This window comes from Hymenobacter sp. (assembly GCF_036387835.1).
Classification (GTDB): Bacteria; Bacteroidota; Bacteroidia; order Cytophagales; family Hymenobacteraceae; genus Hymenobacter.
In genome coordinates, this window is sequence record NZ_DASVSY010000024.1 from 1 (window position 1) to 57671 (window position 57671).

General features: G+C 56.2%; 40 protein-coding genes and 1 pseudogene (1 of these 41 running past the window's edge). 18 read left to right on the forward strand and 23 right to left on the reverse strand.

Annotated elements, in window-relative coordinates:
- From VF639_RS04860 to VF639_RS04870, 3 genes and pseudogenes are all read right to left on the reverse strand, one after another.
- Positions 1-347, reverse strand: a pseudogene (locus tag VF639_RS04860) (IS701 family transposase); the annotation flags it as partial.
- Between the two features lie 678 nt (positions 348-1025).
- Positions 1026-2045 carry a UDP-N-acetylglucosamine 4,6-dehydratase (inverting) gene (gene pseB / locus VF639_RS04865; protein ID WP_331144761.1) on the reverse strand — a complete coding sequence of 340 codons (1020 nt, stop codon included), beginning with the start codon at positions 2043-2045 and terminating at the stop codon, positions 1026-1028.
- Between the two features lie 172 nt (positions 2046-2217).
- Positions 2218-3528, reverse strand: coding sequence for a glycosyltransferase family 4 protein (locus VF639_RS04870; protein ID WP_331144762.1), 1311 nt, complete (start codon positions 3526-3528; stop codon positions 2218-2220).
- Positions 3529-3884: 356 nt separating this feature from the next.
- On the opposite strand from VF639_RS04870, the gene ffh reads away from it, so the two are divergent.
- Positions 3885-5243 carry a signal recognition particle protein gene (gene ffh / locus VF639_RS04875; protein ID WP_331144763.1) on the forward strand — a complete coding sequence of 453 codons (1359 nt, stop codon included), beginning with the start codon at positions 3885-3887 and terminating at the stop codon, positions 5241-5243.
- 136 nt (positions 5244-5379) lie between these two features.
- Here ffh and VF639_RS04880 read toward each other — a convergent pair whose 3' ends face one another.
- Both VF639_RS04880 and VF639_RS04885 read right to left on the reverse strand, forming a co-directional pair.
- Entirely contained in the window at positions 5380-9585 is a 4206-nt protein-coding gene (locus tag VF639_RS04880) for a T9SS type A sorting domain-containing protein (RefSeq protein WP_331144764.1), read from the reverse strand.
- 350 nt (positions 9586-9935) lie between these two features.
- Positions 9936-10412 carry a nucleoside deaminase gene (locus tag VF639_RS04885; RefSeq protein WP_331144765.1) on the reverse strand — a complete coding sequence of 159 codons (477 nt, stop codon included), beginning with the start codon at positions 10410-10412 and terminating at the stop codon, positions 9936-9938.
- Positions 10413-10600: 188 nt separating this feature from the next.
- On the opposite strand from VF639_RS04885, the gene VF639_RS04890 reads away from it, so the two are divergent.
- Positions 10601-12490, forward strand: coding sequence for a CHRD domain-containing protein (locus VF639_RS04890; RefSeq protein WP_331144766.1), 1890 nt, complete (start codon positions 10601-10603; stop codon positions 12488-12490).
- Positions 12491-12725: 235 nt separating this feature from the next.
- On the opposite strand, the gene VF639_RS04895 is transcribed toward VF639_RS04890, so the two are convergent.
- Positions 12726-13118, reverse strand: coding sequence for a hypothetical protein (locus VF639_RS04895; RefSeq protein WP_331144767.1), 393 nt, complete (start codon positions 13116-13118; stop codon positions 12726-12728).
- A gap of 208 nt (positions 13119-13326) precedes the next feature.
- On the opposite strand from VF639_RS04895, the gene VF639_RS04900 reads away from it, so the two are divergent.
- Together VF639_RS04900 and VF639_RS04905 are read left to right on the forward strand one after the other, a co-directional pair.
- Positions 13327-14061, forward strand: coding sequence for a class I SAM-dependent methyltransferase (locus tag VF639_RS04900; RefSeq protein ID WP_331144768.1), 735 nt, complete (start codon positions 13327-13329; stop codon positions 14059-14061).
- 85 nt (positions 14062-14146) lie between these two features.
- A complete protein-coding gene (locus tag VF639_RS04905) occupies positions 14147-14596 on the forward strand; it encodes an acyl-CoA thioesterase (RefSeq protein WP_331144769.1) in 450 nt (149 codons plus the stop codon).
- 84 nt (positions 14597-14680) lie between these two features.
- On the opposite strand, the gene VF639_RS04910 is transcribed toward VF639_RS04905, so the two are convergent.
- Positions 14681-15229 (reverse strand): DinB family protein, encoded by a 549-nt coding sequence (locus tag VF639_RS04910; protein ID WP_331144770.1) that lies wholly within the window; start codon positions 15227-15229, stop codon positions 14681-14683.
- A 460-nt stretch (positions 15230-15689) separates the two neighbouring features.
- Here VF639_RS04910 and VF639_RS04915 point away from each other — a divergent pair, with 460 nt between their 5' ends.
- Positions 15690-16811, forward strand: a complete 1122-nt coding sequence (locus VF639_RS04915) for a hypothetical protein (RefSeq protein WP_331144771.1) — start codon at positions 15690-15692, stop codon at positions 16809-16811.
- A gap of 32 nt (positions 16812-16843) precedes the next feature.
- Complete coding sequence (locus VF639_RS04920) at positions 16844-18244, forward strand: hypothetical protein (protein ID WP_331144772.1); 1401 nt, start codon at positions 16844-16846, stop codon at positions 18242-18244.
- Between the two features lie 123 nt (positions 18245-18367).
- Here VF639_RS04920 and VF639_RS04925 read toward each other — a convergent pair whose 3' ends face one another.
- The 3 genes from VF639_RS04925 to VF639_RS04935 all read right to left on the reverse strand — a co-directional run bounded on the left by VF639_RS04925 (position 18368) and on the right by VF639_RS04935 (position 21950).
- The gene (locus VF639_RS04925; protein WP_331144773.1) at positions 18368-19351 is read right to left on the reverse strand and encodes a pyruvate dehydrogenase complex E1 component subunit beta; all 984 of its coding nucleotides are present in this window, start codon (positions 19349-19351) and stop codon (positions 18368-18370) included.
- A gap of 93 nt (positions 19352-19444) precedes the next feature.
- Positions 19445-19873 carry a hypothetical protein gene (locus VF639_RS04930; protein WP_331144774.1) on the reverse strand — a complete coding sequence of 143 codons (429 nt, stop codon included), beginning with the start codon at positions 19871-19873 and terminating at the stop codon, positions 19445-19447.
- Between the two features lie 268 nt (positions 19874-20141).
- Positions 20142-21950, reverse strand: a complete 1809-nt coding sequence (locus VF639_RS04935; RefSeq protein ID WP_331144775.1) for a tetratricopeptide repeat protein — start codon at positions 21948-21950, stop codon at positions 20142-20144.
- 154 nt (positions 21951-22104) lie between these two features.
- On the opposite strand from VF639_RS04935, the gene VF639_RS04940 reads away from it, so the two are divergent.
- Complete coding sequence (locus VF639_RS04940; protein WP_331144776.1) at positions 22105-22323, forward strand: PspC domain-containing protein; 219 nt, start codon at positions 22105-22107, stop codon at positions 22321-22323.
- 322 nt (positions 22324-22645) lie between these two features.
- Here the strand turns inward: VF639_RS04940 and VF639_RS04945 are convergent, their stop codons facing one another.
- The 9 genes from VF639_RS04945 to VF639_RS04985 form a co-directional block, all read right to left on the reverse strand.
- Positions 22646-23776, reverse strand: a complete 1131-nt coding sequence (locus tag VF639_RS04945) for a glycosyltransferase family 2 protein (RefSeq protein ID WP_331144777.1) — start codon at positions 23774-23776, stop codon at positions 22646-22648.
- Entirely contained in the window at positions 23757-24086 is a 330-nt protein-coding gene (locus tag VF639_RS04950) for a YbaB/EbfC family nucleoid-associated protein (RefSeq protein ID WP_331144805.1), read from the reverse strand. Before VF639_RS04950 ends, VF639_RS04945 begins: the two co-directional genes overlap by 20 nt.
- A 203-nt stretch (positions 24087-24289) precedes the next feature.
- Positions 24290-26026 carry a T9SS type B sorting domain-containing protein gene (locus VF639_RS04955; protein WP_331144778.1) on the reverse strand — a complete coding sequence of 579 codons (1737 nt, stop codon included), beginning with the start codon at positions 26024-26026 and terminating at the stop codon, positions 24290-24292.
- Between the two features lie 358 nt (positions 26027-26384).
- A complete protein-coding gene (hutH, locus tag VF639_RS04960) occupies positions 26385-27887 on the reverse strand; it encodes a histidine ammonia-lyase (RefSeq protein WP_331144779.1) in 1503 nt (500 codons plus the stop codon).
- Between the two features lie 181 nt (positions 27888-28068).
- Positions 28069-29493, reverse strand: coding sequence for a histidine--tRNA ligase (gene hisS / locus VF639_RS04965; protein ID WP_331144780.1), 1425 nt, complete (start codon positions 29491-29493; stop codon positions 28069-28071).
- A gap of 279 nt (positions 29494-29772) precedes the next feature.
- Entirely contained in the window at positions 29773-30123 is a 351-nt protein-coding gene (locus VF639_RS04970; RefSeq protein WP_331144781.1) for a hypothetical protein, read from the reverse strand.
- A gap of 523 nt (positions 30124-30646) precedes the next feature.
- Complete coding sequence (locus tag VF639_RS04975) at positions 30647-31027, reverse strand: hypothetical protein (RefSeq protein ID WP_331144782.1); 381 nt, start codon at positions 31025-31027, stop codon at positions 30647-30649.
- A gap of 157 nt (positions 31028-31184) precedes the next feature.
- Positions 31185-31616, reverse strand: a complete 432-nt coding sequence (locus VF639_RS04980) for a carboxypeptidase regulatory-like domain-containing protein (RefSeq protein WP_331144783.1) — start codon at positions 31614-31616, stop codon at positions 31185-31187.
- Between the two features lie 608 nt (positions 31617-32224).
- A complete protein-coding gene (locus tag VF639_RS04985; RefSeq protein WP_331144784.1) occupies positions 32225-34735 on the reverse strand; it encodes a TonB-dependent receptor in 2511 nt (836 codons plus the stop codon).
- A gap of 121 nt (positions 34736-34856) precedes the next feature.
- Between VF639_RS04985 and VF639_RS04990 the strand changes: the two genes are divergently transcribed.
- The 11 genes from VF639_RS04990 to VF639_RS05040 all read left to right on the forward strand — a co-directional run bounded on the left by VF639_RS04990 (position 34857) and on the right by VF639_RS05040 (position 48493).
- Complete coding sequence (locus VF639_RS04990) at positions 34857-35048, forward strand: hypothetical protein (RefSeq protein WP_331144785.1); 192 nt, start codon at positions 34857-34859, stop codon at positions 35046-35048.
- 1041 nt (positions 35049-36089) lie between these two features.
- Positions 36090-36332 carry a hypothetical protein gene (locus tag VF639_RS04995; protein WP_331144786.1) on the forward strand — a complete coding sequence of 81 codons (243 nt, stop codon included), beginning with the start codon at positions 36090-36092 and terminating at the stop codon, positions 36330-36332.
- Between the two features lie 104 nt (positions 36333-36436).
- Positions 36437-38038 carry a family 43 glycosylhydrolase gene (locus VF639_RS05000; RefSeq protein ID WP_331144787.1) on the forward strand — a complete coding sequence of 534 codons (1602 nt, stop codon included), beginning with the start codon at positions 36437-36439 and terminating at the stop codon, positions 38036-38038.
- A gap of 526 nt (positions 38039-38564) precedes the next feature.
- Positions 38565-39812: an efflux RND transporter periplasmic adaptor subunit gene (locus VF639_RS05005; protein ID WP_331144788.1), complete on the forward strand. Its 1248-nt coding sequence runs from the start codon at positions 38565-38567 to the stop codon at positions 39810-39812.
- A gap of 8 nt (positions 39813-39820) precedes the next feature.
- Positions 39821-41263: a TolC family protein gene (locus VF639_RS05010; protein ID WP_331144789.1), complete on the forward strand. Its 1443-nt coding sequence runs from the start codon at positions 39821-39823 to the stop codon at positions 41261-41263.
- Positions 41264-41760: 497 nt separating this feature from the next.
- A complete protein-coding gene (locus VF639_RS05015; protein ID WP_331144806.1) occupies positions 41761-42429 on the forward strand; it encodes an ABC transporter ATP-binding protein in 669 nt (222 codons plus the stop codon).
- 89 nt (positions 42430-42518) lie between these two features.
- A complete protein-coding gene (locus tag VF639_RS05020; protein WP_331144790.1) occupies positions 42519-43109 on the forward strand; it encodes an RNA polymerase sigma factor in 591 nt (196 codons plus the stop codon).
- Positions 43099-44355, forward strand: a complete 1257-nt coding sequence (locus VF639_RS05025; RefSeq protein WP_331144791.1) for an ABC transporter permease — start codon at positions 43099-43101, stop codon at positions 44353-44355. Before VF639_RS05020 ends, VF639_RS05025 begins: the two co-directional genes overlap by 11 nt.
- A complete protein-coding gene (locus tag VF639_RS05030) occupies positions 44352-45536 on the forward strand; it encodes an ABC transporter permease (RefSeq protein ID WP_331144792.1) in 1185 nt (394 codons plus the stop codon). Before VF639_RS05025 ends, VF639_RS05030 begins: the two co-directional genes overlap by 4 nt.
- Positions 45537-45580: 44 nt before the next feature.
- Positions 45581-46972: a sigma-54-dependent transcriptional regulator gene (locus VF639_RS05035; protein WP_331144793.1), complete on the forward strand. Its 1392-nt coding sequence runs from the start codon at positions 45581-45583 to the stop codon at positions 46970-46972.
- Positions 46973-47194: 222 nt separating this feature from the next.
- Positions 47195-48493 carry a sensor histidine kinase gene (locus VF639_RS05040; RefSeq protein ID WP_331144794.1) on the forward strand — a complete coding sequence of 433 codons (1299 nt, stop codon included), beginning with the start codon at positions 47195-47197 and terminating at the stop codon, positions 48491-48493.
- Between the two features lie 513 nt (positions 48494-49006).
- Here VF639_RS05040 and VF639_RS05045 read toward each other — a convergent pair.
- The 4 genes from VF639_RS05045 to VF639_RS05060 form a co-directional block, all read right to left on the reverse strand.
- Positions 49007-50458 carry a toxin-antitoxin system YwqK family antitoxin gene (locus VF639_RS05045; protein WP_331144795.1) on the reverse strand — a complete coding sequence of 484 codons (1452 nt, stop codon included), beginning with the start codon at positions 50456-50458 and terminating at the stop codon, positions 49007-49009.
- A 353-nt stretch (positions 50459-50811) separates the two neighbouring features.
- Positions 50812-52287, reverse strand: coding sequence for a glutamate synthase subunit beta (locus tag VF639_RS05050; RefSeq protein WP_331144796.1), 1476 nt, complete (start codon positions 52285-52287; stop codon positions 50812-50814).
- Positions 52288-52443: 156 nt separating this feature from the next.
- On the reverse strand, positions 52444-56970 hold the full coding sequence (gene gltB / locus VF639_RS05055) for a glutamate synthase large subunit (protein WP_331144797.1): 4527 nt from the start codon (positions 56968-56970) through the stop codon (positions 52444-52446).
- 267 nt (positions 56971-57237) lie between these two features.
- On the reverse strand, positions 57238-57671 hold the 3' end of the coding sequence (locus VF639_RS05060; protein ID WP_331144798.1) for an acetyl-CoA C-acyltransferase. Its footprint extends 751 nt past the window's final position; the window shows 434 of its 1185 coding nt (coding positions 752-1185); its start codon lies beyond the right edge, outside the window; it ends in the stop codon at positions 57238-57240.

Below are 57671 nucleotides of genomic sequence, written 5' to 3' on the forward strand. Positions count from 1 at the left end.
TGGTAGAGCAGGCTGACGAAGTTGAGGCCCTTGACGTAGCGCTGCTGGCTATGGTCCCAGTGCGGGCAAATCAGCTCGTTGGCGTCGGTATGCGCCTTTTCCAGCACCGAATCGTCCACGATGAGGACGGCAAATTCCTCGGTGGGCTGACGGGCTTCGGCTTGGCGGATCAGCGGTTTGGCCTGCCGCCACACCTCAGCCGAACTGAGCGTGACGCGGCTAAGCCAGCGCGTGATCTGGTCGTGGCTCAAGGCCCCCTCCAGCAGCCGCGACAAGCCGGTGGCCGTCGTCGGCCCCGTTGAACTCAGCAAATAATCCGTGTACAAGTCCAGCGTGCAACTCTTCATAAGCCTACTAAACGCGAAACCCCATCTGACGACTGCGTAACATCAGTTAGTAAATAGATTCATGACTTGTTACCATTAATTTGGATAGCCTACTCTCATAAAAGCAAGCACCTGGCTTTTCGGCTACCGCCACGTGCAGCAGGTCCAGACAAGCAGAATTTTCAGCAGGAACAGCGCCTTTTCAGAACCTTAAAAAAAGGCACACCTGTTTCTTTACCTCCTTTCTTGAAAAGGTGATGCGCACAAAATGCCAGAGACAAAGCCACGGAAATTAGTCGGGCAGACAATTTCAGAACACCAGAAACCTGATGTTAAGCGGGAGCAATACTAGAGGTTGGGAGTAAAGCGCAAACGTGCTGCCGCGAGGTGTGCAGTAAGGGCAGCGTAAGACGTTCGGGGGCAGAAGGCACTGACGGATATTACCACCTGAAGGTGTGATTCGGTGGGTAAGCAGGCAACTGGCGCTACGCTTGCATAGCAGCAGACAGGTGTTCTTGCAGCAAGCAGATTATATAATAAAGATAGTGCTCGACTAATGTAATATCAAATAATTCTATTATTTATTTATTAATATATAAATGGTGCGCCAGATAGCCGCAGAATGGCGCCAGGGTTACTGCGGCTATTCTGCGGCTATTCTGCAACCGCATTTGTCGGTTTGGCTGCGCTGCGCGCTGGCTACACCACAAAATTGGCGTCTACGTGCAGGCGGATTTCCTCCCGGATTTCCTCGGCCGACAGCCAGTGCGTGTTGTTGGCTGAGTCGTAGTGAAAGCCTAAGGGGACTCGCTGGCCGCCAAAATGAGCAACAAACTCATCGAGGTTCCACAGTGGCGTGGCCGGCAGAATAACATAGTACTTGGCTAACTCTATTGTGCTAAGCGCGTCGGTTGCCGTTATCATTTCCTCGTGCAGCTTCTCGCCGGGCCGGATGCCCACGATTTCCTGCCGGCAGTTTGGGCCGATAGCTTGGGCTACTTCTGTTATTTTGTAGCTAGGAATTTTGGGCACGAAAATCTCCCCACCCCAGGCGTTTTCCAGGGCATAAAGCACCAGGTTCACGCCTTCTTCCAACGAAATGTTGAAGCGCGTCATGTCGGGGTGCGTGATGGGCAGCACGCCGGAATGGCGGCGTTGCAGAAAGAAGGGCACCACCGACCCACGCGAGCCAATTACGTTGCCGTAACGAACCACCGAAAAGCGCAAATCCCGGGCACCTTTCATGTTGTTGGCGGCTACAAACAGCTTATCGGAGCAGAGCTTGGTCGCACCGTAGAGGTTGATGGGCGCGGCGGCCTTATCAGTACTTAGCGCTACCACGTCTTTCACACCGCAGTCGAAAGCGGCATTTATCACGTTTTCGGCCCCGAAGATGTTGGTTTTGATACACTCCATGGGGTTGTACTCGGCGGCGGGCACTTGCTTGAGGGCCGCCGCGTGCACAATGATATCAACCCCCTCGCAGGCCCGCTTTAGCCGTTCGCCATCGCGCACATCACCAATGAAGTAGCGAATGGCCGGGTACTTACTCTGCGGAAAAGTCTGCGACATTTCGTACTGCTTCAGCTCATCGCGCGAGTACACCACCAAACGCCGCACCTGCGGAAATTTCTCGAACACGGTTTGCACGAACTGCTTGCCGAACGAGCCGGTACCGCCGGTAACCAGAATGGATTTATTGTTGAGGTCGAGGGCCATTAGGGAATGGAAATGAAGTAACGGGCGGGGGTAAGTGCAGTGCTACAGCACCACGGGCAAAATAGGGTGGCAAAGGTACGCGTACTTAGGGAGTGCAGAAAGCTGGCAGGACTTGAAAAGCAAAGCAGTGCTTGCTCCTTCCTTTCTCTGGCGTAGTTTCTATACTTGTTTACTACCCTAAAAGAGAAACTAATTGCTTGGTCAAAGCCCGCCGCGAATAGCGGGAATGGCTAAGCGCTGGCAGGTCAAGATTGGAGTTGATGCGCCACTGCACGATAAGTGATTCTAAATAGTCGAGCATTGCTTCGTAGGCATCGTAGGGCCAGGCACGGCCGGCGCCGCACTCCTGAAGCAGATTATCGGCATCGGAACCGGTGGGCCCCACGCAAATAATAGGTTTGTTGGCCGCCAGATATTCAAACACCTTGCCTGGCAGAATACCGAAGTTGTGTGCTACATCCGGAATGGCCATTAGCAACACCGTAGAGCGCAGCAGGTAGGTCACTGATTCGTCGTGCGGCACAAAAGGAATCAGCTCTGTGACCTTTAGGAGGTCGTTGTCGACGAGTTGCCGTTGCACCCCTTCGGCTACTTTGCCCACAAAGCGCAGCCGTAACGGCACATCGGGGTGGCGCCGAATGCACTCGGCTACGGCGCTCAGCAACAGCTCAATATGGTAGGTTTCGGAAATAGTGCCGGTATGCGTAATCAATAGCGCATCGGTAGGAGGGCAGGAGGGCAGCTGAAAATCACTCTCATCGTAGCCGTTGGGCAGCACGTGGAACTTGCTGTCTTTGAGCTTGGCTGATTTTCCGAGAAATAAGCGTTTCGTGTCGGCGCTGGTGGTGAGCACAATGTCGGCCTGTTCCAGTACCTGGCGCTCGTAGCGGGCGTCCAGCCAGCGGGCCGGGGCGGTTTGGTTAAGTTCGGTGCGGTAGTAGATATCGGTCCAGGGGTCGCGCAGATCGGCCAGCCACCGGAAACCGTAGCGCCGCTTCAGCTCCAGCCCAATCAGCTGCGAGGAGTGGGGAGGAGAACTAGTAAGTACCGCATCAAACTGTTCGCCCTGGGCCAGTAGCTCGGCTACTGCCCGTAGGGCGTGCGAGTTCCACCCGCGCCGGGCATCCGGGATAAACAGATTACCGCGCACAAACTTGAAAAGCTGCTGCGTAACACTGGTTTTGCTTTCGTTGGCAAAGCCACCGTAGGGAATCTGCTCGCGCCCCGTCAGTTTCTTGTAACTCCCGAAAGGCTCGGAAGTACCCGTGCGAATCACGCGGACGGTAGCAGGTATTTCAGCGGCCAACGAATGGTCGAGCACTGGGTACGCACCTTGGGCCGGGTCTACGGTGATAACCGTCGGCTCCACGCCGAGGGCCGGCAGGTGCTTCACAAACTTCAGGCTCCGCTGCACGCCCGCTCCCCCGGAAGGGGGCCAGTAGTAGGTAATAACAAGCAAACGGAGCGGACGGGCGGCAGACACAAGCAGACGAAGTAGCGGGAAGATGTGCGAAGGTACACAGATGCGGCCTTTCGGGGTTTTCTGGTTACTTTTGAACACTTAACTCGCTCTTCTTTGTCGCAGGCTGGCTGCGAAAGTGGAAAAGCTCTGTGTTCTACAATCTTTTAGTTTCACTGAATGTTGAAGGACAAAAAGCATCCCAAGGAAGAGATAGTTCAAGCCGCAGTGAAAACTGTTTCTGAAGCACTTTCAGGTTCCGCACCTGATTCAGTTGACCTGATCGGGCACTCCTGATTACCGGAACAAAGGACTCGACCAGTATACAGAAGCAGTTTGAGCTAGCGAAATCAAGTAAATCAGCGCAAATCAGCGATTCAATGTTTGATAACCTAAGTACTAAACTCGATAAAGCCTTCAAAACCCTTAAGGGCCAAGGCAGTATCACAGAAATCAACGTGGCGGCCACCATCAAGGAAATCCGCCGCGCCCTCGTTGATGCCGACGTAAACTATAAGGTGGCCAAGGAGGTCACCGACAAGATCAAGGACGAGGCCATGGGCCGCGACGTGCTGACGGCCGTCTCGCCGGGCCAGCTCATGACTAAAATCGTCTACGATGAGCTAACGCTGCTCATGGGCGGCGACAAGAAAGACATTGTTATCAAGGGCGACCCGGCTGTGGTGCTGCTTTCGGGGTTGCAGGGTTCGGGCAAAACCACTTTTGCCGGCAAGCTGGCTTCCTTCATCAAAAAGCAAAACCGCACCGTGCTGCTGGTCGCCTGCGACGTGTACCGGCCGGCCGCTATCAATCAGCTGCAAGTACTAGGCGAGCAGATTGGGGTGGAAGTGTACGCCGAGGTCGAGAACAAGAACCCGGTGGAAATTTCGCGCAACGCCATCGAGTACGCCCGCAAAAAGAACAAGAAAGTGGTCATTATCGACACCGCCGGCCGCTTAGCCGTAGACGAGCAGATGATGACTGAAATTGAGTCGGTAAAACGCGCTATCAACCCCTCGGAGACGCTGTTTGTAGTGGACTCGATGACAGGCCAGGACGCCGTGAACACCGCCAAGACCTTCAACGACCGCCTCAACTTCGACGGTGTAGTGCTCACCAAGCTCGACGGCGACGCTCGCGGTGGTGCCGCCCTCAGCATCCGGGCCGTAGTTGAAAAGCCCATCAAGTTCATCTCGACAGGTGAGAAGATGGAGGCGCTGGATATGTTCTATCCAGACCGCATGGCCCAGCGCATCTTGGGCATGGGCGACGTTATTTCGTTGGTTGAGCGCGCACAGCAGCAGTTTGATGAAGACGAAGCCAAGCGCATCAACCAGAAGATCCGCAAAAACCAGTTCAATTTCGACGACTTTCTCTCGCAGCTAGAGCAGATCAAGAAGATGGGCAACCTGAAGGACTTGGTGGGCATGATACCCGGCATGAGCAAGGCCATCAAAGACGTGGACATTGACGATGACGCGTTCAAGCCGATTGAGAGCATCATCAAGAGCATGACCCCACATGAGCGAGCCAACCCCGATGTGCTCAACGGCTCCCGCCGGAAGCGGCTTGCTAAAGGCTCGGGCACCGATATTCAGCAGGTGAACAACCTGATGAAGCAGTTCGAGGATATGCGCAAAATGATGCGTACCATGAACAAGATGAGCCAAACGAAGGGCGGCATGCAACAAATGGCTCGCATGATGGGCGGCATGGGCAAAAGCGGCGGTAAGTTCTAGTTCTTCGCCTGTAGCAAACAGAAAGGCCCGGATGCATCAGCTTCCGGGCCTTTCTGTTTGTTGCAATCTTTTAAAGCAAATGAGCCACCGCAGAATACTGCGGTGGCTCATTTGCTTTAAAAGATAACTTGAGATACTAGTTGCGTATCATCGGCAGCGTGATAACAGTTTCAGCACTGCGTACCCGAACCAAGTAAGAACCAAGCGGAAGGGCATTTAGGTCGAGCGAGTGCTCAAGCCCGCCAATTAGCTGGAACTTTCGGAGCAAACGACCCGATAGGTCCAACACCTCTACCCGCGATTCCAACGAAGGCAGCGCCGTAAGGTCGAGAGTGGCGGTACCTTGGTGCGGATTGGGGTAGAGCGCAATGGCTGCTTTGGTTCCACGCTCGAAGCGCACCACCCGTACCGGCGAATAGCTGCTGCTGCCGTCACGGTCTACCTGACGCAGACGGTAGTAGATAGGCTTCAGCGACAAGCGGGCAACGCCGGCATCGGTGTAACGATAGGCCGTCTCTTGAAAAGAAGTGCCTTGGCCTTTCACCAACCCAATACGCTCGAAGTTGTAGCCATCCAAGCTACGCTCAATATCGAAGTGGTCGTTCTGCATTTCACTGGCAGTAGCCCAGCTTAGCTCAGCATTCGACCCTGCGGCCGCAGCATCAAAGCGCTTCAGTTCCACGGGCAGCGGGCGCAATATGGTTACGTCTTCGGCCGTGCTGGAAGCACCAGAGTAGTTGGAGCCGGGTACTTCGCCACCTGCTTCATAGAACTGGGCGGGAGCAATTCTGCGCGTCGCAGTAGTGCGGGTCGGGTCGTTGTAGCTCACCGAGGCAGTGGTTTGATAAGGCAAGTTGTCTTGCGCTGTGCCGGCAATGTTGGCTACGAAGTTGATGGTTGTAGTGGCGCCAGCTGGAATAGTCAGGCCACTGAAAGTTGGGTTGATGCTATTGTCGGTGGGAGCTACGTAGTTAGTTACTGCAGCCAAGGTATTGAGAATCCCATTTGATAAGCGTTGTACCACTGTAGTTCCAGCAGTCCGATAGCGGAAAGGACCGGCATTGTTTGCCACGCCATTGGTAGCCAAAGCCACAATAACATTCACATTGTTGGCTATTCCGCCAGTGTTGGCAATACGAAGCGTATAGGAAGCTGGGTTAACTGGCTGGCCGGGGTCACCGGTGCGGGTTACGCGAGGGGTAGTGGTTTCCAAGGTAGTAGTGAGCAAAGGCAAGCAGGCACCGGCGCCAGAAATAGCCCCATCGTTGGTGGTTACGTCGGCGTTTGTAGTTACCGTGCCGTTGCTGCCTGGTGCGGCCCCATAGGTGCTGGCTGCGTCGGTGCTAACTGTAAGCCCGGCAGCACCAGCAACAACCGTGGAGGCGCTAAGAGGAGCGTTGGCGAATACTACGCCACCGCCACCGCCACCGCCCGGACCGTACAAGCCGCGTCCGCCCATTGGGCCATTGGTAATATTGCTGCCTCGGCTGCCATTGCCCCCATTAGCACTCACCGTCAGGTTACTCAAGCCTGTACCACCCGTGATACCAGTCGGAGGACTTGCCAACAGCAGCACAGAGCCACCCGCGCCACCGCCGCCGCCGCCTTCGTTAGCATTGGCGCTTGGAGCGGTGCCCCCATTTGCCTCAACGATTCCTGCGCCTGCAACCGAGCCTGTGCGCAGGATGATGATGCCGCCGCCGGTGCCCCCGCTGCTCAGGTAGTCGTTGGTAGCATCTGTAGAGCCGGCACCGCCGCCGCCACCTAACACCAGATTTGAAATAGCGCCGGTTCTGGCTGCTCCGCCAATAGAGCGGTTGCCGCTACCATTCGATCCAAAGCCATAGCCACCGGTGCCGCCGTTGCCGCCGTTGCCGCCACCGGCGCCGCCCGCGTTGCCACTGTTCGAAATGGGAGTGAAATCGTTGGCACCACCGCCCGCGTTGCCAGGGGCGCCTCGGCCTACACTACCGTCCAAGTACCCTTCGGCTGCGCCGGCGTCTATGGTGGTGGTGCCACCCGCATAAACAAATTGGGGAGTACCGGCGGTGCCTTCGCCTTTGCTCCCGTGGGCCGCGCCTAGGGTGCTGAAGGCTTGGTTACGGAAAGTGGTATTTGCGTAGGTGCCGGTAGTGGTGCCGGTGTATTGTTTACCGCCACCGCCGCGGAAGCCCTTAGCTGTCATGCTCAAGCTGGCGCTGCCACTCATCGTCGTGCGGCCCGCCACATCCAGCACTAGCACACCGCCGGTGCTGCCGTTCCAGGCGGCTCCGGTTACGGTGCCGGAAACAGTGAGAGCGGAGTATTGAGGCACCCGAATTACTTGAAACCGGCGCTGCCCTGACACGCTGCTACTGTAGTCGTCGTTGGTGTACGTTTTGGTAAGGGGGGTAGCCAGAGTCAGTATGCCGCCCGTGAGTGTAGTACCTACAAAGCTGGTTACCACCGCGTATTCGTATTGGCCGGCTGTGTTGATGCCGGTGGGGGTGAGGCTGCCGTAAGCGGAGCTATTCGCTGTGTTGATGTCTTGCCCCTGTATTTGCATCACCAGCACCAGGTCGCCGGGACTAAGGGTTTCGGAACTCGCGCCAGTCCCAGTCCGTGCGGCTCCAATTGTAAAGGTCGTCGTCCCGCTAGTTGTGCTTGAGGTACCTGGGAAATAGGTATTTGGAGCAGTGGTGCCATCCAACGTGCCAGGGCCATCTTTGCCGGGGGTAGCGCAAGCCGTAACCACGTTCACTGAGCCACCAATAGTGGTCGTAATAACCGCCGTGTTGTTGTCGGTTACCGGATCAGGAATGAGAGAAACGGAGCTGGCAGTGCCGGTAAGCGTGCCGCTGGCAGGAGTGTTGAAGCTTACCTGGTTGGTTACGGCAGTGGCTCCGGCCGCTAAGTTGGCAATAGTAGCAAACGTAACTTCGCCGGTAGCCTGGTTGTAAGTGGCGCCCGTGGGCAGCGTCATGCCCACCGCCGATACGCTAGGCGAAAGCCGCAGCTTCGGTACCACATTGGTTGCTGGCTGCGTGCCCAGGTTGGTGGTGCTCATCGAATAAGTGATGCGCGAGCTGGCGGTGGCAAAGTTCGGTCCGCTTGCGCTTGTTGCTACATCGGCACCCTCTACAATGACCGTGATATTAGCCGGACTCGAAACCTGACTTAGAATATCCTGCACGTTGTAGGGCAGCGACACGGTGCCGGCAAACGTGCTGACCGGGGTAAACGTAACCGCGCCGGTATTGGTAACCGTGAAGGTACCTTGATTGGCAATGGTGCGCGTGGTTTGGATGCCAGGAGCGTCGATATCCAGATCCACTGTGGCCCGGTCGATGCTGGCGCCGGGGGCTACATCGTTGCTCGTGACGTTGAGCGTGATGGGGTTGTTATAAATCGTGCTGGCTACGTCGTCGATGGCGAAAGGGGCCTGTACGATATTGAGGTTGCGAATTTCGTGCACGTTGATTTGGCCGCCCGTAGAACCTGAAAAGCCTAAGCGTAGGCGGTCAGGTGGCGTAGATACCTGAATCTGGTTTACAGCCGTGGTAACAGCGGTTCCGTGCTGAATCCGGACCGTGATGTTATAGGTTCGGCTTGCGCCCGTACCAACCGGAATTACATCAATAAAAGCCCGCCGATAGTCCGGCGAGCCCGCCTGGGCGCGGGCAGTAGGTACGTCCAAGCTGAAGCCAAGCTGACCTAAACCAGTGCCTGCCAGATAAGGATAATCGGTAGTGGAGCTGCCGTTGCCAGCGCCGCGTATGGAAACGGCATCCGGCACGGAACCAGGGCCTCCGTTGCGGCCTTCAGTGGGATTGGAGTAGTTGCCAAATTCGTCGATACCAATGCCGATATAGCCGCGCGAAACCCCATCGGCAATCGGCGTAACTGTTTTCTGAGCGTACCCCAACGAACCACCCGAAGCGCCAATGCGAAACCCTGTAGCTGGCTGGCCCGCTTCATCAACCAAGAAAACACTAAAGCCATCGGCCCCATCGCCGCCGTAAGCAAAAAACTCGAACGAAATAGTGAAGCCTTCGGGAGCATCAAACCCTACGTTGTCGATGATAGAGCCGGCCTTATTACCTTCGGCGCTAGTCAGGCGCAAATAGCCCTGTCCGGTCGCGTCGTCGCCGGTTTGCCCAGTGCCAGTGAGGCGGGCAGTGCCACTGAACGTAAAGTCGGAAGCAGCAGCGTCTTTGAACGTTACGTTGCGAGGAAACGAGCTGGACTGTGCTTGAGCGTGCGACGAAGCTAATCCGAGCAGTAAGACGGCCGGCAGCAGTGTTTTACTAGGAGATACCAACCGCGTTCGTAGCTGGCTGAATGGGAGGAAAGGTGTTTTCATGTAGTACAGTTTGTAATAGTAACATAAGCAGTAAAGCAGGGCGAAGCCTGGTGGGACACTATCCAACATATCCAATCATCTTCAACCCAACTATTTGCCTAGGCAAGCCTAGGTCTTCAAAACAAATATAGCTGCCTTATAAAGCTTAGTCAATTGCACTTTGCTATTTATCGGCTAATAATGTTCAATTCTCTAAAAAAAGTTACTAAAACAAAAAAAGACAATCATTTTATGCTATTTATGGTGTAAATACCCGTTTGTAAAACGTTGAGACTAGTGCTATGCAAAACGTCCCACATGGATGGACCCTGAGGTCCATCCATGTGGGACGTAAAAATTTTGTATAATTCTTAGTATTTGTTTCTTCCTTCCTGAGTTTCCCAGGCCTGGAAGCCTGCGGCCGCCTCATCGCGTAGCAACTCCGTCATCTTGATGCGGCGTTGTTCGAGGGGCTTTTCTATTTCCTCGTAGATGAACTGGTCGTCGAAGCCGACGGCAGCGGCGTCTTGTTTGGTGTTTCCGTAGAAAACGCGGCGTGGCCGGGCCCAGTAAATAGCGCCCAAACACATGGGGCAGGGCTCACAGGAGGTATACAAGTCGCAGTCATCTAGCTGGAAGCTGCCTAGGGCGGCGCAGGCTTTGCGAATAGCATCGACCTCGGCGTGGCAGGTGGGGTCATTGGTGCTGGTCACTTGATTGAACCCGCGGGCAATGATAACCCCGTTCTTTACCACAACGGCTCCGAAGGGGCCACCATGACCGGCCTGCATTTTCTCGATAGAAAGGCGAATAGCTTCGCGCATGAAGTCGGGGTTGGGAGCTTCCATGCTAGTAGGGAAATAAGGTGTGAGGGAAAGGCCGACATACTGAAATAGCAAAGTAAGCTATGTAGAATGAAGCGCTTGCTGCGGCTGAAAAGCTGTTGCTATAATTATGTATAGGTATATTTAAACAAATCTTAACTATAGCAGTACTACTGTGTAGCTTCAATTCCACCATATTTTCTCCTTCTGGTATGCAACAAAAACTTACGCATTTGCTGACTGGCTTGTTGATTCTGCTGCTCAGCTTTAACTCACGCGCCGACCACTTGCGGGCTCATTTGCTGCTTTCCGCACGGCTTGATGGAGCCCAAGAAGTACCTGCTGTAAACACCAGTGCTTTGGGAGTAGCCAGCTTCACGCTGAATGTGACCCGCGATACGCTATTTGTAAATGCTACATTCAACGGGCTGAGTGGAGCCATTACGCAAGCGCACCTTCACAACGGGCGTCCTGGCATGACTGGCCCGCCAATTATTGATCTGTTTCGTTTTGTGCGTGGCAGCCAGTTACGCGGTTTCCTCACCGGCCCTAATGACCTGACGCCAACAAGACTCCGGGCTTTACTGGCCGGCCAATATTACATCAACATCCATACGGCCGCCAACCCAAACGGTGAAATCCGGGGGCAAGTAGGACTAGAGTCCGACAATCAATACATTACCTCCCTCAACGGCAGCCAGGAAGTTCCTCCGGTAACAACCAACGCGTTCGGTGTAGGCATTTTTACGTTGTCACAGGATAGAACCAAACTTAAATTTCAAGCCACAGCAACGGGGCTGAGCGGTACCATTACAATGGCGCATTTTCATGCCGGGGCATTCGGTGCCGTTGGTCCCCCAGTGATTGATTTGTTGCCATTCGTTTCCGGCAATACCGTTAGCGGCGAAATAACCCCCAATGCCGCTTTCTTAACAGCCCTAGAGGCTGGTAACATTTACATCAACTTACATACGGCGGCTAACCCCAATGGTGAAATCCGTGGCCAGTTATTCTCGGAGGCTGGTCGCTATCTGAATTTAGATGGTCGTTTGGATGGCGCACAGGTTGTGCCAGCCGTTGCTACTACAGCTAGGGCTACCATGAGCTTGTCACTCACGCCCACGTTGGACACGCTTTTTGTTGATGCAGTTGCCAATGGTTTAAGCGGCCCAATTACGGGCGCGCTATTTGCAATTGCCCCGGCTGGTCAGCCTTACACTACCACTACTGTAGGCTATAATCTGACACCTCGAATTACAGGCAATGTGCTGAGCGCAGGACTCTTAGTTTCACCTGCCAACGTGGCTGCGCTACTACGTGGCGACTTCAACTTGATGCTGACAACAGCCGCCAACCCGACAGGTGAAATTAGGGGCCAAGCGTACCGGCTGGCTCGTGAGGGATATACCTTCTCCATGAATGGCTCGCAAGAACGGCCCACGCCGAATAACAGTACTGCTTACGGCTCTGGTTTTGTAAGCATGGACCGTGATCAAAGCAACGTGCACTTCAACATGGTATGGGGTGGACTTACGGGCGCCGTTACCGTCGGCCATTTCCATACAGGCCTAATAAACCAGAGTGGCGGGGTAGTGTTCGATCTGGCGCCTTTCTTCAACCCGACCGGCGGCGCGGCTATTTCGGCGCAGGGCTTCTGGCAGCCTACCGGCAACGCGGCTCCTAATGCTGCGGCTAACTTCACAGCTCGGCGCGCGTTGCAGTTCCGGCGCGACAGTATGTATGCCAACATCCACACGGCAATGTATCCAAACGGCGAAATCCGGGGGCAGGTGTTCCGCGGAGCCCGCAACCTTAGCATCGTGCTTAGCAACCAGCCCGCCGCCCTCGTAGCCGAAACGTTCGGGTATTACCCTAACCCCTTCAAGGACGCTATTACGCTGTCCTTCGAATCGCGGGCAGCGGGTATAGCCACGGTGAAAGTGGCCGATCTGCTGGGCCGCACGGTAGCTACCAAACCGGTGCAAGTGCGGGTCGGTGCTAACCAGCCGCAGCTCGATTTGCCGGGCATAACGCCGGGCGTGTATCTAATAACGGTTGACGTGGCCGGGTCCCGTATTGTGAGCCGGGTAGTAAAAGAATAGGCTGGAAGGAGCTTCCATAATCAGCTTTTTTCGCCTAAAAAAATAGCCTCCTGCCATGAGCGCAGGAGGCTATTTTTTTGTTGATGCAATGTAATCCAATGAAATCTATACAACCCTTTCTTACGTTTTGGCCTGATAGTTGTTTGTGATTCTTTCAGAAAGATTATTTTTTAGGTGTTTTGGTTGTGGAAGAGGGACTGGTCGTTGACTGGTCCTTCTTTGTTTTATAGCCTGGTTACTGAATCACGCGCAACTCGTGCTGTGGCTCATTGTCTGGAGTGCCCGTTACACGGAAAGCTCCTACGCGACTGGGGCCGTAGCCTAAATTCACTTTCACCCACTCGTCGAGCACTGGTAGCATGCCAATGATTTCACGGCGCAGCAGGGTTAAGTCGTCGCGCAGGTTTCCGAGATGCTGTTGTACTTCGTCGGGGTGCTGATCGTAGCTGCCAGTAGGCGGGCGTTGTTCAAACGTACTGGCCTCTGCCTTTTCGCGCGCTTGATCCGAGGGGATATTGGCAGCTTCGATTTCTGCTCTTTCCAACTCTTTTTCGGCGGCTAGATAGGAAGCTATTTTATCCTGGAGAGGTTGCAAAGCAGGATCGAGGTAGTTGAGGTTGCTGGACATGGCGAGTGGGAAGAAATAGTGAAGTCTGAAACACAACAACGCAGCCCGGCCTTGGAAGGATGCGTAGTAAATGAGCGCCGTACTGGTTAACTGCCGCCGCTTACGTAGATAAAACATCAAACTCACGGAAGAACTCACCGTTAACTGGGGCGCTGCCTAACTTGCAGCACGGGCACCCGGCCGTTGCTTTTTGTTTTGATTCTTCACCATGTCCACTTCCCAAACTTTAGTGCCCGATCCGCTGGGCCACGCTCTGCTCGACTACCAACAAGGCCAGCTTGATGCCACGCTTACCGTTTTAAGCAACGTAGCAGAGGAAGAGCCGCTACCGGCCAGCTACTTTTTTCGCAGTTTGTGGGAGATGCCCGAGCTAGAGCGCCAAGCTTTGGAGGAGTGCCGGGGCCGGGTGCTCGATCTTGGGGGCGGGGCCGGGTGCCATGCACTGGAGCTGCAGAGCCGGGGCTTCGAGGTTAAGTCCGTGGACGTATCGGAGGGAGCAGTGCGGGTGATGGAGGCCAGGGGAGTGCGCGAAGTGGCCCGCCATAATATTTTCGAATTGTCGGCAGAAGCCGGCAAGTACGATACGCTGCTCATGCTCATGAATGGCCTGGGCTTGGTGGGTACCCTTGATGGACTAGCTAAGTTTCTAGCGCATGCCCGCACCTTGCTGGCGCCCAGTGGCCAGATTCTGGCCACGTCCTCCGATATCAGCTACCTCTACGAAGACGAAGAAGGCGCCTTAGTATTCGACTTGAATGGCCCGTACTACGGCGAAGTGGAGTATACCATGCACTACGGCAGCCAAGTTGGCCATCAGTTCAATTGGTTGTTTGCCGATGCCAGCCTCCTGCAAGATTACGCCGAAGAGGCAGGTTACGAGGTGGAGTTTCTGGGCGAGGACGAGCAGCAACAGTACCTTGCGCGGCTGACTTTAAAAGGCTAATTGCTGATTGTTGGTTGCTGATTGTTATTTAACCAGCAACTAACAATTACCAATCAGCAACCAACAATCAAAAATCAACAACCATATGCCTTACGAAAAGACATTCACGGTACGCTGGGCCGATCTGGACCCAAATAAGCACATGCGCCACTCGGCTTATACCGACTATGCTACTCAAGTACGCCTCGAGTATCTAACTGAGCAAGGATTTTCAATGGAGGAGTTTACCCGGCTTGGTATCGGGCCGGTCTTGTTCCGGGAAGACACGCGGTTTCTAAAGGAAATAACGCTGAGCGAAACCATCCGGGTGACAGCCGAGCTAGCCGGTATGAATGCCGACGGCTCTCGTTGGCGCATCATCCACACCATTTACAAAGCCGACGGGCGCGAAGCCGCCACCGTAACCGTAGACGGCGCCTGGCTTGATTTAAATTTGCGCAAACTGACGGTGCCTCCCACCGAGTTGATGACTGCCTTTACGGAATTTCCGCGCCACACCAGCTACGCCGACATTGTGCGAGAACGAAAAGAGTAATTACTGGAGAGAGTAGCGGAGTAGTTGAGTAAGCCGTTGGCACCACTTGAATGATTTACTCAATTACTCTGCTACCCTACGCAGTTACTCCGTTACTCTCTGGAGGGCCTTGGAAATTCGTTCCACTTGCCGCTGGTGGTGCAGGATGTGGTCGACCATAAAATCGAGGGTTTGGTAGATGGTTAGCATACCGGAGCGAGGGTGTTTGAAAATGGCGTGGCTGAGCAGCTTATCAGGGTATTCATTTAGAATTTGCTCTAAATGACGACGCACCGAATCCCACTCTTGGCGAAGCTGCGCCAAGGCAGGCACTTGGTCGGGGGTAAGCTCCTTTAGCCTGGCCGGCGCTTTGAATTTGAAGCCTGGTACTCGCAGCAACACCCGCAATAGCATCGATTTTAGTTGGTGGCTGAGGCCGGCTTTCTGAAGCTCCTCGCTGTTGCGCAGCTTTTTCTCGATGTACTGGTTGATGCTCGTTTCGGATACCAGTAAATGGTGTATCACCTGTGCCGCCGACCATTGCCCGGGAACTGGACCCTGGTGTGCCTTCTCTCCAAGCGCTGCGGCCGCTTCAAACAGGTGGTTGGTGGCGTGCTCAAGTTGCTCGAAACGGAGATGCAAACGATGGTTCATGGAGAGAGGAGGGAAGTGGCGTAGCTTTAAGCAAAAGGTACGTAAAATACCCACTGCTGGCCGAGCTTACGTGCCTTGGTTTTTTTGTTGTTCTTGAGTCCTATTCAGGTATTTGCTACTGTCTTACTATATGTCCCGCTTACCCGTTTCTTCGGCTCTGCCTACGCCTAGCAGTATAGCTGCTCGACCTTGGTGGCCGCATCTGTTGGCGCGGCCATGGCCAGTTGCAATGCGCATGTTGGTGGTACTAGGATTGTACGGAGCCTATTTTCTGCTCGGTGGCGGATTGCAAGGAGAACGGATGCCTTATGATGCTGGGCACTATTGGGAGTTAGCCGTTAAGTTCCAGCGGCATCATCACTCGTTTTCCCTGCTCTATTTTAATGACAATACGCGCGGGTATCTCTCCGCCCTGATTCAATTTCCAGCATTGATAGTACGGTTCCTAACCCATTGTTCTATGCCTTCGGCAGCTAAGGTGCTAGGGCTAGGATGGGCCACGCTACTTTTCGCTATCCTAATTCCGGCGCTGTGGCGCAGCCTGAGCAACCAGCGCGTGAGTGGCGGCCGGTGGCTGCTGCTGCTGCTGTTGGCAGCCATATTCTGGCGCGACCATTTTAGTTTCACTGCCACCGACGTGCCTGGGATATCGTTATTGTTGCTGGCGATGTGGAGCGTTAGCCGCCCAAGTTTGGGGTGGTGGCTGCTGGGTGGGCTGAGTCTGGCCGCTACCGTTGATGTCCGGCCGATGTATTTGGGGGCCGTACTTCCGGCCCTGTTGTTGGCCGGTTGGTGGAATAACCGACACGGACCGCACGGGTGGAGGCGGTGGGTGGCGCTGCTAATGGGGGCCGTAGTGGCGCTGGGCCCTCAACTGGCCATTAATCGGCTATACTACAATACCAATAGTCCGCTAGCCTTAGCGCGGGCATCAGATATTGAAGAAACGCCTCTTTATTTGAAACAGCTAACCTGGGGTACGCGCGTGTTGCGCTACGATACCGATGTACATCAGCGCCTTGTCTACGCTGATTCCACGGGCTTAGCGGTATTGCGCCAGGAAGGAATTGCGGATTATACCTCCTACAGACAGTTTTTAGGTGTTGCGCTCCGGCATCCTATCAACTACACTTGGCGCTATGTGCGCCACCTCTTCAACGGCCTGGATGTGCAACAGCCAGCACCTTACCTAATCCGGCCTTATGGCCCGGAGCGACCTTGGGTGCAACTATTCAACTACAGCTCATTAGGTTTGGGGTTAAGCGTGTTGCTGGTGTCGAGGCCGACCCGATGGTTGCGCTGGCCCCGCAATTGGGTGTTGCTGGCATTGCTGCTACCATGTGCGGTAGCGGTTCCCACCGCCATTGAATGTCGCTTTTTGCTGCCGTTGCATTTGCTGCTGCTTACAATGGCCTGCTTTCAATTTCCGTTTCAGCTAGGATTGAATATGCTCCGTAGCCGGCCGGTGCGGATATTGCCTGCCATGTTGCTGGCCGCTTGGTGGTTGGGAGGCTGCTTCTGGCTTTCAGCGGCCACTACTCGCAACCTGGTGCCCGACCACGGCAAATCGTTGGTTGATTGAGCTTGCTTTATAGCATCTAGAAGTTTGTGCAAATGCTGGAATCTACTCCTCGTCAACCTGTTGGGCACTCCCTGCGGCCTTATGGGTCGATGCTGCTGCTAGTGCTGCTGGTATACCTGGCGTATTTACCCTTTTCCGGGTATGCCGATCAATACCACGATGCCAAATTGTACTGGTTTATCTCGGTTTACTTTCACCGTAACGGCAGCTTTTCGCTATTCAACTTCCACGAAAGCCTGCGTGGTTACGTGCTGCCGTTGCTTTTGTTTGGCTTCCGAGTTGTTCAATTTTATACCAATATTCCGCCCATTGCATTTGCGCGGATATTCGGGATGCTGTCGGCGGCATTGGGATTTGGCTTAATTGGGCCAGCCCTATGGCAAACGGTACGCGGCCAAAGCCTGCCGTTGGCTTGGCCCCGGCGGCTGGCCTTCGCTGTTTTAGGATTTGTCTTGTGGCGCGACTATTTCAACTTCACCCTCTCCGATTTTCCGGCGTTGTGGGCGTTAGGCCTGGGCTTGCTGCTGCTCTACCGTCCTCAGCACCTGGGCTGGACGCTGGCGGCTGGGGCGTGTCTGGCCGCCGCCTTCAATATGCGCCCTAGCTATCTGATATCCGCGCCATTTTTTGTGGGGGTGCAACTGACGGCGCCGGCTCCTGGCAACCTAAGGCGGCTGGTAGCAATGGCAGCTTTACTAGCAGGTGCCGCATTGATTTCAGGACCGCAGCTGATCATCAATCAGCGGCATTTCCATCGAAGTACCCCGCTTGTACTAGCTTTAGGCGAAGGCATGGAAACCGATAACCTCTACCGCGAGAAGCTGAAATGGGGATTGTTGCACCAGAAATACGAAACCTCACTGGACCGCAGCTACCCCGATCCGGTTATGATTTTCCGCGACGTAGCGGGTGAGCAACTAATTCGCGACGAGCACATCACGTGGTTCGACTCGTACGCCGATTACTTCCAACTCGTGTTGCGCTACCCACTAACGTTTGCTGGCATGTACGCCCGCCGCCTCTTCAACGGCCTCGACATCCAGTACCCCACGCCCTACGTTCGTCAGGTTTACGTTTCGAGCCTCGGCCTGGCCTGGCTGAACTACACCGTATGGTTTGGGGCCGGGCTAGTGCTCCTCCGTACTCGCTTCCGGGCCTGGACGCTGCAACAATGGCTGGTGCTGGCAGTGCTGCTGGTACCTTGCCTGCCCATGTTGCCTATGAGCATGGAATGCCGCTTCCTGTTGCCGCTGCACCTGTTGCTTTATGCCGTTCTGTGTTTCGGTTGGCCCGCTACTTGGCGTCCGGCCACCGTTGCATGGCGCAGGCTGTTAGCCGTGGGTGCTGCCTATGTGGTGTTCGTTGCCTTGTGTTTCTATGCCTCCGCCACTGCCCAAGCCACACTAGAGTTTGGCGCTAGGTCGCTGTGGTAGCAAAGCATAAAGCAAAGCTTCGGACTACATCACAAAAAAATCCCCGCCGGCACTAACCGACAGGGACTTTATAAGCTAGTCTACAAAATCTGCGAAATCCGGCTAATCCGAAAAATCCGTGATTTAGGCTTTCTGGTACGTTACTTCCTTCACGGCCTGCACCGTGCGCGCCACGTTCGGTAGTGAGGCTTCGATAAGAGTAGGCGCGTAGGGCAGGGGCACGTCCATGCAGGTCACGCGCACGACGGGAGCATCCAGGTAATCGAAGGCGCGGCGCTGCACAACGTACGATAGCTCGGAGCTGATGCTGGCTAGCGGCCAGGCTTCTTCCACTACCACCATCCGGTTGGTTTTCTTCACCGAAGCTACCAGCGTATCGTAGTCGATTGGGCGAACCGAGCGCAAATCGATTACTTCCGCTTCAATGCCGTCCTTGGCCAACTCGTCGGCGGCAGCCAGCACTATTTTCATCATTTTGCCGAAGCTTACCAGCGTTACGGACTTGCCTTCGCGCACTACGTTGGCTTTGCCGATTTCGAGCAGGTATTCTTCTTCAGGCACCTCACCTTTGTCGCCGTACATCTGCTCCGACTCCATGAAAATTACCGGATCCGGGTCGCGGATGGCGCTTTTCAGCAAGCCTTTGGCGTCGTAGGGGTTCGAGGGAACTACCACTTTCAGGCCGGGGGTATTAGCGAACCAGTTCTCGAAGTTTTGCGAGTGCTGCGAGGACAGCATACCGGCGCTGCCCGTGGGGCCACGGAATACGATGGGACAAGAGTACTGCCCGCCCGACATCGAGTAAATCTTAGCGGCTGAGTTGATAACCTGATCGATGGCTACCAGCGAGAAATTGAAGGTCATGAACTCGATAACCGGAATCAGGCCGTTGACGGCCGCGCCTACACCGATGCCGGCAAAGCCGAGCTCGGCAATGGGCGTGTCAATCACGCGCTCCGGGCCGAATTCATCGAGCATGCCCTGGCTTACTTTATAAGCGCCGTTGTACTCGGCTACTTCTTCGCCCATCAGAAACACACGCGGGTCGCGCCGCATTTCTTCGGACAGGGCTTCGCGCAGGGCTTCCCGGAATTGAATGGTCCGCATAGAGGTTGGTTAGCAGGTCAATTAGTGGAATGAAAAAGCCGGCCCAGGCCGGCGCGTAAAGCTACGACGAGCGGGGCGGTTGGGCAAGCTGGATCAGGATTCAAGTTCGAGCAGTACGGTATCGGCACTGACTTTAATGCCCCATTCGCTTTGAAACACTAGCTGCAAGTCGCGTGCTGGTGGTAAAGTATGGCTTTCCCAAACATGGTCGAAGTCTGCTCGCTCGTCGAGTGGTGAGAAACAGATGTCGCGCAGGCACTCATCTTCGCTTATTGGATACGCTGGGTCCCGCGCCTTCACTTGGAGGTAACTAACTTTTTCGAACACCAGGTGTAGAGCCTGTGATGGTGCATACTTAGCCCATTTGCCTGATGACTTCCGCCAGGAAAGAGTTAGTCTAGCCTCCGCTGGTACATAAGTAAGCTGACTGAAATCGTAGTCGTTGTGCAAATCAGCGTAGCCACCGTCAGGCCATTCCAAATCAATGTTCTGACTGCCTATTACAAAGTTTAATAATTTCATTTACCGTAGCGCTTCCAGAAACCTAATGTTCTAAACACTAAAGCAAAATAGCCCGAAGAGAAAGAAGAGAAATGCATATATCACTCTAAAGGCTCCGATGTTATTCGACGCTTTGGACTCTTTCGGAAGAGCTGTGAATACAGGCCAAATGCTAACTCCCGCAATTAAAAAAGCGCAGATACCTATTCCTTTCATAAAAAAGTCAATAGATGCCGTTTCATTCAGCAGAAGAGTAAGCATATACATTACTTTAATAGATTGACTAGACTTACCGCAGCACCTCCAAAAACGTCTTGGAGCGGGCCATGTCCATAAACTCCAGGTCCTCGACGGCGCGTTGGGCGAACTTGCGGTCTAGCTGCACGGCGCGGCGCAGGTTTTCACCCACCTGAGCTTCGTCTTTCTGGCGGGCGGCCACTACGGCCAGACAATAGTAGGCCAGTGGGTCGTTGGGCTTTAGCTTGAGGGCGTCCTCGTAGATGTTGTGGGCGCCGGCATAGTTGCTCTTTAGCAGGAAGATAAGGGCCCGGTTCATCGTGTTCTGGTAGCTCTTCGAGCTGTAGCTGAGGCTGCCCAGGGCATCATCAAGCTGGCCGACTTCGATTTCCAGGGCGGCTTTGTCGGCAAAAACCTTATCGAGCACCGGGCGGGGGCCGCCGAGCTTGATGGCGTAGTCGTAGTTCTGGAGGGCTTCGAGCTTGTCGCCGGCCCGATGGTAGGCGGTGGCTACCCGGTAGAACATGGTGGCCGTGGGGTTGCGGTGGGCCGCCAGCGTGAAGTTGACGCCCGCCCGGCGTAGGTAGGCCCGCCGCACTTTCTCGTTAACCTCTTTTTCGGAGCGTTGGAGCAGCACGACGGCCAAGTTGTGGTAGGCTTCCCAACGGCCCGTGGCGGCCACCGAGGTTTCGTAGATGCGTTGCTTTTCGGCCAGCAGCGGCGTGAGCGTAGCCGAGTAGCGCAGTTCCTCGGGCGTTAGCACGTCCGCTCCCAGCTGCTTGTCCACTATCTTTTTCGAGAGCAGATAAATCTCGGAATCATAGCGCTTAGGCGCGGTGTATTGCACGGCCACCGTCCCGAAGCGCAGCACTGGGTAGATGTACTGCTCCAGGTAATCGAAGTAGGTGAGCTTGTGCAGGCTCTTTTCTTTTTGGGCAAAGGTGCCGGGCGTATCGTTGACGAGCAGCAGCACCGAATCAACCTGCTGCGGCTTGAGCGCCGACTGCTGCACCTTGCTCAGAAACAAGTCCCACCGACGGTGGTAGGCTTCGGTCTCGAAGTTGATTTCGTTGACTTTGTTGAGGTAGGAATCGGTGTCGACGCGCTTTTTGTAGTAGCGGAGCAGGGCTTGTACGCGCTTGTCGGCCAGGCGGGCGTCGTGGGTGTCGATGGAGTCGGGGGAGTGGCCCGCCACTATCATCACCTTATCGGTGTGCTGGTTGGCTTCGATGAAGTCTTCCAGCGCGGCTACGTTGGTGCCTAGGTAATTACGAATTTCCGACTTGCCGTTGTCGAAGAAGAAAGGCAGCACGCGGGTGCCACCCATGTTGTTTTCGGTTGTTTCGGCGAGTAAGGTAATGGCGGTGTCCTGGCGCACGACCAGCTGCCCGGTGCTCACAATGCCGCGTGCTATGCGGGTTTCCTTACCTTTGAGCTGCTTGCCGTTGGGTTTCAGCTCGCGCACTTCCGCCCTAGCCAGCAGCTCACCCGGACTTTTGTTGGGCGCGTACGGAAAGGAAACCTGCTTTTTAATAAGCAGCAGATCCTTCCGCACCTCGTCGTAGGTGTACTCGCCCGACTGAAACGAGAGGCGGCCTAATGTGTCTTCGCGCAGGCCGTTGTCGTAGCGGTAGCGCAGGTTCAGGTCGAAGGCTGCGCCCTTCTTTAGGTGGTTGGCGGGTACGCGGGCGGTTACTTCGAAAAGCACGTTTTCGCCGTTGGTTTCCAGCACGGTAGGCTGCACACTGACTTGTTGTCCGGCTTCTGCAACCTTCAGCATCCGGGGCAACGTACAACTAGGTAAAGAGGCTGCCGAAATAAGCAGCAGCAAGAAAGAAATAATAGGCAAAGAACTTCTCATAGGCAAACCAAGCGGGCGGAACTTCCGCAAGCAAACGAAAAACTAGCCGGGGAAGAGGTATATTAAACGGAATTTGCAAAGCAAAGCTTGCTTCGCCAGGCGTATCTGCTTATTTTGCATAGAGTTAGCCATCGAACATAAACGACGAATAGCTATGAAAAAAATTACCGACTACATCGAAAAGCAGAGCTTCGGCGTCTGCAACACGCTCGGCCATCGGCTGGGTTTTTCATCGGGCAGCGTGCGTTTATCGTTTGTGTATGCTTCTTTCTTCACGTTCGGCTCGCCCATTGTTCTCTACTTTGCCCTGGCATTTTGGATGAACGTCCGCCGGGCCATGCGTCAACAGCGCAGCACCGTTTGGGATTTGTAGAACTGGTAGTTTCCCGTTGAGTTTCCAAAACCTGCTTCCAACAGAAGCAGGTTTTTCTTTTCTGAAGGTGTTGAGCGCTAGAAATAAATTTATATCGGCTGAAAGCTGGGAGGCGATGTTGCCAAACAAACCGTCATGGTGAGCTGCCGAAGCATCCCGCGTGCTGACGTTGTGATGTTAATTTTTATACTGACGACAGGAAGCATCTCGCCTGCTGATCTAGTGGTGGTAGTAGTGATTCTACCACATTAGCGAGATGCTGCGCCTGCGCAGACGCCAGATGAGCATGACGGTTAACGGGTACCCAACTAGTTCTACGGCGTTACTTGATCCGAGCAGCATCAAGTTCTGAAAACCGTCGTTTGCCTTGTGCGAAATAGGCCCAAACCAAGCTGCCTTGGTACACTGCCGGGCGCTGCGAGGCCAGCAGATGCGGTGAAAACGCACGCCGCTGCTCTTGCCAATAGACTCGGTTGCGGTAGAAGTCCCGATGGGCGCGGAGAATGGCGCGGGCATCGGGAGTGGCACCCTGCAGCAGCAGGCGCAGAGCAGCCACCCAATCCAGTACCAGCCGTGCGACTAACACGCCGGTTAATTCCGAAGCGGCAGTGTTTTTATATAATAGAGCCAGTCCGTTGCGGAAGTTGAGGTAGGTTTTGCGCGGGTTCGACTTATGCAGCGTGCCGCCGCCCACGTGGTACACCACACTGTCCGCGTGGTACCACACCTCGCGCCCGGTGTTCCAGAGGCGCCAACACAAGTCAATTTCCTCCATGTGCGCGAAAAAGGTGGGCTCGAACCCGCCTAGTGCGTGCCAGTCCGCGGCCCTAATCATCAGGCAGGCGCCGGTAGCCCACGCCACGGGGCGCGGATCGTCATACTGGCCCGCATCGGTTTCCAAGGTATCGAAGAGGCGGCCGCGGCAGAATGGGTAGCCAAACCGGTCGAGGTAGCCGCCGCCTGCTCCGGCGTATTCAAACAGCTGGCGCTGAGCAGGATCAGTGCTGTATTGGCGGATTTTCGGTTGGCAGGCGGCTATTGTAGGGCGCTGTTCCAACAAGTCCCGTTGTGGGCGTAACCAGCCTGGTGTCACTTCTACGTCAGAATTCAGCAGCACGTAGTAACTGACTCCTGCTTTTGGGGTTGCAGCGGTGGAAGGCTGCCAGGTGCGCAATTGCTCGAAAGCGGCATTGTAGCCCTGACAGAAGCCAAGGTTGGCAGTAAACTCGATGAGGTGCACCTGCGGAAACTCCTGTTGCAGCAGCGCCACCGAATCGTCGGTGGAGGCGTTATCGGCCACTACAATATGCGCTCCGTCGGAGTTAGCCAGCACCAAAGGTAGAAAACGACGCAGCCAAGCTGCGCCGTTCCAGTTCAGAATAACAACGGCTACATCAGCGCAAAGGGCAGGAGCAGGGAGAGGCACCGCCGAATCAGAGGCCAAAGTTGCCAAGGTCGAGGCCCGGAATATTGGGAATCAGGCCGCTGGTTTTGTTTTTCATTTCTTCTTTGGCTTTCTCCCCAGCTTCGTTCAACGCCTTGTTCACGGCGGCTACCACCAAGTCCGACAGCATTTCCTTGTCGGAAAGCAAGGAATCGTCGATTTCCAGCTTCACGAGGCGGTGGTGGCCATTGGCTGTGGCCCGCACCAAGCCGCCACCGGCTTCGCCGACGGCGGTTACAAACTGCATTTCCTGCTGGGCCTGCTGCATCTTCTCTTGCAGCTCTTTCATTTTGCCCATCATGCCCATCATATCAAACATAGTTCGTCTTTTTTCGAAGTGGAGGAAAGGAAGCAGGGCTCCCACTGAACAAAGGTACGGCAGCGGCGGGCCGGAGATGCGTAGGCAGTGTAGTTGCTACCTGCTTGCCGGGTGCCAGTCGGAGACCGGGCCGGTCTGGTGGCTTACGGTCTTACCGACTGCGTTGGCGCAGACTGTGGCCAGTAGTGCCAGTGGGTGGCGGTTTATTTAAGAATTGTGACGGTGCCGCGCTGGACTACGGTTTGGCCGGCTTCGTCTACTGCCTCGAAGCGCCAGACGAAGGAGCCGGGTACCGGGGGCTCGTTGCGGACACGGCCGTCCCAGGTTTGAGAAGGATTGGTGCTTTGAAAAACTTGCTGGCCGTTGCGGTCTACCACCGTGAAGCGGTACGTTTTGAGGAAGCGGCCTTTCACTTCCAGCACGTCGTTGAGGCCGTCGCCGTTAGGAGTGAAGGCCGTCGGTACGAACGCTTCGAGGCGGCGCGTTACGCTGGCAATGTTGGAGTAGCTAGGGGCTGGCAGGCCGGCCCCGGTTACTTCGAGGCGGTAGCGGACTTGCTGCTGATTGGCGGGCGGGGTGGCATCTACATAAGCGCCCGCGCTTACGGGCAGGCTGCGCAGCACACTGTTGTCGGGGTTGAGTATAAGTAAGCGGTAGGTTAAGCTTTCGGGAGTGCCAGGAGCCCCGCGCAGTGCCGACCAACTCAGGCGTACCGAAGAGCCCCGAAAATCAACCAGCTCTGCGGCCAACACGGCGGGGCAGAAAGGGGCACCTTCGGCGGAGCGGTTGGCGCAGTCATCGACAAAGCTTGCCTGAAAGCAGGGGGCCGCGCCGGGGCTGAAGCTGGTGAGCGAAGAATCGCGCAGGCTGCGGCTGGGCGTAGTGGCCAGGATGCGGGTGCCACTTAGGTAGGTTAACTGCCCGGTGGTTGGAAAGCGCGCTACACTAGCCGTCAGCTCGAGGCGGTTACGTAAGTCGAAGGAAGCAAAGAGGCGGGGTGTGGCGGGGGGCTGAGTGGCTGTGGCCCGCACTTCCGCCTGATTGGAAACCGACGTAACGGTGCTGGTGTAGCGGGCCGTGAGGCGGTAAGTGTACTGCACGCCGCAGGCTACCGATGTATCGGTATAGGCACGGTCGGAAGGTCGGATGAGCGCCGTCATAGGCATGCCGTTACGAGTTAGCTCGTAGGAGGTGGGGCTGTCGAGCAGTTGCCACGTTAGCTCGTTGCGCCGTTCAGCGGGCGCAACGGTTAGGGTGAGCGTAGGTACCGCGCCAGAAGTGCGCAGCTCTTCGGTACAGGCATCGGCGGTGCGCAACCGGTAGCGGCCCGGTTGGGCATTGGGCACCGTGAAGGAGGTTGAGCTATTCTGCACCGTTGCGGGTAGGGGCTGATAAACGCCAGGGGTACTTTCGCGCTCTACTATGTAGCGGTAGCCCGGTGCTAATGGCGCTACATCAAGCAGGGCGTCAGTGCCTTGAAGCGTGATGCTCCGGATGGTGAGGGCGCTAAGTGGCGCAAGTTGCAGGATGGATTGGGTAGCGGAGTTGGTGCACAAGGTGTTACTGGTATACCGGCCCGTCACCGTGACGGTAGTTGCGCCGGCTGGTACCGGATAGCTCACTACGGCACCAGGAGTTGCCGAAGCGGGCGTGCTGTTGCCAATTTGCACAGTGTAGCCGTCGTAGGGCGCACCGGGCAGTGTCACTTGCACCGTACCCGGCGCGCAGGCCGTCACGGTGAAATTAGGAACCGGACTATCGGATACCTGAAGTACGCGGAAGTAGATAGTGGAAGTAGAGCCGCCAACGGCTTGGCTGTTCTCCGTCACCGTAATAGGTCCTGCTTGAGTAGGCGTATAGGTGGTGGTGGACGATTGAAAACCAGGGCCGCATGGGTTGGGGAGTACCCCGTTGCCCTGCGTTACCTGATAGGTGTACACAAGGCTTAAGTCACGGCTCGAGCAAGGTGTGAAACGGACTGCACGGCCAACACAAAGTCTTTCCACTATTGTCCCGGTGCGTGCGTCAGTAACCTCAAAGGTACAGGCAGGAGCATTAGCTGTGACTGGACAAGTTTGGGCTTGCACAACTTCCGGTAGCAACAAACCGCAGCCCAAGAACAGCCAGAAAAGTAATGATTTCACAAAAGGCAGGTAAAGCTGAAAACTGACTTGTAAGATAAAAGCTTACTTGGTGATGTAGAAACGTACTACTCGCTCCTATATTGGCTTGCTGCCGCCGCTTAGGTTGAAAGCATGCATAGATTGACATCAGCAGTGGCCCGGTTGGCACCCTATGTTACTCCCACGCATACGTTCGTACGAAAGCCGCCGCGACCTGCAAGTCGGGATAAAGTACCCGGTCGCGGCTCACGAAGCTAACCTTCGAGCGGAAAGCGGTTATCACCTGTTCCAGCGCCTCCGAGGTGCGGGCCGGGCGACGGAAAGCCAAAGCCTGTACGGCCGTCAGCAGCTCGATAGCTAGAATCTGTTCTACATTCCCGACTACGCGCAACGCCTTAGTGGCTGCGTTGGCGCCCATGCTGACGTGGTCTTCCTGACCGTTGCTGCTCACAATGCTGTCTACCGAAGCCGGGGTGCAAAGCTGCTTGTTCTCGCTCACAATGCCAGCGGCCGTGTACTGCGGAATCATCAGCCCCGAATTTAGGCCGGGCTCGGCCACCAGAAAGGGCGGCAACCCCCGCTGGCCGCTGAGCAACTGATACGTGCGTCGTTCCGAGATGCTACCTAGCTCGGCCGTCGCAATAGCCAGCATATCCAGCGCCAGCGCCAGCGGCTGCCCGTGGAAGTTGCCACCGCTTAAGATCAGGTCGTCGTCGGGGAAGAGGTTGGGGTTGTCGGTTACGGAGTTGCACTCGATTTCCAGCACTTGCTGCACGTAGGCGAGGGCGTCGCGGGAGGCGCCGTGCACCTGAGGCAGGCAGCGGAAAGAGTAGGGGTCCTGCACCGCTTTTTTAGGTTGCTGCTGCAACTCGCTGCCACTGAGCAGCGCCCGGATCCGCTGAGCTACCACCTGCTGCCCAGCGTGGGGCCGGATGCGGTGCAGACGCTCATCAAACGGCTCACTACGCCCATCAAAAGCCTCCAACGACAAAGCTCCTAGCACATCGGCCGCATCGAGCAGGCGCTGCACCCGCAACAGGCAGTGCACGCCATAAGCCAGCATAAACTGAGTGCCGTTGAGCAATGCCAAGCCTTCTTTGGCCTGTAAGGTGAGCAGCGGCCAGCTGAACAAACTAAGCGCGTCGGCAGCGGCCAGGCGGTAGCCTTGGTAATTCACTTCGCCGAGACCAATCAGTGGCAGGCACAGGTGGGCCAGCGGCGCTAGGTCGCCACTGGCGCCCAACGAGCCTTGCTGGTACACCACCGGTAAAATCTCGCGGTTGTAGCAGTCCAGCAGGCGCTGCACGGTGGCTAGCTGCACGCCGCTGTGCCCGTAGCTTAGGCTTTGCGCTTTCAGCAGCAGCATCAGCCGCACCACCTCGGGGGGCACTTCAGCGCCCGTGCCGCAGGCGTGCGACATCATCAGATTGATTTGCAACTGGCCCCGGTCGGCGGGCGAAATGCTGGTGTTGCAGAGCGCCCCAAAGCCGGTATTGATGCCGTACACTGGCGTGTCGGACTGCTCCAGGCGCTCGTGCAAATAGGTATAGCAGTCCTCGATGCGTTGGCGGGCTTCAACGGAAAGCGTCAGGCGCGTGTTGTCGCTCAGTAGGTGCCGGAGCGTAGCTAGGTCGAGGCGGGTGGAAGGGGTGAGGGCGTAATCGTCGTTTGAGGGCATGGGGGCTAGGGCGGGGCCTTATGTTTAACGGGCGGGCAGGACAATGGTACCACTATCGTTGAACGACATCGGGCAGGCATCCGCAACGATAGTGGACCCCAAATTGCCCGGCCGGCTTCGTGGTACCACTTTAATCAACTACCCATACGATAGTCCACTTAAAGCTAGGGTTGTCTTTCGGCTAGCTCGTCAGCTCGGCCAGCACCTGCTCCAACGACAGCACCCTTTCGTCTCCGGTGGCCAAAGTTTTGAGCTTGAACTGACTTGCGGCGCGTTCCTCAGGGCCTTGCAGCAACACGAACGGAATGCCTTTGGCGTCGGCGTACTTGAACTGCCGGGCCAGCTTGCCGGCCTCCGGATACAGCTCACTGGCCACGCCGGCCTCACGCAGCTGGCGCAGTACTGGCAGTACGGCCAATTCGCCCTCGGCATCGAAGTTGGCTACCAGGCAGCGCGTGGTAGTCGCCACGGCGGCCGGAAACAGGTTTAGCTCTTCCAGACAGTCGTACAGCCGGTCTACGCCGAACGAGAACCCCACGCCCGACACACCCGGCAGCCCGAACGCGCCAGTCAGGTTATCGTAGCGGCCGCCGCCGCTCACGCTGCCCATGTTCACGTTGTTGATCTTGATTTCGAAGATGCAGCCCGTGTAGTAACTCAGGCCGCGGGCCAGTGTTGGGTCTAGCTCAATATTTTTATAGTGGTCTTCACCGAAAGCTTTAAGATATTCATCAAGCTTTCTTAAATCCTGGATGCCCTTGTAAACTGCTATTGTAGAATGCTCTTCGTCTGACGGCGCATTTAATCTGCGCAATCTATTTTCCATTTCGTCAATCCGTTCAGCAAAGGTGCCTAGAGTATACTCTAGCAGATGAAGTGCGCTGCCAGCTGTTAAAATGGAAAATCCTCTTTCTACTAATTCTTTCTCTACACCATCGCGGCCTATTTTGTCGAGCTTATCTATCGCAGTTAATAGGTCTATTTCAGTACCCTCTCCATTTAGGGCCTCGTATACTTTTCTTAAAACCTGACGATGATTGATTTTGATAGTGTAATCAAGCTTGTGCTTGCCAAGTGTGTCTAGCACCTCCCGCATCATGAGCACAATTTCCGCCTCGCAAAGCAGCGAGTTAGTACCTACCACGTCGGCATCGCACTGATAAAATTCGCGGTAGCGGCCGCGTTGGGGCCGGTCGGCGCGCCATACCGGCTGAATCTGGTAGCGCTTGAACGGGAACGTGAGGGTACCACGGTTCATCACTACGTAGCGCGCAAACGGTACCGTCAGGTCGTAGCGGAGGCCTTTTTCGGCCACTTTAGGCAGCACGCGGCGGGTGGCCTTGCCGTCTTCGTTGGCTAGATCTTCGGCCTTCACCTCTTTGAGGAAGTCGCCGGAGTTGAGCACTTTGAACAGAAGCTGGTCGCCCTCGTCGCCGTATTTGCCGGTCAGCACCGAGAGGTTTTCGAGCGTTGGGGTTTCGAGGGGGGCATAGCCAAACTTCTCGAAGGTTCGGCGGATGATGCCGAAGATATAATTGCGGCGGGCCACCACGGCCGGGCCAAAGTCGCGGGTGCCTTTGGGGATGCTAGGTTTTGGGGTGCTCATCAGGAAATGAAAAGAAGCAGATCGGAGCGTAAAACTACGCAAACCGCGCGGCGGTACCCGGCCTCACCTAACGAAGTGAATCAGGTGCCGCTCCTTTCTATTCATAACCTATAGTATTTCAAGTATTTACCAGTAATATACTAGCTAAGGCTTCCTTCGCTAATTTGTTGCATCGCAGAACTGGAAGTAGAAAGCTCAGGTGCAGCTATCAAGCACGAATGTAGAGACGCGACACATCGCGTCTCTACGGGTTGGCTATTATCAGGTAGTGCTTTTACTCTAGTGAGGAGAATTTATTTCATCTACGGCATCTAGGAGTGAGGGGACCAGTACGGGCTGTGAGGCCGCATCGAGGTTAAGAAAGTGGTGGCTCACCGCATTAGGAACGTGGCAAAGCACCAACCGTCGGCTTTGGGTTCGGAGCATGAAGGCATAGGCCAACAGCAAGTCCACGGCTTCTTCGGTTAGCCGTTCCACCAAGCTACAATCCACCAGCACAGCGCGTTTCTCGCTGCGGCTGGCCCGGTGGAGCGCGCGGGTAAGTTTTACTTCGCCCCGCTGGTTGGCAATATCAGGGGATAGAATCAGCAAAAACCCATTAGGGAGCATTTCCCGGTAGACGTCTAGCATTCGTGAGATAACAGGATTTGAATAAGAACCGCACTAAACCAATCTTATTGAACTATCCGGCGAGGAAAGTTTATTTTCAACCGTCATTCGAGTGCTAAGATTAAGGATTTTACCGGGTATTGATAGCTTTGGTTGCCTGCTAAAGCGATATTCTGATAGCATTTATACTTTTTATTGTTCAAGGCCAATAACCAAGTGCTAATCGACAAGTAAGGGTGTTTGTTCTCAATAAAATTAGAATATACCTTAGTTATGCTGATGTTGTATAGGCATAAGGCTGAGAGCTAATACTATACGTCCATAAAAATGAAGCTCAGCCTTAGGGTTCTTGCGCACTCAGTTGATCAGCAGATCCGAAGTGTCAGCGCTTTCCCGCTATTTGTGCAAATACACCGAAGTTATTGGCGAAAGCCCCGCCTATCAGCATAATCGTTTCCGGATTATGTTGGGAGGTGGGGCTTTCGGCCGTACTACGGTCTAGCCAAGAATACATTAGCACCAAGTGCTACAGGTTCCCGCGTTTTTACCGGGTTGCATACGCCTTTAACGTGTGGCGGTTCATCGAAACTAATTTATTTGCTACCATGGAGTTGGACTGCAGCCGCTGTACTTGCTGCAGCGTGTTGCCCAGCATACGGGCTACGCGGCGGTGGTTAGCGGGGCTCTTGCAGGGGTCCAGGCATAAGCCATCAAGACGCTCTTGGTACAGCAGCTCGTGCTGGTCGTTGAAAAAGCGGACTAGCGTGTAGTTACGGTCACTTTGGTCGGTCTCCAGGCTCCAGTAGCCAGATTTGGCTATAACAGGAGCTTCCGAGTAAACTACTTTTTGGGCCGTAGCCATGGTGGCGGAAAACAGGAACATCAAACACACCAAGCTCAAACGGGAAAAAAGGGAAGCTTTCATGATAAAAGAAGTTTTTAAGAAGGTTAGGAGGCAGAAAGGGAAAGGAAGAATTTGAAAACAGAACTCCGGGCTAAGCCAGCACAAGCCAGCAAGCAATTGAAAACAAGGCAAAAAGAGGTAAGAAAGGCGCCGGACTAGAACATTAAGCGCCGGGCAGTTATGCGGCTGGCTTCACCACCTGTGGCTTGGCTTGCTGCGCTACCACCTTGCGGCTGCCCGTTACGGTAGGCTGCGCCGCCGAGGAGCGGAGGGTAAGCACGCCCAGTTGCTGGCGGTTGTGCAGGGGGCGGAGCGCAATGGCAGGGCGTTGGGCCTTATAGCCAAGCACGGTGGTTTGCACCAGGTAGTTGCCAACGGGCACCCTGCGGAAGTGGAAGTTGCCTTGCGCATCGGTACTACCGGTGGCGGCCAGGCGGTGGTCGGTGGCCCGGAGCAGTACCACGCTGGTATTCGGGATGGGCTCGTTGGTGTCTCCGTCGTGCAGGCTGCCGGAAAGCGTACCGAAGCCGAGCAGGTTGGCCGAGAGTTGCAGCCCGGTCATGAAAAGGATGAAGGCAATCAGAGAGCGGTTTACGAAGGAAGTTTTCATGAGAATGTCAGCGAAAAAAGAGCACAAAGAGCCACCCGTCGACCAACCTGACGGTGCAGGTCTGCCGAAAAAACAGGAGCAGTTAAGAAAAAGGTAGGAGAGTAGGGCCCTGGAAAACTACTTGCTTGGCCAGCAGGCAGCCTCGGGACAAAGCCCCACCACGAGCGGTGGAGCATCTTCGGCGGGCGGGTGGCCGTGACCTTACCGGGAGGTAAAAGTCGCCGCGGGCCGAAGCAGGAGCGGGAAAGAACGGCGGAAGTAGCTAGCTGTCTGCCGGGAAAATGTGCAACTGCCTATATAGATGAAGGCTGTTGGGAAAAAGATGCCTGAGTGACAATAATTATTTTCGATAATCTGCTGTGGCTTTTCTGAGTTGGCAGAACCGTAGTAGGCAGTCTGTTTTTCGGGGCCAGTAGCATGAGGATGTCACCTTTTAGTGGTCGGACTTGATATCCTGTTTCAAGTAACTGTCGAAATCGGGTCTAGATGCTTGATTCTTGCATCTCAGTACTTGTTGGCTGGTTTCTGATGTGGATACCGCTCATTTTAGTAGACGTTACAGAGAAAGAGAAAAATTATTTTCGGAAGCGTTGCTCGTAGGCTTTGCGTTATCCGCCGAAGCCCCCGCCGCCACCCTGAGGCTGGTTTTCAATCTTCTTCGGAGGCTTGTTAGAGCCGAGGTACCACGAGAAGCCTAAGTAGCCCACACGTGACTCCCACTTGTTGTAGTAGCGGGCCCGGAAGTTGGTGCCGGTGGCATCGGTGGTATACACTTCAGTTAGGTTGCGTTGGGTGTTGAACAAGTCGCTTACTCGCAGCGTGAGGGCGCCCCGGTCGTTGAAGAGGCGTTGGCGCAGGGCCACGTCCACGGAGCCGACCGGCGCGAGGCGGCCTTGGGTGGTAAGGGCAGCAGCGCGGTAGTTGCCTGTTACTTGCACATCCAGTTTTGGAGTGGGGGTGAAGCTGTTCATCAGGCGTGCCGTCCCCGACACCGTGCGGCGGCTCGATTCGTTGCCGGTAGCCGCCGTTACGCTGCTTTGAAACAGCGAGCCGCTGGCCGTGAGGCGCCACCACGTGGTGAGTGGCTGGTTGTACGACAGCTCCGCGCCGAGGCTGGTTGCCTGGCCGAAGTTGTCGGCGTAGGTGGCCGTAATTACGGCGCCGTTGCCGTAGAGCCGCGTGGCCGTCGTATCGACCCGCACCAGCCGCTGAATAGCATTGGTGGTCTGGCGATAAAACACCGTGGAGTTCAGTGAGGCCTTGCCTAGCGTCACTTGGTGGCCTAGCTCGAAGGCGTTGATGTACTCGGGCCGGAGCGTAGGGTCACCGATGCGGTAGGTGCGCTGGTCTTGGTAGAGCGGGAAAGCCAGCAGCTGCATGAAACCAGGGCGGTTGAGGCGGCGCGAGTAGCTAAGCTGCACGCGCTGGTCGGCGGTAGGCAGCGTCCGGACCACAGTAGCCGAGGGAAACAGGTTGAGGTAGCTCAGCCGGAACTTGCCGGTGCCGCCTTCCACCTGGCCGCTGGTGTTGGTGTATTCGGCCCGCAAACCGCCCTGCATCCGCCATTTGCCTATTTCGTGCTGCGCAGTAGCATACCCGGCCTGCGTGTACTCGCGGAACTGGTAGGTATACGAGCGGTCGGCAATTCGTTCCATCGTCGGACCATCGACCGCCTGGCGCAGGAAGTCGTCGGTGCCGTCGTTGCGCATCAGCTGCCCTTTCAGGCCGCCCTCGAAGCGGCTCTTTTCGCCTAGCGGGTGTACGTAGTCGGTTTGGTAGGAAGCGGCATTCAGGGTCACGTCCAGGTCCTGCTTCCACTCGCGCAGGTCGGCAGAGCCTTCGGTGTTGCGCTGCCCTATCACTACATCGGCCAGCAGGTTGTTATACGCGGCGTTGACCGTCCATTCGCGGCCCTTATGGGCTTCCCACGTGTGGCGGTAATCCACGGAGGCTTCGGTGTTCATTATATCTTCCGTCACGCCGAAAGTGCTGCTGATGCGGTTGGTATCAGTGGCATCGGTTAAGGTAGCCAGCTGCGTGCCCGTATTGAGGCCTTTGTTGCGGTTGGGCTCCACGGTCAGGGTCAGGCTTTGCTTGGGCGAAATGGTGTAGTCGAAACCAAGGCGGGCAGAGTGGTTGACATTGTGGCGCTGGTTGGTGCCATCCTGGACGATGCGAAGTTCCTGGCCTTCGAGGATAGTGGTTTGCTGGGTGTTCATCCGGCTGCGGTACCGGTCGTCGCGGAGGTCATACGAGGCAAACCAGTTCATTTTGCCGGCCCGGCGGTTCAAACTAATGCTAGGGTTGTACTTGTCGCGGGTGCCGAGGTTGAGGGTGGCCTGGCCGTTCCAGCCGTCTTTTTTTTGCTTTTTCAGGATGATGTTGATTACCCCGGCGCCACCTGCTGCATCGTAGCGGGCCGAAGGATTGGTTACCACTTCCACTTTCTCGATGGAGCTGGCCGGAATCTGCTCGAGCCGATTACCGCCCGTGGCCGTGTTAGTAGGTTTGCCGTCAATCAGGATGGTGATGTTGCTGCTGCCCCGCATGCTCACCGTTCCGTCGGGCGACACGGCCACGGAAGGCACGTTTTGCAGCACGTTCACGGCGGTACCGCCCACGCTGCTCAAATCCTTTTCTACGTTAATTACCTTCTTATCGAGGCTTTCCTCCACCGTAGCCCGTTCGCCCTGCACCGTAACGCCGGCTAGTTGGGTGGCCGTTGGCGTAAGCTTGAGGGCGCCTAGCCGAACTGCTGGTGCCGAGCCAGTTAGCGTAACGAATTGCCGCAGCGGCTTGTAGCCGAGCACCGTAGCCTTTAGCAGATACTGGCCGGCAACTACTTTCGCTAGCTCGAAGGCACCATTGTCGGCCGTTTGGGCTCCGGCCACAAAGCTGCTGTCGCCGTGGGCTTGCAAGAGCACCACGCTGGCAAAGGAAAGCGGCTGCCCGGTTTTTTCATCGAGCAGGGTACCCGAAACAGAGCCCGTAGCAGTGCTTGCCGTTGCCTTAGTGGGTACCACATTCTGGGCCCGCAGCTCCAGCGAGGAGAGGCAAAGTGTAGACGCAGTGAGGAGGCCTAGGCACCGGAGTGCTTGGTTGGAAGGAAAGGAAGTCATCAGACGTGGTGAGTTGAATGAACGAATCAGGCAAAGAGGTGCCGTTCCAGGCGGCCGCGGATCCGCTGGTTGGCTATTTGCAAAAATTCAAACACAGTGAGCAGGGATGCATCTGGCGCCCATGCCAGGCATCAAGCGGCCAAAACACAAAGGCGGCGGAGTGAAACAACTGCTTCAGTCGGGCCGCCCGGCACCTAACCCGATTGGTGAGGTGGTGTCCGGCATCTGCCGCAGTGGTACCCCCGTTGGGGTAGTGGTGCGGCAGGGAGATTATCTATCTAATGACCCAAAGGTAACAGAAGGTACTATGTGACGCAAGGTACCTTCAATAATAATTTATTGCTGCTTATCAGAGTAGTACAGGATATTGAATTTTACATATACCAATAGGCGCTCAAAGCCACTTGCCTGTAGTTGAATAGCACTGCCTCGAAAGCATAAAGAGAAAATAATTTTGTAGCCGCTTGATAATTCATGCTCGCATAGCTCACAAGAGGGTTCATTTCAACTATCGAGCTAATAGTCTGCCTCATTTTCAAGCTAGCGCTACTATATAATAAGGAGAGGCACAATGCCAGTAGCACTGATAATAAGACTCACGGGACCAACTATTGCTTCCGCCACAACTATACTATAGGTAGTACACTCTTGATTAAACGGGCCTTCTGCCAGAGTATGGAGGTCTACTTATATGTCACGCTTTGCTACTACCAGACAAGGCGTGAACCTCTACCAAGCAGGCATTGCGTAATTCCTGCCAAACAAGAAGGACCAAGCAAGGCAGCTTGAAGCTCAATTGATATGTAAATGTTAGCTACGCCGTCCTCGAGTCGAGTCGTTGAACAACGTGGATGGACAATAAGAATGTTGCTCAGGTTTTAGAGCAGTCCAGAGCTTAGTAGAACGACCGTGATGTGGGAGCTACAACAGAATAGTGAACGACTTTCCTCGTTAAAGTTGAATTACTAGGAGCATTTGAGCCGAAGCCTTTATACGTTAGAGACAAACTCAACACTTACCGCGGCCAGCAAGATGAAGCTGTTAGCAGCCTTTAAGGCTAAATAAATAAGCCACTACGGTCAGGATTTCAAGCTGTATTTATCTTTGGCCGCCACCAAAAAGTGATAATTTTCGGAATGCCCGAATTTTATTTCTAGGGGTCTTATCCCTGAGCTTATCGGAAAACCTCAGTCAAAAACTTGGAAACATAGGTAAATTTATAATTTTTTATAAACAGAGTTATTGAATTCAGTTTGAATTGGCCCGAATTATGCAGGTAACCTTGATGCTGTTGCGAAAAGTGAAACAGGCCAGTTTAGCTTGCTATTAGGCTGTTATTGGTAAATGTTTACCTTTGAAAATCGAAATTGAGCTGTTGGAAATTTGGGCATGGGAGTTGGAGTTGAGTATACAGGGACCTTTGGAAAAATCTAACTTTATGAATCTTACATCAAATAGATCTTCTCAAGGAACTCAAATCAACTGGAATGCCTTTACCAGCGTCAATGAATTTATTGTTCTGGCTCTCCCTAACGGTATTTACCTGCTAACTCCCACGCTCGATCTTGTGTGGGTCCCAACCGTTGGGTTAGCATAACATTCCCCTCTTTTCGCGCAAGCCCTAAGCTGCAAGTTTGTCGAGCAGCTTCCTTTTTATTTCCTGCCAAGCACTTCTCTTCTCACTCTTTGCTCTCTTCTGTTGTGTCTTTCGAAGTAGAAACATCAGCTCAGAATGTAACGCCAGCTGCCGCTCTTACGACGGATTGTGCTCCTGTTACTGCCACCAACACGGCTATTAGCGCGGCGCCCCCTGTTGCCACGGCCCCGGTCACCTCGTATGCCAATGTGGTGTTACCCGGTGATTTTCCTGACCCGACCATTGCCAAAATCGGGGATACTTATTGGGCTAGTGCCACTTCGGCAGAGTGGGGCCCGGTGTTTCCGCTGTTCAAATCCACCAATCTGGTGGACTGGCAGCTGGTTAGCCACGTTTTCCCAACCACCGCTTCATTGCCGGAGTGGACGGAAGCTAACTTCTGGGCGCCAGAGATTTTCCACGAGAACGGGAAAACCTACGTTTACTACACGGCTCGCAAGAAAGGTGGCCCGCTGGCAGTGGGCGTGGCCAGCGCCGACAACCCGGCTGGCCCCTACACCGACCACGGCCCCCTAGTGGCGCAGCGCTACGGCTCCATCGACGGCTTCCCGATGCGCGACGAAAAGGGCGACCTGTATCTGGTGTGGAAGGAAGACGGCAATGCTTATAAGAAGCCAACCCCGATTTGGGCACAGCGCATCAACGCTACGCACACCAAGCTGGTGGGCAAAAAAGTGGAGTTGTTCCGCAACGATACCCCCTGGGAAGGCTGCCTAGTAGAAGGCTCGGCTATTGTGCGGCACAACAACTATTTCTACATGTTCTACGCCGGCAACGGCTGCTGCGGTAAGGGCTGCACGTATGCTACTGGTGTAGCTCGTGCCGAGAGCTTGCTGGGTCCTTGGGAGAAGTGCCCCGAAAACCCGATTCTCAAGAAAAACACCACCTGGAAGTGCCCGGGTCACGGTACGGTAACCGAGTTCGACGGTCGCTGGTTCTTGCTGCACCACGCGTATCACGTGCAAAGCCACGAGTTTGTGGGCCGCCAAGGCATCCTCAGCGAGTTCACCTGGAACGAGGAAGGCTGGCCTGAGTTTGAAGGCAAGAGTCCGCAGGCTGCCCCGCTGCACGACGTTAGCATCCTGAACGTAACCGATAACTTCGAGGGTAATTGCCTTGCTGGTACTTGGCAGTGGCCGATTGGGCGCGAGCCGGAAGTAGGAGTGAGCGACGGCCAGCTGCTGCTCACCGCCAGGCCAACCGGCATGGGTTCTATTGTGGCACAGCGCACGTTCACGGCTACTTATAAGGTGACGACCGCCGTAGAACTCGGTTCGTTGGAGCCTGCTACTTTCGCTGGTCTGTCGGCTATCGGTGACCCCAACAACGCATTGGCACTGGTGGTGGGTGACGGCAGCCTGCAGGTATGGTCGGTGAAAGCCGGCAAGCACGAGAGCATTACCAAGATTGATTTGCCAACCGGTAAAACCATCAACCTGCGCCTCGAATCCTGGGGTGGTCAGCGCTTCCGCTTCACCTATAACGTGGATGGTAGCTCCTGGCAGCCCGTTGTGCTCGACAGCTTTGCGCTCAACGGTACTTACTTGCCCCCATGGGATCGGGGTATCCGGGTAGGTCTGCTGGCGCGAGGATCAGCAGCCTCGATGGTTGCTTTCAACCACTTCACCATCCGCAACCAGCGCTAGGTCAGCACGGCTGTAGATAGTTTGCTAAGTCTAAGTCTTGAAGTAAAGAAGCCCGGTAGCTTAGGTTACCGGGCTTCTTTGTTTAAAAGGCCATCCAAATAGCTCGTTGTGCAGAGGCGCAGCCGAAGCATTTTGTGGGCTTCGTTGCCAAATTACCCGTCCTGCTTCATCTGGCGTCCGCGCAGGTGTAGCATCTCGCCGCTCGTGTGGTAAACTCGACAAAGTGAGTTACATGCTTCCTTCGTCAGCATGACAGCTACGTTTTGTAACGTCAGCACACTAGATGCTTCGACGCCGACTACGCCTGCGCGGACGCCAGAGCAAGCCGGACGGGTAGTTTGGAAAGCCTCTTTGTGATATTGCGGTGAGCAAGGCATTTGCATCCGAACACTCTGTCCATTTATGGACAGGTTTCTGAAAGGCTAGGTCTTGGTGTTTAGAATTAAGCAACTGATTGATAATGCTTTGAAGAAGTGGCACGAGCCTTGGCTGACAGTATGGGAAACCTTTCCCTTCCTGTACGAAAATGGACAGAGCTATTTCAACTGCTACTCAAAATAGTCGCCAGCGCCGCAAGTGGCTTGTTGGAACAAGTGTGGTGCTGCTACTGGTAGCGGGCTTGCTGGCTTTTCGCACCGTGCTCAAGCCTAGTATAAGCCGCAACAGTATTCTTACGGCCACCACGGAAACCGGTGATGTAGAGGCGTCGCTAACTGCTGCCGGGCTCATCATTCCCGCGTATGAAGCCGTAATTACCAGTCCCATCCAAAGCACTATTCGGCAGGTAAGCGTGGCTGTGGGCAGCAAGGTGCAGCCAGGGCAAACCATCCTGGAGCTAGACAAGGAACTGACTACCTCGGGGCTGGCGAAGCTCCAGGACGAGCAGCAGCAGAACCGCATCAAGAACGCACAGCTGCAACTCACTCTGGAAAAAGCCCTGAACGACCTTCGCTCGCAGGAGCAGGTGCAGCAGGTGAAGGTGCGCAGCTTGCAATCGGCTTTGCGCGACGAGCAGTATTTGCTGAAGATTGGGGGCGGCACGTCGGAAAGCGTACGGCAGGCCGAGCTGAATTTAAAAGTAGCGCAGCTGGAGTTAAAGCGCCTGGGCGAGCAAATCCGGAACCAGCGTGCCGCCAATGCCGCCGACGTGCGGGAGCTGGGCTTCACGATGCAGATTCAGGACCGCAACATTGCGGAGCTGGCCGGCAAACTGGCCCAAGCCAACATCAGCAGCCAGCAACCGGGCGTGCTGACCTGGGTGAATGAAAACCTCGGTACCACCGTGCAAGCCGGCGACCCATTGGCCCGGGTGGCTGACTTGAGCCGCTTCCGGGTACGCGCTACCATTTCCGACGCCTACGCCGACGCCCTGCACCTCGGTGACCCGGTGCTAATTCGCATCAACGACACCGACTTGCGCGGTACCATCAACACCGTGAGTCCGGCCGTGGACAAAGGCGTGGTAACTTTCTATGCTACCCTGACCCAAGACCACCATCCGGCGCTGCGGTCCAACTTGCGGGCCGATGTATTTGTGGTGACGAAAGCGCATCACAACGTGGTGCGGGTAAAAAACGGCCCTTTCTACCAAGGCGGCAAAGAGCAGCCGGTATTCGTGGTAAGCAACGGCAAGGCCACCCGCCGCACAGTGCAGTTCGGTGACAGCAATTTCGATTTCGTGGAAGTAACGGGGGGCCTGCGGGCAGGCGAAGAAATCATTATCTCGGATACGAAAGACTACCTCGACACCCCCGAACTCACCCTCAGCAACTAAGCGGCCTTATGAAACGGATACTCACTTTCCTGCTGCTAGCTGGGGGTTCGGCCGCGGCCCAAACTCCTACAACCCAGAGTCTGCAAGACGTAATTGAGTTGGCGCTAAACCGGTCGGCGGTGGCCAAGCAGACCCAAACCACCCGCGACCAGAGCTACTGGCAATGGCGCACCTACCAGGCCAACTATAGGCCGCAGCTAGGGTTGCAAGGTACCTTGCCCGGTTTTAGCCGCGCCGTTGCGCCCGTCGTGCAGCCTGATGGCACCACCGATTTTCGGGCTGTACGCATCAACAATTCCAACTTGGCCATGACGGTGAGCCAGAACATCGGCCTGACCGGCGGGCAGGTGTTTGTCGCGTCCGAAGTGCAGCGTTTCGATGATTTCAACGGCCGTCTCAAGCGCTACAACAACCAGCCCATCAGTATTGGCCTGCTGCAGCCGATTGGCAAATTCAACAATTTGCGCTGGGCCAACCGGATCGAGCCTCTGCGCTACCAAGAAAGCCAGCGTTTGTATATAGAAGAGCGGGAAGGCATAGCGCAGCGCATCACCGAGCTGTATTTTGATGTGCTTCAGCAGCAGGTAAACGCCGAAGTAGCCAGCCAAAACGTGCGCGCCAACGAGGAGCTGCTGCGGATAGGGAAGGAGCGCTACCAGCTCGGTTACCTTTCGCAAAGCGACTTGCTGCGGCTGGAGCTGAACCTGCTGAACGCCCGCCAGGCGGTGGCGCAGGGCCAACTCGATGCGCAGAACGCAGCCGTAAGCTTGCAGAGCTACACGGGTCTGCGCGCCGAAACGCTGCAACTGGCCGTGCCTGCTGCCGCCCCACGCTTAGTAGTACCCGCCGCGCTGGCCCTAACCCAAGCCCGCCAAAACCGGAGCGTAGTATTGACATTCCGCCGCCGGTTGTTGCAAGCAGAGCGCGAAGTGGCCCTGGCCCGTGGCACTACTGGCCTTCAGGCAACCCTATCAGCTAACCTGGGCTACGTAAACCAAGCGAGTAACCTTTGGGACACCTATGCAACGCTGCAAAGTCAGCAGCAAGTGCAGCTTACATTTGCGCTGCCGCTCGTGGATTGGGGCCGGCAAAAATCCATTATCAAAACCGCCGAGCTAACCCACCGCCAGGTGCAGACCGATGTGGCGCAGGAGGAGCTAAGCTTCGAGCAGAGTGTGCAGGTGCAAGCCGCGCAGCTTGGCACACTGAGCGAACAGCTAGCTTTAACCGCTCGCGCCGATTCGCTGGCTCAGCAGCGCTACAACATTGCGCAAGCGACCTACAAAGTGGGCCGCATCAGCCTCACCGACCTCACCATTGCCTCTGCTGAAAAAGATCAGGCCCGCCGCACCTACATTTTGGCCTTGCGCGCTGCCTGGGTGGCCCACTACCGTTTGCGCGCCCTCACGCTCTACGATTTCGAGCGGCAAATGCCCTTGGCTGCGCAGTAAGGTTCAGCCTGATGTTTTAAGTAAAGGTTCACGCAGTGGTTCGAGGTGTAAAAGCGCAGAGGTTCGCAGTGGCTATCAAACGACACTCCGGACCCCTGCGCTTTTACACCCCGAACCACTGCGTGAAATATAAGTTGGTCTCTCTTAAACAAACGCCGCAGCGCCGTAGCCTAGGTTGCGATGCTGTTACTATTTAATAGGCGCATAGCTATGAACAGTCTCCCATCATTACCGAACACCCTGTCCGAAAACGGACAACTTTTCTATTTAGGGTATTTATTATATAGCACATAATGTTCTGTGCATCAATTGATTACGAGTATGGCACGGCGCTTGGCTATACTACTGTGGTCCTAGGGCGGCATTGCTCGAAAATGGACAGCTTCCTTCGTTTTCTTCCTACTTCCACTATAAAACTCATGGAAAACATTCTCTCCCCAACGACTGCCCGCTCTCAGGCTTCCACCGACGCTTTAGGCGCTGCCAGCAGCCAGCCCGTGATTCAGTTGCGCGACATCGAGAAGGTCTACCAAACCAAAACCATTGAAACGGTAGCGCTGAACCGCGTGAACCTAACCATCAACAAAGGCGAGTTCGTGTCGATTATGGGGCCGTCGGGCTGCGGCAAATCCACGCTGCTTAGCATCATCGGCTTGCTCGATGAGCCCACCAGCGGCGTGATTGAGGTGGATGGCCGGCCCGTGCAGTCGTATTCCGACAAAGAGCTGGCTTCACTGCGCAACCAAAAAATCGGATTCGTCTTCCAGAGCTACCACCTCATCAACGACCTTTCGGTGATTGACAACGTGGAGCTGCCCTTGCTGTACCGGCCCGGTGTGGGCGGCAAAGAGCGGCGGGAGCGGGCCTACGCCGCCCTCGACAAAGTAGGACTGAGTGCCCGCACCAACCACTTCCCGAGCCAGCTTTCGGGCGGGCAGCGCCAGCGGGTGGCTATTGCCCGCGCCTTGGCTGGTCGCCCCGAAATCATTCTGGCCGACGAGCCCACCGGCAACCTCGACTCGGTGATGGGCGAGGAAATAATGGATTTGCTGCTGGGTCTCAATCGGCAGGAGGGCACTACCATCGTGATGGTTACCCACGACGAGCAGCAAGCCCTGAAAACGCAGCGCCTGATCCGCTTCTTCGACGGCAGCCAGGTGCTGTAAGCCCACCCGTTGATTGGCGACCGTGCGTCCTGCTTGGTATCACATTATCTGTTTCGATTCCCAACGGAAAGTTGGGGTTACTTCTCTCCATGAAAACGCTTTCCTTTCCTCTTTCTGATGCTGCGCTGGTGGCTGCTTGCCGCCAAGGCCGGGCGGCGGCGCAAGAGCAGCTTTACCGGCGCTTTGCCCCCAAGATGCTGGCGTTGTGCTTGCGCTATGTTCGCCATCGGTTCGATGCCGAGGATGTGCTGACCCGGGGCTTCGTGAAAGTGTTTCGCTGCCTGGGCCAGTTTGAAGGCAAGGGCAGCCTGGCCGGGTGGGTGCGCCGCATTATGGTGCACGAAGCCCTGGGCTTCCTTCGCAGCCAGGAATCCTTTACGCTCAGCATTGAGGACTGCGCTACCGACCACCTCGCCACCGACCTGCCTACCGCCGATGCAGCGCTGCAAGCGGCCGACCTGCTGCGGTTGGTGCAGGAGCTGCCCGCTGGCTACCGCGCCGTGTTCAACCTGTGCGCGCTGGAAGGCTACAGCCACCTGGAAGTAGCCGGGCTGCTGGGTATTTCGGAGGGCACCAGCAAGTCGCAGCTCAGCAAGGCCCGGGCGGTGCTGCAGCGGCAGGTGGCGGCGCTTCACTCTTCTCTTTCCACTTCTTCCTACGCCTCTGCTCATGTTGCTTAGCTACCTCAAAATTGCCTGGAAGGTGCTCTTGCGCCGGAAGTTCTTCACTTTCATCAGCTTGTTTGGCATCAGCTTTACCCTGATGATTTTGCTGGTGGTGTATGCCATGTACGACCACACCGTGGGGCCGCACACCCCCGAAAAGAAAGTGGACCGTTTGCTGTTTATTACCAAGATCGGGTTGTGGTCCGAGAACTCGCAGAGTAACTCCGCGCCTAGCTATTCGTTTCTGGAGCGCTACGTGCGGCCCATGCGCACGCCGCAGTTAATCTCACTGTGCAGCAGCCCAGGTTCGGTGGTGGCCTACCTTGGTAATCAAAAGCTGAAGCTAGACCAACGCTATACGGATGCTCAGTTCTGGCAAGTGCTGGATTTCGAGTTCGTAGAGGGGCGGCCGTACTCAGGACGGGAAGTGAAGGAGGCCGCGCACGTGATAGTAATCAACGAAAACACGGCCCGGCGCTATTTCGGGGTTAGCCGGGGCGTGGTCGGCCGCGGCCTCGAAGTCGACCAGGTAGTTTATCGGGTGGTGGGCGTGGTGCGCGATGTACCGGCCACGCGCTACATTTCTTACGCCGACGTTTGGATGCCCATCACTACCAGCACTCAGGATGTGCACGACCCCAACTACCTAGGGGACTGCCAGGCTATCTTGCTCGCCCCTAGCCCGGCGGCTGTGCCGGCGGTGGAAGCGGAATTCAACCGTATTGTGGCGCAGGTGCCGGTTCCAGACGAAGATGGCAAACACACCTACAAGGAGGTGCGGATACATGCCGGGTCCCTTCTCTCGACCATGGTGCGGGAGGAATTCGACGAAGACGGCCCTGACGATGGCGTAGCTAGCCTGGCGCGCACAGCTGCTGGCTTGGCCCTGCTCTTTATGCTGCTGCCAGCGCTGAGTTTGATAAACGTGAACGTAAGCCGAATTATGGAGCGCAGCTCGGAAATAGGCGTGCGCAAAGCCTTCGGAGCCACCCCCCAGATGCTGGTAAGACAGTTTCTGGTGGAAAATATCTTTCTGACCCTACTCGGTGGCATGCTAGGGCTAGGTTTAGCGGCTGGCGTGCTGTACCTGATCAATGATAGCGGCCTGATTGCCTACACCAGTTTCCGCCTGAACTGGCGCATCTTTTTGGCAGCCTTTTTTACTATCGGCTTCTTCGGGTTGCTGTCGGGGGTGTACCCGGCCTATAAAATGTCAAAACTACGTGCCGTTCAGGCGCTAAAAGGAGGAACCAACGCATGATACGCCATTTGTTTACTTTGATCTGGAACCGCAAACGGGCCAACTTTCTGCTCGTTATTGAAATATTTCTAGCCTTCGTGGTGCTGTTTGTGGTAGGAAGCGTGCTGGTGTTCAATCAGCAGAATTATCGCGCTCCACTCGGCTTTAACTACGAGCAAGTGTGGGCCGTAGGCCTCTATCCAAGTACCGCCCCGCAGTCCAACGCGGAACTGGCCCAGACCCAACAGCAAATCATGCAGCGCCTTCGCACGCTGCCCGGCGTCCGGTTTGTATCGCGGGGGAGTTCCAACCTGCCTTTCTTTGGTTCCCACAACAGCAGCGACCTAAGCCGGGTCAAAAAGAACAGTGGCCTGAACCACAACATCTACCAGGTGGACGACGAGCGGCGCGCCGTGCTGGATTTGGAGGTAAAGGCCGGGCGCTGGTTTGATAAGCGCGACGACGCAACCCAGTTTCCCGCCATCCTAACCGAGGACTCGCAACGGGAGTTGTTCGGCAATGAGTCGGCCGTGGGCCAGCGCCTGCACAGCGGCGACCGGGAACTCACGGTTGTGGGGGTGGTAGCCAATTTCCGCTCCAACGGCGACTTGAGCGCTCCTTACCCCGGCGTGTTTGTTCGCATCAGCCCCCAGGACAGCACCTTCAACCACCTCTCGAAGCTACTGGTGCGCGTGCAGCCAGGCGCGGGGGCCGCCCTGGAAAAGCAGATGACCAAGGAAATGTTAGCCATTGGTAAAGGCTGGAGCGTTGGCATTACGCCGCTGCCGGAGCAGCGCGCCATTCAGCTCAAGCAGGTGCTGGTTCCGATTGCGGCGCTGGTTATTATATGCGTATTCCTGGTCGTGAACGTGGCGCTGGGCTTGTTTGGGGTGCTGTGGTACAACATCAGCCAGCGGCGCGCCGAAATTGGGCTCCGGCGGGCGCTGGGTGCTGGCCGTCAGGCTATCAGTGGGCAATTTCTGGGCGAAGTGATGGTTATTGCCACCCTTGGCTTAACCCTTGGCCTGGCCGTGGCGGCGCAGTTTCCGCTGCTTGGGGTGCAGGGATTGGGCCTGGCTGTGTACGGCCCGGCCATGTTGCTGGCCGTCTCGGTGATTTACATTCTTACAGCTATTTGTGCACTATACCCAAGCCGGTTAGCAGCTGGCATACGGCCGGCCGTGGCTCTACGGGAAGAATAGGATTTCGCTCTTCGCACCTAAATTGCGCTCTTCGCCGCTAAACTATGATATTGATTGTTGATGATGATGTGGCCGTGCGCACCTCACTCGGGCTGCTGCTCAAACAAGCCGGTTACCCCACCAAGAGCGTCGCTACGCCCGAAGACGCCTTGCGGGTCGTGCAGGAAACGCCGCCCCGCCTGGTGCTCATGGACATGAACTACTCGCTCGATACCAGCGGCCGGGATGGGCTGCAACTGCTGGCGCAAGTAAAGCAGGTGGCCCCGCAGCTTCCCGTCATTCTGATTACGGGCTGGGGCTCTATCACGCTGGCCGTGGAGGGGATGAAAGCCGGAGCCGCCGAATTTGTGACCAAGCCCTGGCACAACGATTCGCTGCTCCAAACCATCCGCACCATCCTGCGCTTGCACGAGGTCGAAACGGAAACCGACCCCGCGGCCCTCAGCCGCCGCCAGCTCGACAAGCAGTACAACTTCAAGAACATAGTGGGGCAGGATGCGCGCTTGCTGCAGGTGCTGCGCAACGTGGGCCAAGTGGCTACCACCGATGCTTCGGTGCTGATAGAAGGCGAAAGTGGCACCGGCAAAGAGCTGATTGCCGAAGCGGTGCACCACAACAGTCACCGCCGGCGCCAACCCTTCGTGAAAGTGAACCTCGGCGGCATATCGACTTCACTGTTTGAGAGCGAGATGTTCGGGCACCGCCGCGGGGCCTTCACCGATGCGAAAACCGACCGGGTGGGCCGTTTCGAGCTAGCCAATGGCGGTACCATCTTCCTCGATGAAATAGGAGAGCTGGACCTCAGCAGCCAGGTGAAGCTGCTCCGCGTGCTGCAAGACCGCACCTACGAAGTGCTCGGCGACAGCAAACCCCGCCGGCTGGATATCCGCGTCATTTGCGCCACCAACCGCAACCTCACTGAAATGGTGCAGCAGGGCCGCTTCCGCGAAGACTTGTTCTACCGCATCAACCTGATTACGGTGCGTCTGCCCGCCCTGCGCGAGCGGCCGCAGGATATTCCGTTGCTGGTGCAGCACTTCGTGGATGGCCTCCGCGCCACCTACAACCGGCCAGCCCTGAAAATAGGCGCGCGGGCGCAGCATTGGCTGCAAGAACAGCCGCTGCCAGGCAATATTCGGGAGTTGAAAAACTTGGTGGAGCGCGCCGTATTAGTTAGCGGCAAAGACGAGTTAGGTCCCGAAGATTTCCAGGCCCAATTCCAACGCGCGCCCGTACGTACCGCCGAGCCTGGCGAGCTGCCCGAACCCGGCACCATGACGCTAGATGAATTGGAAGCTGAAATGATACGGCGCACACTCGAACACTACAGCGGCAATATCAGCCGGGTCGCCAAAGCGTTGGGCCTGAGCCGCGGAGCACTCTATCGGCGCCTAGAGAAATATGCTATTCCGTTTGATGCCGAAGAAAGGAGTTAGGAGCTAGGAGACAGGAGCTAGAAGTCGGCACCCCTCCTTTTTTAAATTCCGCGCATCAAGCGGCGTGGGTGGCCGCAGGCCGGGATGGTCCCGTTATTGAACGACCACTAGCTCTAGTTTCTTAATTTCAGCTTACCGCCCCGGCCTACGGCCACCCCACCTTAAAGAAAGGAGGGGAACTGACTTCTAGCTCCTGTCTCCTAGCTCCTAACTCCTTTCTGTATGTCGTTGCGCGTCAAGTTTATCCTGTTCGTCACCATCATTCATGCGGTATTGATTGTGTTGGCGGGACAGGTGATGCGCACCAATGCCCCGTTGTTTATAGCGTTAGAAGTGTTGCTGCTTGTCAGTATTTTTTTCACGGTACAGCTATACAGGAGTTTTGTGCGGCCTTTCCAGCTGATTGCCGCCGGTACCGAAGCCATTCGCGCCAAGGATTTCTCGATGAAGTTTGTGCCCGTGGGGCAGCGGGAGATGGACCAGCTTATCGACGTGTACAACCACATGATTGACGAGCTGCGCAAGGAGCGTATCACGCAGCACGAGAAAAGCTTCCTGCTGGAAAGCCTCATTCAGGCGTCGCCGGCCGGCGTGCTGCTGCTTGCCTTCGATGGCCGTATTGAAGGAGTGAACCCGGCGGCAGAACGCATACTTGGGCTGCCCGTAACCAGTCTGCTCGGCCAAAAGCCCGCCCGCTTACCCGGTGATTGGGGAAACGCGCTAGGCCATATCACCGAGAAAGAACCTCAAGTAGTACGTCTGTCAGGCATACAAACCTACCGGGCCAGTTGCTCGCACTTTGTAGACCGGGGGTTCACGCGTCACTTCATTGTACTGGAAGAGCTAACCCAAGACCTCATCCGGCAGGAAAAGCAGGCCTACTCCACTCTGATTAGGATGATGTCGCACGAAATCAACAACTCTATCGGCGCTATCAACTCCATTCTGCAAAGCTTTCATTACTACGCCCCCCAGCTTAGCGCCGACGACCAGCCCGATTTCACCGCCGCCCTGGATGTGTCTATTGCCCGCAATACGCATCTAGCCAACTTCATTGCCAACTTCGCCAACCTGGTGCGCCTGCCGCTCCCCGTGCGTCAGCCTACCGATGTGCACGAACTCTTGCGCCACACCGAACGGCTGCTGCACGTACAGGCTGAGCGCCGCCGTATCAACTGGCATCAGCAGCTTGCGCCTTGTTCGTTGGTGGTTGATTTGGATGGCCAGCAGCTAGAACAAGCGTTGCTCAACATCTGCAAAAACGCGCTCGAAGCTATTGGCGAGGACGGCAACCTATGGGTGAGCACCAAGCAGCACCCGCCTCAGCTCGTCATCGAAAACGACGGCCCTGGTATTCCGTCCGACGTGCAGCGTCGCCTGTTCACCCCCTTCTTCAGCACCAAGCGCGATGGGCAAGGCATCGGCCTCACCCTCATCCGGGACATTCTCTTGCAGCACAACTTCACCTTTAGCCTAGAAGCTCAGCAAAGCGGCCGCACAGCGTTTACGATTCGGTTTTAGAGGAAGGTATTTAAAGATAGTTGCCTGGAGAGCTATACTAAAGAGCTAGTTCCTCTCAACTTAGGAGGAGCAAGGGGTCGTTGACAATTGTTGCTGAGGTTGCCAAAGTAGTGTCCTGCTTGATCTGACGTCTGCTTGTCGGAGCATCTCTCCCGCTTCGTGGTAGTGCTAGATGAGTTTACCACCCTAGCGAGAGGCTTCGATTCCGGCTGCGCACCCTGGCTTAAGGCGCCCCATGCGGACGCCAGATGAGCAGGACGGATGGGATAAACAACGCTCCGGTAAGCTCCTCAAATGAGGAGGGCAACTAGTTGCTAATTCCCGTAGAGAATATGGATAGTAGGATACGTAGCGCGGAAGCCACAGGAAGCCTGTTCCGCGACGAGCAGAGCGAGTCCCTGCGCGTAGGAGCCGCACGGCACGGTTCCAAATACTCGCTTCACTCGTCGCGGAACAGGCTTCCTGTGGCTTCCTGTGGCTTCCGCGCTACGTACACTTGTTCTAACGGTAGGTTTACCGCTTAATCGGTGGCTTACGGGCTGGAGCGGTTCTGCCGGCTGGAGCGGGGGCGCCTTCTGCTACTTGTTGGCCGTTGCGGAAGTTCTTTTTCTCTTGCACTGTTTTGCCGTCGGGGCCGAAGTACGTCCAGGCGCCTGATTCTTTGCCATTGCGGTAGAACCCTGTCACTTCAGCCGTACCATCTTCGCGGAGTTGGCGGTAGGCGCCGGTTTTCAAGCCTTTCACGTAGGTGGTTTCGGCTTTTAGCTTGCCCGACGCATAAAGCTCTTGGCCGAGGCCGGTGGGTTTGCCGTTTTCGTAAAGCACCTTGCTTTGAATGGTGCCCGTAGGATAGTAGGCCAGCTTTTCACCGCCTAAGCGCCCGTTGACGTAGGTTTCCTGAGTGGCCACTTGCTTGCCGCCGGGGTGGAAAGTGCGCCACTGCCCAAACGGCTGCCCGTTTTTGAACTGTTGCTCGCCACTAGGAAATCCGTCTTCGAAATACGTAGTGATTTTGCGGTCCTTGCCCTGGTTGGCGTAGTCGATTTTCTTCTCTGGCTTCCCCGATTCGTAGAAGTCTTGCTGCGTGCCTATCAAGGTTCCCTGGCGGTAGGTTTGCTGGCTTTTGAGGGCCCCACTTTCATAATAGGATTTGGCGAGGCCATCGAGGACGGAGGAGCCGCCGGTTAGGTTGCGGGCTTGCTTGGTGAGGTCGTCGCCGAGCGGATTTTTCACGGCGCGGCCCGCGAAGTTGCCGGCCACCGAAGTGCCTTCGGTGCGCAGCTTGCCCGAGCGGTAGTAGCTATGGTAGGTGCCTTTGCCCGATTTGTCGGCCAGTACTTCGGTTTCCTTCTGACCGTTGTCGTAGTAGGTGGTGTAGGGGCCGGCCAGCAAACCTTTGGCGAAAGTAGCCTCACTTTGCAGCTGACCGTTTTCATAGTAAGTTTTCACGGGGCCATTGGCCTGGCCGTTTTGGTAGGTGATTTCCACCTTGGTTTTGCCCGATGGGTACAACTCCCGGACCGGGCCGGCGGGCTGGCCGTTGGTAAGCGTAGTTTCCAGCTTGATGCGGCCATCAGGGTACAAATAGCGCAATAGGCCGGTTGGCTGATCGTTTTCATAGGTGCCTTCCTGCGCCAGCTTGCCGGTGTCGTAATAGGTTTTGAAGGGCCCTTGGCGCACCCCGTCGGCGTACGTCACTTCCAGCCGTCGACCGCCATTGGCGTGAAACTCCACGTAGGTGGAGTCGCGCTTGCCGCCGGCGTAGCGAGTTTGCGCTTCCAGCTTACCGGAGTAGTAAAACCGCTTGTACGGGCCTTCCATCACGGTATCACCCGCCACTACGGCCGAATATATTTCGCGCTTGTGCGTGTTGGTAGAGTCGAAATAAGTGGTGAAACGCCGCAAAGTTTGAGCTTGTGCGGCGGTAGAGAGCAAGAGGAACAGAAAAAGCGTAATTCGTTTCATGACAACAAGAACGCACGAAATCTCGGCAAAGTGCATATTGGCAAGCTACAGCTGATTTCGTGCCATAGATGGCAACGGGGCCTCACCCCCTGGCCCCCTCTCCCGCGGAGAGGGGGAGCTTAACGGTTACAGCGCCGCCCGTTCGGCTTGCGCCTCACGAACGGCTACCGTTAAGCAAAATGGCAAGAGAAGTTACTATGGTAAAGGCTCGCAGCTGAAAAGCTGCGAGCCTTTACCATTTAAAAGCAAATAAAAACTAGTCTGGTAGCCGTTCGTGAGGCGCAAGCCGAACGGGCGGCGCTGTAACCGTTAGGCTCCCCCTCTCCGCGGGAGAGGGGGCCGGGGGTGAGGCCCTACACCGAGGCGAACATGGGCTCGGCGTCTTTGCTTGGCAGTGCCGTTTTGCCCATCAGGAACTTGTCGACCTGCCGGGCGGCTTCGCGGCCTTCCGAAATAGCCCACACCACCAACGACTGGCCCCGACGCATGTCGCCGGCGGCAAACACGCGGGCTACGCTGGTTTGGAAAGATTTTTCGGTAGCCTGCACGTTGCCGCGGCCATCGAGGGCCACGCCGAACTGCAGTAGCATGCCGTTGGCTTGCGGATGCAGGAAGCCCATGGCCAGGAAAATACGCTGGCAGGGTACTTCGCGCTCCGAGCCTTCTATTTCCTGAAACTTCATGGGGCGGCCTAGCACGTCGGTTTCCCACGTTACTTCGCTGATGAGGAGCGCGCGCAGCTTGCCGTTTTCGTCGGCCAGAAACTCCTTGGTATTGATGCCCCAATAGCGCTGGCAGCCTTCTTCGTGCGAAGACGTGGTTTTGAGCACCATTGGGTAATTGGGCCAGGGCATATGCTCGGTGCGCTCTTTAGGCGGTTGGGCCAGCAACTCGAACTGCGTGACGGAAGTTGCGCCCTGCCGATTGGAGGTGCCTACGCAGTCAGAACCGGTATCGCCGCCCCCAATCACTATCACATCCTGACCAGTTACGGTAATAGGCTCCTGCTCCACGGCACGGGCGCTAACGCGCTTGTTTTGCTGCTTCAAAAAGTCCATGGCGAAATGAATGCCGGGCAATTCGCGGCCGGGCAGGGGCAAGTCGCGCGGAATGGTAGAGCCGCCGGTTAGCACCACGGCGTCAAATTCGCGCAGCAGCGCGTCGGCGGGCAGGTCTTTGCCTATTTCGGTGTTGCAGCGGAATACCACGCCTTCTTCCTCCATCAAGCTAATGCGGCGTTCCACCACCCACTTTTCCAGCTTGAAATCCGGAATACCGTACCGTAGCAGCCCGCCCGGCATATCATCACGCTCAAATACCGTGACGGTGTGCCCCGCTTTATTGAGCTGCGCCGCGGCCGCCAAGCCAGCCGGTCCCGAGCCGACCACAGCCACCGTTTTGCCCGACTTCAGCAGCGGCGCCGAAGGCCGTACCAAACCTTTCTGAAACGCCGTTTCAATAATGTGCTTCTCGATTTCCTCGATGGCTACCGGCGGCCGGTTGATGCCCAACACGCAAGCCGACTCGCAAGGCGCCGGACAAATCCGGCCGGTGAATTCGGGGAAGTTATTTGTGGAAATCAGCACGCGGTAGGCTTCTTCCCAATCCTGCCGGTATACCGCGTCGTTGAACTCTGGAATGATGTTACCAAGCGGACAGCCCGAGTGGCAAAACGGCACTCCGCAGTCCATACATCGGGCGGCTTGGTGGTTGAGTTGCTCGGGCGAATACAGCCCAACAAACTCCTTATAGTTAGTAATACGCTCCTGCGGGGCCACCTTGGCCGGTAGCTCCCGGTCGAATTGTTTGAAGCCGGTAACGTGTCCCATGACGTATGTTTAAAGATGTAGAGACGCGACCCTCGGCTTTGCCGACCTTCAGTTCGCGTCTGCTCGTTGCTGACGTTGTGTTTACAAATGAATTACTCTGTGCGTTCAACTGCCAGACGCGAAGTGTCACGGCTCCACAGTTGGCCGGGAAATAAGCTACTGCACCGCCACCTTTTGCGCTGCTTGCAGCACCCGCTTGTACTCGATGGGGAATACCTTGACGAACTTGCTGGCTTCGGTAGCCCAATTATCGAGCAGGAAAGTGGCCCGACGACTCTGCGTAAGCTGCACGTGGCGCTGCAACAGGGCTTGAATCGCTTTTTCGTCTTCTTCCTCTAAGCCTTCTAAGTCCACCATTTCCTGGTTGCAATTCACGGGGAATGTACCGTGTGGGTCATACACCCAAGCAATGCCGCCGCTCATACCGGCCGCGAAGTTGCGGCCCGTTTCGCCTAGAATCAGGGCGCGGCCGCCGGTCATATACTCGCAGCCATGGTCACCGATGCCTTCCACGACGGCCGTGGCCCCGGAGTTGCGCACCGCAAACCGCTCCCCGGCCTGACCCCGCACGAACAGCTCGCCGGAAGTGGCGCCGTACAGCGCCACGTTGCCGATGATGATGTTCTGATCGGGCTCGAAGCGGCTGTCAGCTGCCGGGAAGATGGCCAAACGGGCGCCTGAAAGCCCTTTGCCCACGTAGTCGTTGGCTTCGCCTTCCAAACTGAACGACAGGCCATTGGCGCAGAACGCGCCGAAGCTTTGACCGGCCGAACCACGGAAGCTGAAGTTGAGCGTGTTGTCGGGGAGGCCGGGCGCGCCGTAGCGCTTGCACACCTCGTTGGAGAGCAGCGCCCCAATGGTGCGGTCGGTGTTCTGGACTTCGAATTCACCGAAAACCGGAGTAGCTTCTTCTAAAGCGGGTTGGGCAGCGGCCAGCAGTTGCCAGTCCAGCACGTTGGTGAGGCCATGGTCCTGGTCTTCGCTGTGGTAAGCCGTGGTGCCAGCCGCGGCAGGAGCCGGGTGTAGCATGCCGCTCAAATCAACATGCTTGGCTTTCCAATGCAGCAAGTCCTCGCGCACTTTCAGGAACTGCGCCTTACCAATCATTTCGTGCACCGTCCGGAAACCAAGCTGCGCCATGATTTCGCGCAGGTCTTCGGCCAGGAACTGGAACAGGGCCACAATGTGCTCCGGTTGCCCGCTAAACAGCTTGCGCAGCTCCGCATCTTGGGTAGCAACCCCCACCGGGCAGGTGTTGAGGTGGCATTTGCGCATCATGATGCAGCCGCCAGCCACCAGCGCAGCCGTGGCCACGCCCCATTCCTCGGCGCCGAGCAGGGCCGCTACGGCCAAATCTTTGCCGGTTTTCAACTGCCCGTCGGTCTGCAATACTACGCGGCTGCGTAGGCCGTTGCGGACCAGCGTTTGGTGGGCTTCGGCCAAACCAAGTTCCCACGGCAAGCCCGCGTGCTTGATCGAGCTAAGCGGCGAGGCGCCCGTGCCGCCGTCGTAGCCGGCAATCAGAATCACGTCGGCGTGGGCTTTGGCTACGCCGGCCGCAATGGTGCCCACGCCCGCCTTGCTTACCAGCTTCACGTTGATGCGGGCGGCGCGGTTGGCGTTTTTTAGGTCGAAGATGAGCTGTGCCAAGTCTTCAATCGAGTAGATGTCGTGGTGGGGTGGGGGCGAGATGAGGCCCACACCCGGCGTAGCGTGGCGTACACGCGCAATCCATTCATCCACTTTATGGCCGGGCAGCTGCCCACCTTCGCCGGGCTTGGCACCTTGGGCCATCTTGATTTGCAGCTCGTCGGCGTTGGTGAGGTAGTTGGCCGTTACGCCGAAACGGGCCGAGGCTACTTGTTTGATGGCCGAGCGCATGGAGTCGCCGTTGGCCATTTTCTCGTAGCGCAACGGGTCTTCGCCGCCTTCACCGGTGTTGCTTTTGCCGCCGATGCGGTTCATGGCAATAGCCAGCGTGCTGTGCGCCTCGTGCGAAATCGAGCCAAACGACATAGCGCCGGTGGCAAACCGCTTCATGATGCCCGCAGCCGGTTCCACTTCTTCCAGCGGCACCGGCTCGCGGTGGCGGGCAAAGCCGAGCAGGCCCCGCAGCGTAAATAGCTTGTCGGCCTGCTCGTTCACGAGGCTGGCGTACTGCTGGTAGGTGGTGTAGTTGTTGGTGCGGGTGGCTAGCTGTAGCAGGTGTACCGTTTGCGGGTTGAACAGGTGCGCTTCGCCGCGGCGCTTCCACTGGTAGAGGCCGCCTTCGGGCAACAGCGGCACATCGGCCTTTTCGTCGCCGAAGCCCTTGAAGTGCTTGTACAGCGTTTCCCGCGCAAGTTCATCGAGCCCAAGGCCCCCGATGCGCGTTACGGCCCCGGTGAAGTACCGGTTTACCACGCTTTGGTTGATGCCGAGAATCTCGAACACCTGCGCCCCGTGGTACGACTGCAGAGTGGAGATACCCATCTTCGAGAAGATTTTCAGCAACCCATCGCACACCGCCTTCAGGTAATTCTTGGTCAGCGTAGCATAGTCCAACGCCGTTTCCAGCTTGCCTGCTTCGAGCATGGTGCGCAAGCTAGCCAAAGCCAGATACGGGTTGATGGCCGTGGCCCCAAAGGCCAGCAGCGTGGCGAAATGGTGTACCTCCCACACGTCGCCCGCTTCTGCCACTAGTCCTACCTCGCCGCGCAAGCCCTTCTTCACCAGATGGTGATGCACCGCCGATACTGCCAGCAACGACGGAATCGGTGCGTGCTCGGAGTCGATGGCCCGGTCTGAGAGAATCAGTACTTCAAACTTGTCGTGCACTGCATCTTCGGCGTAGCGACAAAGACGCTCCAGCCCGTTTTGCAAAGAGCCCGGCTGCCCGTCGGCCTTGAAGTAGGTTTGTAGGGTTTTGGCATGAAAATGCCCCGTGTCGATGCTACGTAGCTTTTCCAGCTCGTGATTGGCAAGTACTGGCTGACGCAGGGCCACGCAGTGGCAGTGCATCTTGTTCTCATCGAAGGTGTTGCCGTTGTTGCCGATAAACGTGGCTAGGCTCATCACCAGCCGCTCCCGAATCGGGTCGATGGGAGGGTTGGTGACTTGCGCGAAGAATTGCTTGAAGTAGCTGGCTATGTGCTGCGGCTGGTCGGAAAGTACGGCCAGCGGCACATCAGTGCCCATCGACCCAATGGGTTCCTTGCCGTCCAAGGCCATCGGCTTCAGAATGGTTTCCAGGTCTTCGCGGCTGTAGCCAAACACCTGCTGGTACTTGAACACCGAATCGGCGGCCAGGTCCGTGAACACCTGCCGGGGCTCGGGTAGCTCTTCCAACCGAATCTTGTAGTTCTCCAACCACTGCCCGTAGGGCTGTCGGCCCGCCAAATCGGCTTTAATTTCCTCGTCGGTGATGATTTGGCCAGCCACCGTGTCCACCAGGAACATCTTGCCGGGTTGCAGACGGCCTTTCTGCAGCACGGTTTTCTCGGGAATAGCCAGTACGCCCGCTTCCGAGGCCATAATTACGCGGCCATCGTCGGTGATGACGTAGCGCAACGGGCGTAGTCCATTCCGGTCCAGCATGGCCCCGATAATGCGGCCGTCGGTGAAGGTGAGGGCGGCGGGACCGTCCCAAGGTGCCATAAACGTAGCGTGGAATTCGTAGAAGGCTTTCTTAAGCGAATCCATCTGGTCGTTACCGTCCCACGCCTCGGGCACCAGCATCATCATTACGTGCGGCAAGGAGCGGCCCGAATGCGTTAGCACCTCGATAATATTGTCGAGGCAAGCTGAATCCGACTGCCCATCATCGATAACCGGCAGCAGCATCTCCATTTCCTCGGCCGTGAAGTACGGCGAAGCATAGGAGCGCAGCCCCGAGTAAAACCAGTTCAGGTTGCCGGTCAGCGTGTTGATTTCGCCGTTGTGGGCCAGCATCCGGAACGGTTGCGCCAGCTTCCACGAGGGAAACGTATTCGTAGAAAAGCGTGAATGCACCATCCCAAAAGCCGATTTCACCCGCTCATCACTCAAATCGGGGAAGTAGCCGCGTACCTGCATCGAGGTCAGCTGGCCCTTATACACGATAACGCGGCTGGAAAGCGAGGCGAAGTAAAAGTCGCTGGCGTCGTCCTTGAGCGTTTCCTTGGCAGTTTTGGCAATCAGGCGGCGTAAGACGAACAATTTGCGCTCGAAATCTTCGCCTGCCGCCATGCCGGTCGGTTTGGCGACAAACACCTGCTCCATATCCGGCTCGGCCGCCAGCGCTGTGCCGCCGATACCGGTCGAATTTACGGGCACTTTGCGGTAGCCGAGCACCCGCAACCCGAGCCGCTCGGCGGCTTTGTTGATGAGGGTGTGGCAGGCGGCTTTGGCTGCAATCCGTTTGGGTAGAAATACCATGCCTACGCCGTAGTAGCCGGGCTCGGGGAGGTGCGTATCCAGCGCCAAACATTCTTCCATGAAGAACTCATGGGGAATTTGAAGCAAAATACCAGCCCCGTCGCCGGAATCAGCGTCGCAGCCGCAGGCGCCGCGGTGTTCCATATTCTCCAGAATGGTCAACGCATCCGGGATGGTCTGGTGCGAGCGGCGGCCGTGAATGCTGGTGACAAAGCCCGTGCCGCAGGAGTCGTGCTCGAACTCGGGGCGGTAGAGGCCCGTAGGTTGGCCAGGAGCGAAAGTTTCCATGATGGTGTAGAGGATGTGGAGCGGTAGTACCGGCGGCTGCGGCTGCCGTGAGACAAGAGCATCACAGCTAACTTGTACAGCCAATGGCAAACACAGCGCAAACGGAATCTACAATAACAAAAAGAAAGCTCCGACCTAAAAAAGGGTCGGAGCTTGCCATGTTATTTCTAAAGCTCATCAAGAGGGTATAAAACCGCCTTAATAGCGTTTAAATCAAGTATTTTTGTTGTGAGAACAGGCGCTATATAATTATTTCTAAGAACTGTCCTAGAGCTTCTCTAGAACGATACTGCTCGCGCCGCCGCCCCCATTGCAGATACCAGCTACGCCAATCTTGCCGCCTTCGTTATGGAGCACGTTCACCAGGGTAGTTATGATGCGTGCGCCGGAAGCCCCAAGTGGGTGCCCCAACGATACGGCCCCGCCGTACACGTTCACCTTGGTGCCCTCCAAGCTCAGTAGTTTGTTGTTAGCCAACGATACCACCGAAAACGCCTCGTTGATTTCATAGAAATCCACATCCTTGGCCTCCAGACCCGCGTGTTTCAACGCCTTAGGAATGGCCAGCGCCGGGGAAGTCGTGAACCATTCGGGCGCCTGCTCGGCATCAGCAAACCCGCGGATACGGGCTAAAGGCTTCACGCCTAGCTGTTCGGCCTTCTCGCGGCTCATGAGCAGCACGGCGGCCGCGCCATCGTTGA

What these genes read in the sequence shown, in the direction of transcription:
- VF639_RS05050 (WP_331144796.1), bottom strand. Translation starts at nt 52,287, where the DNA reads ATGGGACACGTTACCGGCTTCAAACAATTCGACCGGGAGCTACCGGCC.
- VF639_RS04935 (WP_331144775.1), bottom strand. Translation starts at nt 21,950, where the DNA reads ATGAGAAGTTCTTTGCCTATTATTTCTTTCTTGCTGCTGCTTATTTCG.
- VF639_RS05005 (WP_331144788.1), top strand. Translation starts at nt 38,565, where the DNA reads ATGGACAGAGCTATTTCAACTGCTACTCAAAATAGTCGCCAGCGCCGC.
- VF639_RS04950 (WP_331144805.1), bottom strand. Translation starts at nt 24,086, where the DNA reads ATGTTTGATATGATGGGCATGATGGGCAAAATGAAAGAGCTGCAAGAG.
- VF639_RS04930 (WP_331144774.1), bottom strand. Translation starts at nt 19,873, where the DNA reads ATGAAATTATTAAACTTTGTAATAGGCAGTCAGAACATTGATTTGGAA.
- VF639_RS05010 (WP_331144789.1), top strand. Translation starts at nt 39,821, where the DNA reads ATGAAACGGATACTCACTTTCCTGCTGCTAGCTGGGGGTTCGGCCGCG.
- VF639_RS04915 (WP_331144771.1), top strand. Translation starts at nt 15,690, where the DNA reads ATGCCTTCGGCAGCTAAGGTGCTAGGGCTAGGATGGGCCACGCTACTT.
- VF639_RS04920 (WP_331144772.1), top strand. Translation starts at nt 16,844, where the DNA reads ATGCTGGAATCTACTCCTCGTCAACCTGTTGGGCACTCCCTGCGGCCT.
- VF639_RS04910 (WP_331144770.1), bottom strand. Translation starts at nt 15,229, where the DNA reads ATGAACCATCGTTTGCATCTCCGTTTCGAGCAACTTGAGCACGCCACC.
- VF639_RS04905 (WP_331144769.1), top strand. Translation starts at nt 14,147, where the DNA reads ATGCCTTACGAAAAGACATTCACGGTACGCTGGGCCGATCTGGACCCA.
- VF639_RS05030 (WP_331144792.1), top strand. Translation starts at nt 44,352, where the DNA reads ATGATACGCCATTTGTTTACTTTGATCTGGAACCGCAAACGGGCCAAC.
- VF639_RS04885 (WP_331144765.1), bottom strand. Translation starts at nt 10,412, where the DNA reads ATGGAAGCTCCCAACCCCGACTTCATGCGCGAAGCTATTCGCCTTTCT.
- VF639_RS05045 (WP_331144795.1), bottom strand. Translation starts at nt 50,458, where the DNA reads ATGAAACGAATTACGCTTTTTCTGTTCCTCTTGCTCTCTACCGCCGCA.
- VF639_RS04985 (WP_331144784.1), bottom strand. Translation starts at nt 34,735, where the DNA reads ATGACTTCCTTTCCTTCCAACCAAGCACTCCGGTGCCTAGGCCTCCTC.
- VF639_RS04980 (WP_331144783.1), bottom strand. Translation starts at nt 31,616, where the DNA reads ATGAAAACTTCCTTCGTAAACCGCTCTCTGATTGCCTTCATCCTTTTC.
- VF639_RS04880 (WP_331144764.1), bottom strand. Translation starts at nt 9,585, where the DNA reads ATGAAAACACCTTTCCTCCCATTCAGCCAGCTACGAACGCGGTTGGTA.
- VF639_RS05040 (WP_331144794.1), top strand. Translation starts at nt 47,195, where the DNA reads ATGTCGTTGCGCGTCAAGTTTATCCTGTTCGTCACCATCATTCATGCG.
- hisS (WP_331144780.1), bottom strand. Translation starts at nt 29,493, where the DNA reads ATGAGCACCCCAAAACCTAGCATCCCCAAAGGCACCCGCGACTTTGGC.
- pseB (WP_331144761.1), bottom strand. Translation starts at nt 2,045, where the DNA reads ATGGCCCTCGACCTCAACAATAAATCCATTCTGGTTACCGGCGGTACC.
- VF639_RS04975 (WP_331144782.1), bottom strand. Translation starts at nt 31,027, where the DNA reads ATGAAAGCTTCCCTTTTTTCCCGTTTGAGCTTGGTGTGTTTGATGTTC.
- VF639_RS04900 (WP_331144768.1), top strand. Translation starts at nt 13,327, where the DNA reads ATGTCCACTTCCCAAACTTTAGTGCCCGATCCGCTGGGCCACGCTCTG.
- VF639_RS04890 (WP_331144766.1), top strand. Translation starts at nt 10,601, where the DNA reads ATGCAACAAAAACTTACGCATTTGCTGACTGGCTTGTTGATTCTGCTG.
- VF639_RS05035 (WP_331144793.1), top strand. Translation starts at nt 45,581, where the DNA reads ATGATATTGATTGTTGATGATGATGTGGCCGTGCGCACCTCACTCGGG.
- VF639_RS04895 (WP_331144767.1), bottom strand. Translation starts at nt 13,118, where the DNA reads ATGTCCAGCAACCTCAACTACCTCGATCCTGCTTTGCAACCTCTCCAG.
- ffh (WP_331144763.1), top strand. Translation starts at nt 3,885, where the DNA reads ATGTTTGATAACCTAAGTACTAAACTCGATAAAGCCTTCAAAACCCTT.
- VF639_RS04990 (WP_331144785.1), top strand. Translation starts at nt 34,857, where the DNA reads ATGCCAGGCATCAAGCGGCCAAAACACAAAGGCGGCGGAGTGAAACAA.
- VF639_RS05020 (WP_331144790.1), top strand. Translation starts at nt 42,519, where the DNA reads ATGAAAACGCTTTCCTTTCCTCTTTCTGATGCTGCGCTGGTGGCTGCT.
- VF639_RS04940 (WP_331144776.1), top strand. Translation starts at nt 22,105, where the DNA reads ATGAAAAAAATTACCGACTACATCGAAAAGCAGAGCTTCGGCGTCTGC.
- VF639_RS05025 (WP_331144791.1), top strand. Translation starts at nt 43,099, where the DNA reads ATGTTGCTTAGCTACCTCAAAATTGCCTGGAAGGTGCTCTTGCGCCGG.
- VF639_RS04970 (WP_331144781.1), bottom strand. Translation starts at nt 30,123, where the DNA reads ATGCTAGACGTCTACCGGGAAATGCTCCCTAATGGGTTTTTGCTGATT.
- VF639_RS04925 (WP_331144773.1), bottom strand. Translation starts at nt 19,351, where the DNA reads ATGCGGACCATTCAATTCCGGGAAGCCCTGCGCGAAGCCCTGTCCGAA.
- gltB (WP_331144797.1), bottom strand. Translation starts at nt 56,970, where the DNA reads ATGGAAACTTTCGCTCCTGGCCAACCTACGGGCCTCTACCGCCCCGAG.
- hutH (WP_331144779.1), bottom strand. Translation starts at nt 27,887, where the DNA reads ATGCCCTCAAACGACGATTACGCCCTCACCCCTTCCACCCGCCTCGAC.